Origin of the sequence: Micromonospora sp. NPDC023644 (genome assembly GCF_040640115.1) — a bacterium.
Lineage (GTDB): Bacteria > Actinomycetota > Actinomycetes > Mycobacteriales > Micromonosporaceae > Micromonospora.
Genome location: NZ_JBFABA010000004.1, coordinates 113932 through 169160 on the forward strand (window position 1 = coordinate 113932; position 55229 = coordinate 169160).

General features: G+C 74.5%; 58 protein-coding genes and 1 riboswitch (2 of these 59 only partly in view). Of the genes, 26 read left to right on the forward strand and 32 right to left on the reverse strand.

All coding sequences use genetic code 11. From position 1 onward, the window contains the following. Positions 1-263: the 5' portion of an O-acetyl-ADP-ribose deacetylase gene (locus tag AB0G08_RS04875; RefSeq protein ID WP_358083174.1), read on the reverse strand. Its footprint begins 253 nt before the window's first position; 263 of the gene's 516 nt are visible here — the first part of the coding sequence; the start codon lies at positions 261-263; the stop codon falls past the left edge of the window. A gap of 1 nt (position 264) precedes the next feature. Beyond that, positions 265-1056: an EI24 domain-containing protein gene (locus AB0G08_RS04880; RefSeq protein ID WP_358083177.1), complete on the reverse strand. Its 792-nt coding sequence runs from the start codon at positions 1054-1056 to the stop codon at positions 265-267. A 65-nt stretch (positions 1057-1121) separates the two neighbouring features. On the opposite strand from AB0G08_RS04880, the gene AB0G08_RS04885 reads away from it, so the two are divergent. Continuing rightward, positions 1122-2159 carry a YafY family protein gene (locus AB0G08_RS04885; RefSeq protein WP_358083179.1) on the forward strand — a complete coding sequence of 346 codons (1038 nt, stop codon included), beginning with the start codon at positions 1122-1124 and terminating at the stop codon, positions 2157-2159. Here AB0G08_RS04885 and AB0G08_RS04890 read toward each other — a convergent pair. Further along, positions 2150-3064: an SDR family oxidoreductase gene (locus tag AB0G08_RS04890; RefSeq protein WP_357874933.1), complete on the reverse strand. Its 915-nt coding sequence runs from the start codon at positions 3062-3064 to the stop codon at positions 2150-2152. The genes AB0G08_RS04885 and AB0G08_RS04890 overlap by 10 nt on opposite strands. A 76-nt stretch (positions 3065-3140) precedes the next feature. Between AB0G08_RS04890 and AB0G08_RS04895 the strand changes: the two genes are divergently transcribed. Beyond that, positions 3141-3836 carry a nucleotidyltransferase domain-containing protein gene (locus AB0G08_RS04895; RefSeq protein WP_358083572.1) on the forward strand — a complete coding sequence of 232 codons (696 nt, stop codon included), beginning with the start codon at positions 3141-3143 and terminating at the stop codon, positions 3834-3836. 175 nt (positions 3837-4011) lie between these two features. Continuing rightward, positions 4012-6285, forward strand: coding sequence for a trypsin-like serine protease (locus AB0G08_RS04900; protein ID WP_358083182.1), 2274 nt, complete (start codon positions 4012-4014; stop codon positions 6283-6285). A 261-nt stretch (positions 6286-6546) separates the two neighbouring features. Here AB0G08_RS04900 and AB0G08_RS04905 read toward each other — a convergent pair whose 3' ends face one another. The 4 genes from AB0G08_RS04905 to AB0G08_RS04920 form a co-directional block, all read right to left on the reverse strand. Then, the gene (locus tag AB0G08_RS04905) at positions 6547-7434 is read right to left on the reverse strand and encodes an alpha/beta hydrolase (RefSeq protein ID WP_358083185.1); all 888 of its coding nucleotides are present in this window, start codon (positions 7432-7434) and stop codon (positions 6547-6549) included. Continuing rightward, on the reverse strand, positions 7431-7745 hold the full coding sequence (locus tag AB0G08_RS04910; protein WP_357874939.1) for a DUF2516 family protein: 315 nt from the start codon (positions 7743-7745) through the stop codon (positions 7431-7433). Before AB0G08_RS04910 ends, AB0G08_RS04905 begins: the two co-directional genes overlap by 4 nt. 70 nt (positions 7746-7815) lie before the next feature. Continuing rightward, positions 7816-8553 (reverse strand): hypothetical protein, encoded by a 738-nt coding sequence (locus AB0G08_RS04915; RefSeq protein ID WP_358083188.1) that lies wholly within the window; start codon positions 8551-8553, stop codon positions 7816-7818. Further along, on the reverse strand, positions 8550-9170 hold the full coding sequence (locus AB0G08_RS04920) for a helix-turn-helix transcriptional regulator (protein WP_358083191.1): 621 nt from the start codon (positions 9168-9170) through the stop codon (positions 8550-8552). Before AB0G08_RS04920 ends, AB0G08_RS04915 begins: the two co-directional genes overlap by 4 nt. Positions 9171-9282: 112 nt before the next feature. Here AB0G08_RS04920 and AB0G08_RS04925 point away from each other — a divergent pair, with 112 nt between their 5' ends. Continuing rightward, complete coding sequence (locus tag AB0G08_RS04925; RefSeq protein WP_358083194.1) at positions 9283-10080, forward strand: alpha/beta hydrolase; 798 nt, start codon at positions 9283-9285, stop codon at positions 10078-10080. Positions 10081-10281: 201 nt separating this feature from the next. On the opposite strand, the gene AB0G08_RS04930 is transcribed toward AB0G08_RS04925, so the two are convergent. From AB0G08_RS04930 to AB0G08_RS04950, 5 genes are all read right to left on the reverse strand, one after another. Further along, the gene (locus AB0G08_RS04930; protein ID WP_358083197.1) at positions 10282-10977 is read right to left on the reverse strand and encodes a class I SAM-dependent methyltransferase; all 696 of its coding nucleotides are present in this window, start codon (positions 10975-10977) and stop codon (positions 10282-10284) included. Between the two features lie 179 nt (positions 10978-11156). Then, complete coding sequence (locus AB0G08_RS04935; RefSeq protein ID WP_358083199.1) at positions 11157-12116, reverse strand: asparaginase; 960 nt, start codon at positions 12114-12116, stop codon at positions 11157-11159. Positions 12117-12211: 95 nt separating this feature from the next. Continuing rightward, complete coding sequence (locus AB0G08_RS04940; protein WP_358083202.1) at positions 12212-13054, reverse strand: 3-keto-5-aminohexanoate cleavage protein; 843 nt, start codon at positions 13052-13054, stop codon at positions 12212-12214. A 92-nt stretch (positions 13055-13146) separates the two neighbouring features. Continuing rightward, a complete protein-coding gene (locus AB0G08_RS04945; RefSeq protein WP_358083206.1) occupies positions 13147-14259 on the reverse strand; it encodes a folate-binding protein in 1113 nt (370 codons plus the stop codon). Continuing rightward, positions 14256-14684, reverse strand: coding sequence for a Fur family transcriptional regulator (locus AB0G08_RS04950; protein ID WP_358083209.1), 429 nt, complete (start codon positions 14682-14684; stop codon positions 14256-14258). Before AB0G08_RS04950 ends, AB0G08_RS04945 begins: the two co-directional genes overlap by 4 nt. A 70-nt stretch (positions 14685-14754) precedes the next feature. Here AB0G08_RS04950 and AB0G08_RS04955 point away from each other — a divergent pair, with 70 nt between their 5' ends. Continuing rightward, positions 14755-15603 (forward strand): aminotransferase class IV, encoded by an 849-nt coding sequence (locus AB0G08_RS04955; RefSeq protein ID WP_358083211.1) that lies wholly within the window; start codon positions 14755-14757, stop codon positions 15601-15603. A 15-nt stretch (positions 15604-15618) separates the two neighbouring features. On the opposite strand, the gene AB0G08_RS04960 is transcribed toward AB0G08_RS04955, so the two are convergent. Both AB0G08_RS04960 and mtfM read right to left on the reverse strand, forming a co-directional pair. Then, positions 15619-16212, reverse strand: coding sequence for an FABP family protein (locus AB0G08_RS04960; protein ID WP_357874963.1), 594 nt, complete (start codon positions 16210-16212; stop codon positions 15619-15621). Continuing rightward, complete coding sequence (gene mtfM / locus AB0G08_RS04965) at positions 16209-16313, reverse strand: small membrane protein MtfM (protein WP_267897534.1); 105 nt, start codon at positions 16311-16313, stop codon at positions 16209-16211. Before mtfM ends, AB0G08_RS04960 begins: the two co-directional genes overlap by 4 nt. Positions 16314-16325: 12 nt before the next feature. On the opposite strand from mtfM, the gene AB0G08_RS04970 reads away from it, so the two are divergent. The 3 genes from AB0G08_RS04970 to AB0G08_RS04980 are packed head-to-tail and all read left to right on the forward strand — an operon-like array spanning position 16326 to position 19189. After that, a complete protein-coding gene (locus tag AB0G08_RS04970; RefSeq protein WP_358083214.1) occupies positions 16326-16700 on the forward strand; it encodes a DsrE family protein in 375 nt (124 codons plus the stop codon). A gap of 54 nt (positions 16701-16754) precedes the next feature. After that, positions 16755-17135: an SCP2 sterol-binding domain-containing protein gene (locus AB0G08_RS04975; protein WP_358083217.1), complete on the forward strand. Its 381-nt coding sequence runs from the start codon at positions 16755-16757 to the stop codon at positions 17133-17135. Next, positions 17132-19189, forward strand: coding sequence for a glycogen debranching N-terminal domain-containing protein (locus AB0G08_RS04980; RefSeq protein ID WP_358083220.1), 2058 nt, complete (start codon positions 17132-17134; stop codon positions 19187-19189). Before AB0G08_RS04975 ends, AB0G08_RS04980 begins: the two co-directional genes overlap by 4 nt. A gap of 8 nt (positions 19190-19197) precedes the next feature. Here the strand turns inward: AB0G08_RS04980 and AB0G08_RS04985 are convergent, their stop codons facing one another. The 6 genes from AB0G08_RS04985 to AB0G08_RS05010 all read right to left on the reverse strand — a co-directional run bounded on the left by AB0G08_RS04985 (position 19198) and on the right by AB0G08_RS05010 (position 23622). After that, positions 19198-20064: a hypothetical protein gene (locus AB0G08_RS04985; RefSeq protein ID WP_358083223.1), complete on the reverse strand. Its 867-nt coding sequence runs from the start codon at positions 20062-20064 to the stop codon at positions 19198-19200. Between the two features lie 89 nt (positions 20065-20153). Then, positions 20154-20477, reverse strand: a complete 324-nt coding sequence (locus AB0G08_RS04990) for a DUF1416 domain-containing protein (protein WP_358083226.1) — start codon at positions 20475-20477, stop codon at positions 20154-20156. Between the two features lie 3 nt (positions 20478-20480). Continuing rightward, positions 20481-21329, reverse strand: a complete 849-nt coding sequence (locus AB0G08_RS04995; protein WP_358083229.1) for a sulfurtransferase — start codon at positions 21327-21329, stop codon at positions 20481-20483. Between the two features lie 204 nt (positions 21330-21533). Beyond that, the gene (locus AB0G08_RS05000; RefSeq protein WP_311202345.1) at positions 21534-21611 is read right to left on the reverse strand and encodes an Ms5788A family Cys-rich leader peptide; all 78 of its coding nucleotides are present in this window, start codon (positions 21609-21611) and stop codon (positions 21534-21536) included. Positions 21612-21689: 78 nt separating this feature from the next. After that, on the reverse strand, positions 21690-22478 hold the full coding sequence (locus tag AB0G08_RS05005; protein ID WP_358083232.1) for a DUF2993 domain-containing protein: 789 nt from the start codon (positions 22476-22478) through the stop codon (positions 21690-21692). A gap of 82 nt (positions 22479-22560) precedes the next feature. Continuing rightward, entirely contained in the window at positions 22561-23622 is a 1062-nt protein-coding gene (locus AB0G08_RS05010) for a hypothetical protein (protein WP_358083235.1), read from the reverse strand. 245 nt (positions 23623-23867) lie between these two features. Between AB0G08_RS05010 and AB0G08_RS05015 the strand changes: the two genes are divergently transcribed. The 8 genes from AB0G08_RS05015 to AB0G08_RS05050 all read left to right on the forward strand — a co-directional run bounded on the left by AB0G08_RS05015 (position 23868) and on the right by AB0G08_RS05050 (position 31768). After that, entirely contained in the window at positions 23868-24587 is a 720-nt protein-coding gene (locus AB0G08_RS05015; RefSeq protein WP_358083575.1) for a response regulator transcription factor, read from the forward strand. Positions 24588-24731: 144 nt separating this feature from the next. Further along, a complete protein-coding gene (locus AB0G08_RS05020) occupies positions 24732-25640 on the forward strand; it encodes a polysaccharide deacetylase family protein (protein ID WP_358083578.1) in 909 nt (302 codons plus the stop codon). Between the two features lie 114 nt (positions 25641-25754). Beyond that, the gene (mshD, locus tag AB0G08_RS05025) at positions 25755-26681 is read left to right on the forward strand and encodes a mycothiol synthase (protein ID WP_358083237.1); all 927 of its coding nucleotides are present in this window, start codon (positions 25755-25757) and stop codon (positions 26679-26681) included. Between the two features lie 323 nt (positions 26682-27004). Beyond that, positions 27005-28111 carry a phosphate ABC transporter substrate-binding protein PstS gene (gene pstS / locus AB0G08_RS05030; RefSeq protein WP_358083240.1) on the forward strand — a complete coding sequence of 369 codons (1107 nt, stop codon included), beginning with the start codon at positions 27005-27007 and terminating at the stop codon, positions 28109-28111. Positions 28112-28163: 52 nt separating this feature from the next. Next, the gene (gene pstC, locus AB0G08_RS05035; protein WP_357877683.1) at positions 28164-29255 is read left to right on the forward strand and encodes a phosphate ABC transporter permease subunit PstC; all 1092 of its coding nucleotides are present in this window, start codon (positions 28164-28166) and stop codon (positions 29253-29255) included. A 76-nt stretch (positions 29256-29331) separates the two neighbouring features. Then, entirely contained in the window at positions 29332-30420 is a 1089-nt protein-coding gene (pstA, locus tag AB0G08_RS05040; RefSeq protein ID WP_358083244.1) for a phosphate ABC transporter permease PstA, read from the forward strand. 20 nt (positions 30421-30440) lie between these two features. Then, positions 30441-31217, forward strand: coding sequence for a phosphate ABC transporter ATP-binding protein PstB (pstB, locus tag AB0G08_RS05045; RefSeq protein ID WP_358083247.1), 777 nt, complete (start codon positions 30441-30443; stop codon positions 31215-31217). A gap of 137 nt (positions 31218-31354) precedes the next feature. Beyond that, entirely contained in the window at positions 31355-31768 is a 414-nt protein-coding gene (locus AB0G08_RS05050; protein WP_358083250.1) for a VOC family protein, read from the forward strand. 33 nt (positions 31769-31801) lie between these two features. On the opposite strand, the gene AB0G08_RS05055 is transcribed toward AB0G08_RS05050, so the two are convergent. Then, a complete protein-coding gene (locus tag AB0G08_RS05055) occupies positions 31802-32635 on the reverse strand; it encodes an NUDIX domain-containing protein (protein WP_358083253.1) in 834 nt (277 codons plus the stop codon). Between the two features lie 71 nt (positions 32636-32706). On the opposite strand from AB0G08_RS05055, the gene AB0G08_RS05060 reads away from it, so the two are divergent. Then, a complete protein-coding gene (locus tag AB0G08_RS05060; RefSeq protein ID WP_358083256.1) occupies positions 32707-33675 on the forward strand; it encodes a Gfo/Idh/MocA family oxidoreductase in 969 nt (322 codons plus the stop codon). A gap of 65 nt (positions 33676-33740) precedes the next feature. On the opposite strand, the gene AB0G08_RS05065 is transcribed toward AB0G08_RS05060, so the two are convergent. The 3 genes from AB0G08_RS05065 to AB0G08_RS05075 all read right to left on the reverse strand — a co-directional run bounded on the left by AB0G08_RS05065 (position 33741) and on the right by AB0G08_RS05075 (position 36536). After that, positions 33741-34745, reverse strand: coding sequence for an inorganic phosphate transporter (locus AB0G08_RS05065; protein ID WP_088998169.1), 1005 nt, complete (start codon positions 34743-34745; stop codon positions 33741-33743). 4 nt (positions 34746-34749) lie between these two features. Continuing rightward, on the reverse strand, positions 34750-35376 hold the full coding sequence (locus tag AB0G08_RS05070; protein ID WP_088998168.1) for a DUF47 family protein: 627 nt from the start codon (positions 35374-35376) through the stop codon (positions 34750-34752). Positions 35377-35519: 143 nt separating this feature from the next. Continuing rightward, positions 35520-36536, reverse strand: coding sequence for a PPK2 family polyphosphate kinase (locus AB0G08_RS05075; RefSeq protein WP_358083581.1), 1017 nt, complete (start codon positions 36534-36536; stop codon positions 35520-35522). Positions 36537-36846: 310 nt separating this feature from the next. Between AB0G08_RS05075 and sigJ the strand changes: the two genes are divergently transcribed. Then, positions 36847-37812: an RNA polymerase sigma factor SigJ gene (gene sigJ / locus AB0G08_RS05080; protein WP_358083259.1), complete on the forward strand. Its 966-nt coding sequence runs from the start codon at positions 36847-36849 to the stop codon at positions 37810-37812. Between the two features lie 24 nt (positions 37813-37836). Here sigJ and AB0G08_RS05085 read toward each other — a convergent pair whose 3' ends face one another. Continuing rightward, on the reverse strand, positions 37837-38343 hold the full coding sequence (locus tag AB0G08_RS05085) for a DUF402 domain-containing protein (protein ID WP_357877664.1): 507 nt from the start codon (positions 38341-38343) through the stop codon (positions 37837-37839). 284 nt (positions 38344-38627) lie between these two features. Between AB0G08_RS05085 and AB0G08_RS05090 the strand changes: the two genes are divergently transcribed. Beyond that, positions 38628-40649 carry an ATP-dependent DNA helicase gene (locus AB0G08_RS05090; protein ID WP_358083584.1) on the forward strand — a complete coding sequence of 674 codons (2022 nt, stop codon included), beginning with the start codon at positions 38628-38630 and terminating at the stop codon, positions 40647-40649. A gap of 199 nt (positions 40650-40848) precedes the next feature. Here AB0G08_RS05090 and AB0G08_RS05095 read toward each other — a convergent pair whose 3' ends face one another. Next, positions 40849-42153: an AI-2E family transporter gene (locus tag AB0G08_RS05095; protein WP_358083262.1), complete on the reverse strand. Its 1305-nt coding sequence runs from the start codon at positions 42151-42153 to the stop codon at positions 40849-40851. 152 nt (positions 42154-42305) lie between these two features. Between AB0G08_RS05095 and AB0G08_RS05100 the strand changes: the two genes are divergently transcribed. Next, on the forward strand, positions 42306-42644 hold the full coding sequence (locus tag AB0G08_RS05100) for a co-chaperone GroES (protein WP_088998164.1): 339 nt from the start codon (positions 42306-42308) through the stop codon (positions 42642-42644). Positions 42645-42742: 98 nt separating this feature from the next. After that, the gene (locus AB0G08_RS05105) at positions 42743-42910 is read left to right on the forward strand and encodes a hypothetical protein (protein ID WP_358083264.1); all 168 of its coding nucleotides are present in this window, start codon (positions 42743-42745) and stop codon (positions 42908-42910) included. A 65-nt stretch (positions 42911-42975) separates the two neighbouring features. Here AB0G08_RS05105 and AB0G08_RS05110 read toward each other — a convergent pair whose 3' ends face one another. Then, positions 42976-44469, reverse strand: coding sequence for a PrsW family intramembrane metalloprotease (locus AB0G08_RS05110; protein ID WP_358083267.1), 1494 nt, complete (start codon positions 44467-44469; stop codon positions 42976-42978). A 22-nt stretch (positions 44470-44491) separates the two neighbouring features. Continuing rightward, positions 44492-44612: riboswitch (SAM riboswitch) on the forward strand. A 45-nt stretch (positions 44613-44657) separates the two neighbouring features. Here AB0G08_RS05110 and AB0G08_RS05115 point away from each other — a divergent pair. Continuing rightward, positions 44658-45953 carry an aminotransferase class V-fold PLP-dependent enzyme gene (locus AB0G08_RS05115; RefSeq protein WP_358083269.1) on the forward strand — a complete coding sequence of 432 codons (1296 nt, stop codon included), beginning with the start codon at positions 44658-44660 and terminating at the stop codon, positions 45951-45953. Between the two features lie 106 nt (positions 45954-46059). Here AB0G08_RS05115 and AB0G08_RS05120 read toward each other — a convergent pair whose 3' ends face one another. Beyond that, positions 46060-46998: a DMT family transporter gene (locus AB0G08_RS05120; protein ID WP_358083272.1), complete on the reverse strand. Its 939-nt coding sequence runs from the start codon at positions 46996-46998 to the stop codon at positions 46060-46062. Here AB0G08_RS05120 and AB0G08_RS05125 point away from each other — a divergent pair. Then, on the forward strand, positions 46997-48388 hold the full coding sequence (locus AB0G08_RS05125) for a PLP-dependent aminotransferase family protein (RefSeq protein ID WP_358083275.1): 1392 nt from the start codon (positions 46997-46999) through the stop codon (positions 48386-48388). The two genes, AB0G08_RS05120 and AB0G08_RS05125, sit on opposite strands and share 2 nt — an antisense overlap. A gap of 20 nt (positions 48389-48408) precedes the next feature. Here the strand turns inward: AB0G08_RS05125 and AB0G08_RS05130 are convergent, their stop codons facing one another. Continuing rightward, entirely contained in the window at positions 48409-49665 is a 1257-nt protein-coding gene (locus AB0G08_RS05130; RefSeq protein WP_358083587.1) for an FUSC family protein, read from the reverse strand. Between the two features lie 74 nt (positions 49666-49739). Between AB0G08_RS05130 and AB0G08_RS05135 the strand changes: the two genes are divergently transcribed. Then, positions 49740-50375, forward strand: a complete 636-nt coding sequence (locus AB0G08_RS05135) for a metal-dependent phosphohydrolase (RefSeq protein WP_358083278.1) — start codon at positions 49740-49742, stop codon at positions 50373-50375. A 4-nt stretch (positions 50376-50379) separates the two neighbouring features. On the opposite strand, the gene AB0G08_RS05140 is transcribed toward AB0G08_RS05135, so the two are convergent. Further along, a complete protein-coding gene (locus AB0G08_RS05140; RefSeq protein ID WP_358083281.1) occupies positions 50380-50808 on the reverse strand; it encodes a DUF4031 domain-containing protein in 429 nt (142 codons plus the stop codon). A gap of 67 nt (positions 50809-50875) precedes the next feature. Between AB0G08_RS05140 and AB0G08_RS05145 the strand changes: the two genes are divergently transcribed. Next, complete coding sequence (locus tag AB0G08_RS05145; protein ID WP_358083284.1) at positions 50876-52276, forward strand: FAD-linked oxidase C-terminal domain-containing protein; 1401 nt, start codon at positions 50876-50878, stop codon at positions 52274-52276. Positions 52277-52310: 34 nt separating this feature from the next. On the opposite strand, the gene AB0G08_RS05150 is transcribed toward AB0G08_RS05145, so the two are convergent. Both AB0G08_RS05150 and AB0G08_RS05155 read right to left on the reverse strand, forming a co-directional pair. Continuing rightward, positions 52311-52841 carry a hypothetical protein gene (locus tag AB0G08_RS05150; protein WP_358083287.1) on the reverse strand — a complete coding sequence of 177 codons (531 nt, stop codon included), beginning with the start codon at positions 52839-52841 and terminating at the stop codon, positions 52311-52313. 90 nt (positions 52842-52931) lie between these two features. Beyond that, positions 52932-54749: a glycerol-3-phosphate dehydrogenase/oxidase gene (locus tag AB0G08_RS05155; RefSeq protein WP_358083589.1), complete on the reverse strand. Its 1818-nt coding sequence runs from the start codon at positions 54747-54749 to the stop codon at positions 52932-52934. A gap of 78 nt (positions 54750-54827) precedes the next feature. Here AB0G08_RS05155 and AB0G08_RS05160 point away from each other — a divergent pair, with 78 nt between their 5' ends. Further along, positions 54828-55229, forward strand: the 5' portion of a protein-coding gene (locus AB0G08_RS05160) for a S8 family serine peptidase (RefSeq protein WP_358083290.1). It continues 2079 nt past the right edge of the window; the window shows 402 of its 2481 coding nt (coding positions 1-402); its start codon is at positions 54828-54830; its stop codon lies off the right edge, out of view.

Genomic DNA, 55229 nt, shown 5'->3' on the forward strand with positions numbered 1-55229 from the left:
GCCGACCAGACCGGCCCGACCGTGTGCACCACCCAGCGCGCCGGCAGGTTCCCCGCGGTGGTCGCCACCGCCTGGCCGGTCGGCAGGCCGCGGCCGTACCGGGAGGCGCGCAACGCCCGGCACTCGTCGAGGATGGCCGGACCGCCCCGCCGGTGGATGGCGCCGTCCACTCCCCCGCCGCCGAGCAGCGACGAGTTGGCGGCGTTGACGACGACGTCCACCCGTTGGGTCGTGATGTCCCCCTCGACCAGGGTGATCTCCACGTCAGCCCTCCACCGTGGACTGGCCGAGCGACCGGCGGGCCAGCAGGGTCGCCCCGGCGACGGCGGCCGGCATGACGAGCACCGCGCCGAGCGGGATCAGGAAGCAGACGAAGACCGCCACCCCGAAGCCGAGCGTGGTCGGTCGGTCCGCCTTGAGGTGTGCCCGCCGGTCCGGCAGCCGCATGCCGCGCCGGTAGAAGGGGGCCCCGACCAGCTCAACGGCGAGCAGCCAGCCGCCGACCGCCGCCCCGATCACCGGCACCACGGTCTGACCGACCACGGGGATGAAGCCGGCGGCGAAGAGCGGGATGCCGAAGAGGATCGACAGTCCCACCAGCCGCAGCGAGTCGGCGACGCTGCGCCGCAGCGACGACCAGAACGGCACGTCGACCGCGCCGGGCGTGCCGCCGAGGCGCTCCTCGACCCGTTCGGAGATCTTCTCGTAGAACGGGTCGCCGATGACCAGGGTGACGGCGGTGAAGCTGACCACCGCGAGCAGGCCCCCGAGGCCGAGGAAGGCCAGCCCGGCGATCACCCGGACGAGGCTGCGCGAGGTGGTCGACCAGTCGTCGGCGAACGGGGTGACCAGCGCGGCCAGGTCCTCGACGAAGTACGCCAGGGTGGCGAACGCGGTCACGAAGATCGCGCCCGAGATCAACGCCGGGATGACGCCGAGCAGCATCAGCCCGGGGCTGCGGACGTAGAGACCGAGGCCGCGCAGGAGCAGGCCCACGCCGGTGAAGAACCGGCCGGCGGCGCCGGTCACGGGCGCGGCGATGCGGGGTGCGTTCACGACCGCAGAGCCTAGTGGGCCCGGCCGGCCAGCGCGGGCGAGCGGGCACCGGGCAGGATGGACGGGTGCGGGCGGCCCGGTTGATCTCGTTGGTCCTGCTGCTCCAGGCGCGGGAGACGATGACCGCGGCGGAGCTGGCGCGGGAGCTGGAGGTCTCCGAGCGAACCGTCTACCGGGACGTGCTGGCGCTCTCCGCCGCCGGGGTGCCGGTCTACGCCGACCGGGGTCGCGCCGGCGGCTACCGGCTGCTCGGCGGCTACCGGACCCGGCTGACCGGGCTGACCCGGGACGAGGCGGAGGCACTCTTCCTGGCCGGGCTGCCCGGACCGGCGGGCGACATGGGGCTCGCCGACGCGGTGGCCTCGGCCGAGTTGAAGGTGCTGGCCGCGCTGCCGCCCACGCTCCGGGACGCCCCGGCCCGCACCGGGCAGCGGTTCCACCTTGACGTGCCGGGCTGGTTCCGGGAGGTGGGGCCGCCGCCGTGGCTGACCGAACTGGCGGGCGCGGTCTGGCGCGACCGGGTGGTCGAGCTGCGCTACCGGCGCGGCGACCGCGAGGTGACGCGCACCGTGCGGCCGTACGGGCTGGTGCTCAAGAACGGCGTCTGGTACCTGGTGGGCCGCGTCGGCGACGACGTGCGCACCTACCGGGTGGACCGGGTCACCGGCGTCCAGGTGGGCCCGGAGACCTTCGACCGGGACGAGGACTTCGACCTGGCCGGGCACTGGCGGGAGCAGGCCGAGGCGTTCCACCGGGGCGTGCTGCGGGAGCGGGCCACCGTCCGGCTCAGCCCCGCCGGCCTGCGCCAGCTCCGGCACCTGGCGGACGCCCCCTTCGCGTACGACGAGGCGGTCGCCGCCGCCGACGGCCCCGACGGGCAGGGCTGGGTGGTGACCCGGCTGCCCGTCGAGTCCGTCGACGTCGCGTACCACCAGCTCCTCGGGCTGGGCCCGGAGGTGGAGGTGCTCGACCCGCCGGAGCTGCGGGCGCGGCTGGCCGAAGCGGCCGGGCGGATGGCCCGCCGCTACGCCGGACCGCAGCCCCAGCCCGGGCGCGGACCGCAGCCAGAACCCGCGCCGGACCCCGGGTCGGGTCAACGGTAGCCGGTGTCGTCGGCCGGCAGGCCGGGCTCCACCACCTCCGTGTTGTAGCGCGCCCAGTGCGGCCGGGTGCCGTCCAGGTCCGTGAAGCCGTACACCTGGGCCAGCCCGCCGCTGTCGAGCGACTCGCCGTTCCAGCGGGCCCGGTCCGGGTCGGCCGCCAGGGCGGCAACCGCGCGCCCCACGAAGGCCGGGGTCTCCGACATGACGAAGTGCGGTTCCTTGGCCGCACCGTCGCGCCAGTTCTCCTCGGTGACGCCGTAGTGCTCCAGCATCGCCTCGGACCGCAGCCAGCCCGGGGTGAGCGCGACGGCGGTGCAGCCGTGCGGCTTCAGCTCGTGCGCCCAGCAGAAGGCGAGCCGGTTCACGGAGACCTTGGCCAGGTCGTAGAAGACCGAGAGGCGGTAGTTGGCGTCGTTGTGCTCCCGCGTGCCGTCGCCGATCTCCACCACCAGGCCGCCGGGTCGGCGGATCAGCAGCGGCAGCGCGAAGTGGCTGGTGACGATGTGCGTGTCGATCGCCAGGCGCAGGCTGCGGAAGCCTGCCTCCAGCGGCTGCTCCCAGACCGGCTTCTCCCAGGTGGTGAGGGGGTCGCCGCCCCAGATGTCGTTGACCAGCACGTCGAGGCGGCCCTGCTCGGCGTCGATCCGGGCGACCAGGTCGCGGACCTGCTCGGGAACGAGGTGGTCGACCCGGGCCGCGATGCCGGTGCCGCCGGCGGCGGTGACCAGCTCGGCGGTCTCCTCGATGGTCTCCGGGCGGTCCATCTCCGAGCGGCCGGCCCGGCTGCTGCGGCCGGTGGCGTAGACCGTGGCGCCGGCGGCGCCGAGCTGGACCGCGATCTGCCGGCCGGCGCCCCGTGTCGCCCCGGCGACGAGCGCGATCTTCCCTGTCAGCGGTTTCGTCATGCGGCGAGCCTGTCAGCGAAACCTGACAGCCGAAGTCCGGTTTCGCGAAGCCGTGTCGTCCGTCATGCTCGCCGGCATGCACCTGCTGCTCTCCGGGATCGTCGGCTCGGTCGCGTACGGGCTGGCCGGGCCGGGCTCCGACGTCGACCGGATCGGCGTCTTCGCCGCGCCCACCGTCGCGTTCCACGGCCTGCGTCCGCCCCGCGAGTCGGTGGTGACCACCGACCCCGACATCACCCTGCACGAGGCGGCGAAGTGGTGCCGCCTGGCGCTGAGCGGCAACCCGACCGCCACCGAGCTGGCCTGGTTGCCGGAGGACTGCTACGAGACCCGGACGGAGTTCGGCGACCGCCTGGTCGCCATCCGCTCGGCGTTCCTCAGCGCGCCCCGCGTCCGCGACGCCTACCTGGGCTACGCCGGCCAGCAGTTCCGCAAGCTGGAGTCCCGGGGCGACGGCACGTTCTCCGCCGACACCCGGCGACGTACGGCCAAGCACGCCCGGCACCTGGCCCGGCTGGTGCACCAGGGCCGGCTGCTCTACGCCTCCGGCGTGCTGGAGATCCGGCTCGCCGACCCGGAGTGGTTCCGCGGTTTCGGCGAGCGGGTGGCCGACGGCGCGTTGGCCGAGGCACGGGCGCTGATCGCCGAGGCGGAACGGGACTTCGACCGCGTCCGCACCCCGCTGCCGCAGCGCCCCGACGAACCGACAGTGGAACGCTGGCTGCTCGACGTGCGCGCCGCCCACCTGCCGCCGCAGCCGGCCACCCGCTGAGCCGCGCCCGTCGGGACGGCGGACGGCGGCCGTGGTCCGCCCGACGGTTCGCGGGGCCCCCGTGTCGCATCGAGATCGATAAACTGCGCCGCGCCGGCTCGGCAGGGCCGGCACGAACCTACGTACGGGGGAACCGTTGCATAACAGACGTATGGGCACCTGGGGTGGTGGCCTCATGGCCGCCTGCCTCCTCGTGACGGCGATCGGAGGTGGCGCGGCCTCGGCGATGGCCGGCGCCGAGCCGGTACCCGACGGCGGCCATGCCTTCACGGCGAAGATCACTTTCGGTGACGTCCGGAGCTGCACCGGGGCGCTGGTCGACGCCCGCTGGGTGGTCACGGCGAAGAGCTGCTTCGTCGACGGCGCCACCGCGCCGACGGACGGCCCGCCGGCCCGGCCCACGACCGTCCTGGTCGGCCGGACCAACCTGGCCGGCACCGCCGGGCACCGCCTCGCGGTCACCTCGGTCGTCCCGCACCCCGACCGCAACGTGCTGCTGGCCGAGCTGTCCGCGCCGGTCGGCGACATCGCCCCCGCCCTGTGGACCGGCACCGCGCCGGGCAGCGGCGAGACGCTGCGGGTGACCGGCTACGGGCGGACGAGCACCGAGTGGGTGCCCGACCGGCTGCACACCGGGACGTTCACCGTGGGCACCGTCGGCTCCACCACAGTCACGGTCACGGGCACCACCCCCGCTGCCACCATCTGCAAGGGAGACGCCGGAGGGCCGGCGTTCCGCGAGACCACGGGCGGCGCGGAGCTGGTCGCGCTCAACAACACCAGCTGGCAGAAGGGCTGCCTCGGCGAGACCGAGACCCGCGACGGCGCGACCCAGACCCGCCTCGACGACCTGGGCCCCTGGTTCCGCCAGACCGTCCAGACCCAGCCGTACGCGCTCGCGCACGCCGTCGCCGGCGAGTTCACGCGGGACGGGCGCGAGGACCTGGTCGCCGTCGAGCCGAGCACCGGCAAGCTCTGGTTGTACCCGGGCACGGCAGTCGACCGCCAGTGGGGCGACCGGGTCCAGCTCGGACAGGGCATCGACTGGAGCGGCTACCGTGACCTGGTCGTCGGCCAGTTCGAGGGCGACACCTACGACGACCTGCTCGCCGTCGAGACCGCCACGAACACGCTCTGGATGTTTCCCGGAACGGCCCAGGGGCACGGTTTCGGCAACCGCGTGCAGGCCGGATCCGGGTGGCAGGACCTGAACGACCTGGTCGTGGGCCGGTTCAACCGCGACGCCTACGACGACGTGGCCGCCATCCACGCGCCGACCGGCCAACTGCTGCTGTACCCCGGCACGGCGGCCGGCGGTTTCGTCTTCGGCGAACACGCCATCCTCGGCCACAGCGGCTGGACGCTGAAGCGGGAACTGGTCGCCGGTCGGTTCAACCGGGGCGACACCTACGACGATCTCGTCGTCGTCGACAAGAGCAGCGGTGACGTCCAGATGTACCCGGGCACGGCCGCCGGCGGCTCGGCCTGGGGCCAGATCCTGACGATCGCTGTCGACGGCCGGGGCCTGACCTCCGTGGCGGCGGGCCGCTTCAACCCCGACGGGTACGACGACCTGCTCGCCGTCGAGGTCGACCAGGTCTGGCTCTACCCGGGCACGACCGCGGGCGGCGTGCTGGCCGCCCGGGTGCAACCGCTCGGTCGCGTCCCTCACCTCCAGCCCCACGGGCTGCTGGAGGCGGTCACCGGCAAGTTCAACCAGGACGGCTACGCCGACCTCATCGGCCTGGAGAAGGGCACCGGGCGGCTCTGGCTGTATCCGGGCAACGCCCTCGGCCTCTTCGGCAGGCGCGTGCCGGCCGGGAACGGGTGGAACGGCTACCGTGACCTCGTGGCGGGCCGGTTCGACCGGGACGCCTACGACGACCTGCTGGCGATCGAGCTGAGCAGCGGGACGCTCTGGCTCTACCCCGGCAACGGGCAGGGCGGCTGGGGCGCCCGGAAGCAGGTCGGCGCGAACTGGCTCGGGCTGGAGCGGTTGACCGGCGGGCGGTTCGACCGCGACGAGTACGACGATGTCGTGGCCGTGGAGACGAGCACGGGCAAGCTGCGGCTCTACCCGGGCACCGCCGCCGGAAGCGGCTGGGGTCCCAGCACGATCGTCGGCCAGAGCGGCTGGAACGACCTGGGCGCGTTGGGTCGCGGCCAGGTCGACCGGAACACCCACGACGATCTGCTGGCGGTGGAGAAGGCGACGGGGAAGCTGTGGCTCTACCCGGGCACCACCGCGGGCGGTCCGTTCGGGGCCCGGGTCGAACTCGCCCCGGGCAACTGGGCCGGACGCAAGGAGCTGGTGGCGCTCCGCGCCGACGCCGACGGCCACGACGACATCCTGGTCGCTGACGCCGGCACCGGCCGTGCCCTGCTGCACCTGGGCCTGCCCGGGGGCGGCATCGCCGGTGACGCGACGGAGTTCGGGCCGCTGGGCTGACCTGCTGCCGATCGCAGGGCCCGCGCGGTCGGGCCGGACGGCGTGGTCCGTCCGGCCCGGCCACCACGTCTCGCACGTTGCTGGTCCACCCGGGCACGAGCGCCGGTGGGGCCTTCGGTGAGCCGACCGAGTCCGGTCCCCGCGACGAGCCGCTCCAGCCCGTCCCCAGTCAGCTGAGGCCACCCGGCCGGACGGACACCGCCCGTCCGGCCGGGCAGCCCCCGCCCGTCGGGGCTCCCGGCGGGGCCGACGCCCGACGCGTCACCCGTTGAGGAAGGCGGAGATCCGGCTTCGCAGGTCGGCACGTTCCGTCCAGAGGACGCCGGGCCGGTCGTAGACGTGCAGGGTGGCCCGGGGCAGCGCGGCCGCGAGCTGCTCGGCGACCTCGGCCGGGTGCAGGTCGTCGCCGGCGCAGCCGATCACCAGGGCCGGCGCGGTGACCGCGGCCAGCGAAGCGGCGTCGTGCAGCGGCGCCTGCTCGGGCAGGCTCGCCAGCCCGGAGGCGAGCCCGTCGCGCAGGAGCTGGTCGAGGCGCTGGCGCAGGTAGGCCCAGCCGGCCGGGGTGTTGCGTACGGCGGGCGGCAGCTCGGCCTGGACCACATCGGCCACGGCGGAGGCGTCGCCGCTCTCCACGGCCTCGAACAGCGCGGTCAGCCAGGCCCGGGCGGCCTCGCCGCGCGGCCGGTCGAGCGCTGCGGGCAGGAAGATGACCAGCCGCTCGAAGCGGTCCGGGCTCTCGGCGAGCAGCCGGCAGAGCGCGCCGGCGCCGAGGCTGGCGCCGAAGGCCCGGGTGGCGCCGCCGAGGTCGGCGACCGCGCGCAGGTCGCGGGCGAGGTCGAGATAGCTCCAGGGGCCGGGCGGCGCGTCGGAGCGGCCGTGCCCGCGGAACTGGAAGAACAGCTTGCGGCCCGTCACCCCGCTGCCGAACGGGCGCGTGGTGGCGATGCCGTTGCCCAGCCCGTGGGCGAAGACCGTGACCGGGTCACCCGTGCCGGTGACGAGCTGCTCCAGGCGTACGCCGTGCGGCGTGGCGACCAGCTCGGTGTCCGGCTCCGGCAGGGCCGGTCGGCCGGTACGCGGGGCGCCCGGGCCGGGACCCCAGGTGCGGGGCCCGCCGTCCGGCGGCGGCGGCCAGCGGAAACTTCTCACCAGAACCCTTTGCCGTCGCTCAGGTCGCGCAGCCCCACCCGCACGTCGAGCAGGTAGATCAGGCCGGCGGCGATGCCGACGAGCCCGAAGAGACTGATCGGGCCGAAGCCGAGCAGGGTCAGCGCCAGGCAGACGGCGAGGATGGCGATCCAGCCGCCCTTGGGCAGGGTGCCGATGGCGGAGAAGGCGTCGGAACGCTGGGTGATGGCGTGCACCAGGGCGATGCCCTGCACGATCAACGCGAAGACGAGCAGGATCAGCTCGATCACGTAGCGAACATCGAAGGCGAAGAGCGGCGCGGCGTAGGCCATGTCGGCAAGCTTATGCCGGTGGCCCCGGATACGTCCGACAGGACGCATCCGGGGCCACGGCGGAATCGAACTACTCGGCGGCCGGGCGGATCCGCTTGGTGGCCCGGGGCAGCTTCGCCGACGGCGTGGCGGCCGGCTTGGCGACCCGGGTGGCCCGCGTCGCCTTCTTGGCGGCGGCCGGCTTGGCCTCCAGCACCTCGGCCACGTCGGCCGGGGTCGGCACCTCGGCGGTCACGGCCGGGGCCGGCACGCTGGCCGGCTTCGCGACGGCCTCGGCCGGCTCGGTCTCGGCCTCGGTCGCCTCGATGTCGGCGTTCACGGTCTCGGCGGCCTCCAGCACGCCGGCCCCGACGACCCGCTCGCCCCGGGCGACCAGGGCGACGTACGCGGCCTGCGCCCGCTCCTGCGCGGCCTGGGCGCCGGCGACCACCACGGCGGCGTTGCGGGTCGCCATCGCACGGAGCTTGTCCAGGTCCGCCACCTCGCGCAGCTTGTCCAGGTCGGCGGCCTCGCGCAGCTTGTTCAGGTCGGCGGCCTCGCGGAGGCGCTTCAGGTCCAGCTCGGTCGGGACGGCCTTCTCGCGCAGGCTGCCGGCGGTCAGGTTCGCCGTGCGCAGCGTGTCGTTGGCCTTCTGGCGCAGCTCGACGCCGGTGACGACGGCCTTGCCACCCAGGTCGGCGACGACCTTGGTGCCGAGGTCGGTCACCACGGCGGGGAGCTTGCGCAGCTGCTGAAGGGCGAGCTCGCCAGCGCCAGCGGCGGCGTAGATCGGGGCCGGGATGCGGCTGGTCTTCGACTGGGACATCATTTCTCCTCTTCGGCCGCGTCGGCGGCCTTCCGGACCGCGTCGCGGGCGGCCTTCTTCTCGGGGGTGTCGATCGGAGCGGGGGCGGGGCCGGCCTCGGTGACGGCGACCGACTCCAGAACGGCCTCGGTCGGGGTGCCCTCCGGCGTGGTGGGGCCCGTGGCGGCGAGGTTGGCCAGGTCGGGCGCCGCCTCGACGGGATCCGGCGTACCCACGCCGGTGGCGTCGGGGTCGGCGGCGGGGGTCGCGCCGGTGGCCGCCGCGGTCGCCTCGGCGAGCCGTGCGTTCTCCCGGCGGAACGTCTCGTAGATCTGGGTGAGCGACTGCTTCTGCGCCATCGTCAGGTCGGGGTCGACGGAGATGGCCGCGAGCACGCCCTGGCCCTCCTTGTCGTCGAGCAGTCCGGCCCGCAGGTACATCGCCGGGGTCGACACCCGCAGCGCGCTGGCGAGCTGCTGGAGCACCTCCGCGCTCGGCTTGCGCAGGCCGCGCTCGATCTGACTCAGGTACGGGTTGCTGACCCCCGCCTGCTCGGCGAGCTGCCGGAGCGAGATCTTCGCGTTGCGGCGCAGATCGCGGATGAACCCGCCGACATCGGGAAGGTCCTTACCAGTGGCCATGACCCGTACGCTAACGCGCCCTGCTAGCTCCTGCAAGCAAAGTGCTAACCAGAGTTAGCGACGTCTCATCTCGCGGTTGCGTCCCGGGTCGCCCCGTGCGTACCTTTCCGCAGTGACCAAGATCGAGGTGAACGGCGCCCTGCTCGCGTACGACGACACCGGTAGCGGCACACCCGTCGTCCTGCTGCACGCGGGCATCGCGGACCGCCGGATGTGGCGGGAGCAGGTCGGCCCGCTGGCGGCGCGGCACCGGGTGATCGCCCTCGACCTGCGCGGCTACGGGGACTCCGAGCTGCCGCCGGCCCCGTTCGCGCACCACGACGACGTGGCCGGGCTGCTCGACGCGCTCGACATCCCCCGGGCGGCCCTGGTCGGCTGCTCGTTCGGCGGCGCCGTCGCCATCGACACCGCGCTGGCCCACCCGGAGCGGGTAACCGCGCTCGCCCTCCTCGGCACCGCCTCCTCCGGCCACGAATGGTCGGAGGAGGCGAACGACCTCTGGGACAGCCTGGTCGGCGAGGTCGACCCGGAGGACTTCGCCGCCAGCGCCGCCGGCGAGGTGCGGTTCTGGGTGGTCGGCCCGGGCCGCGAGCCCGCCGACGTCGACCCGGAACTGCTCGCCTTCGCCCGCGAGATGGACCAGCGGGCGCTCGCCGCCGAGTTGGCGCTCAGCGCGGTCGACGTCGCCGAACTCGATCCCCCCGCGATCGGCCGCCTCCACGAGCTGCGGATGCCCGTCCTGGTCGGTGCCGGCGGCGCGGACGTGCCCGACATCAGCCGGCTCGCCGACCGGATCGCCGCCGAGGCGCCCGACGCGACGCGCCTGCCCGACGTGCCCGACGCCGGCCACCTGCTGCCGTTGGAGCGCCCCGCCCCGGTCAACGCCGCCCTGCTCGACTTCCTCCCCTGACACCCGCCGCCCCTGGTGCGACGGCGGCGCCGGGCTTCCGGCACGTCCGACCCGTGCGGACACCGGACCAGAACCGTCCCATGATCGGCAGGACAGGTCCTCGGCCTGTCCTGCCGATCGTGTGAGCCAGGCCGGTTCGCCTCCGCGAGCCAGGTCCGGACGGCCGCGGGGCGCATCCCCCGGTCTGCCCGGGGTTTCCTGCTAGGCGGACTCGAGGACGAAGAAGAGGAAGCCTATGAAGGACCCGGAACCCAGGCCGGGTGGAAGCAGCTTCGCGGGAGCGTCCGGAGAAGGGGGCGGCTCGCTGATCGTCGCGATGCGGAAACCAGCGGCGGCAAAAGCCTCCGCCATGGCGTGCAGCGGCCGGTGCCAGAAGGTCAGCCACACGGTCTGGCCGTCCATGACGTAGTCCTCGGAGTACTTCGTCAGCGCGAAGTAGTCGGCCTTGGGATACTCGATCGCATAGGCGGCGGGGTGGTTGACCGAGAGGATCAGGCGACCGCCCGGCTTCAGCACGCGACGCAACTCGGCGAGGGGGCCGGACCAGTCCTCCAGGTAGTGCAGCACCAGAGACGCGACGACGTCGTCGAACTCGGCGTCTGCGAACGGCAGTGGCGTGCTCAGGTCCGCCACGTGCAGGTCGGCGTCCTCACCCAGCCTCCGGCGGGCCAGGTCGACCATGGCCGCACTCACGTCGAAGCCGGTGACCACGGCTCCCCTGGCGCGCAGCGCAGCTGACAACGGGCCGGAACCGCACCCCGCGTCGAGGATCCGGCGGCCCGAGACGTCGCCGGCGAGGCGGAGCATCGCGGGTCGCTCGTAGTAGGCGTTGAAGAGGCCGGACTCGTTCTCCGCCGAGTAGGCGTCCGCAAAGTTGTCGTAGTCGGTGGTTGTCACCGTTACCCCATTCCCACGGCCCGTCCGCCGTCCACTTTCCACGGCCCACGGCGTTCGGGGCAAGTCCCGTCACGGCGCCCCGGTCGCCCCGCAGGATCTCCGCCGTTGACATGCTCACCGCCGAGCGGTTCACCGGCTGGCCGCACGGCCGGCGAACACCGCGATGACGGGCGGGACGGCTACCAGAGCGGCCGGACGGCGCCGACCGGCAGGCCGCCGCCGAACAACGGCAGCTCGGCGTACTCGGTCAGCACCGGCGCGTCCAGCCCGAGGCGGCGCAGGGCGGAGACCAGCACCGGCATCCGGGCGCGGCCCGCGCCGTCGTCGATCTTGAGGGCGACCGCCCCGACGCCAGGTACCGCCACGGCGAGGACCCCCTCGGCGCCCACCTTGGCGAGCAGCCCGGGGACGCCGCGCATCAGGCGGGTGTCCTCGGCCCGGGTACCACCGACGATCTCCGGGTGCGCGCGCATCGCGTCGGCCACCGTCCGCGGCACGGAGCCCGGCTCCGCCGAGACCAGCCGGAGGTACGCCCCGGCCAGCCCGGTCAGCGACACCGCGAGCACCGGGGCGCCGCAGCCGTCCACCCCGACCGCCGCGGCCGGCTCGCCGGTGAACTCCTCGACCGCGTCCCGCAGCCGCTGCTGCAACGGGTGCTCCGGTCGCCAGTAGCCGTCGAGCGGCCAGCCGGCGGCCAGGCAGGTCAGCAGCATCCCGCTGTGCTTGCCGGAGCAGTTCATCTGCGTCCGGGTGGGCCCGCCGCCGGCCCGCAGCACGGCCGCCCGCGCCTCGTCGCCCACGGGCAGGTCCGGCGGGCAGTGCAGGGCCGACTCGTCCAGCCCGGCGCGCGCCAGCAGCGCGCCGACCCGGGCCAGGTGGAAGTCCTCCCCGGCGTGGCTGGCCGAGACCAGCGCGACGTCGGCGGGGTCGGCCAGCGCCAGCCCGGCGCGGAGCATGCCGACCGCCTGCATCGGCTTGTTGGACGAGCGCGGGAAGACCGGGGAGGTCACGTCCCCGGCGCCGGCCACCGTCGCGCCGGCGGCGTCGAGCACCACCACCGAACCCCGGTGCGCGCCCTCGACGAACCCCGACCGGACCACCTCGGCGAGCGGCGCGCCGCCCTCGTACGTCTTTCCCACAGGGTGGACGGTACCGGCACCGTCGACCGCGCCCGGCGGGCGGGTGAGCAGGCCGTCGGCGATCCGGTGTACAGCAGCGCCGCCCCGGCCGCCGCTTACCGTCCGGGGGCCGGCACGCCGAGCAGCCCGCGCGCCTCGGCGGTGGTCAGCGGCGGCCGCTGGGCGAGCTGGGCGAAGCCGACCGCGCGGGCGACGAGCTGCATGTTGGACTCGACCGGACGGCCCTTGGCGTAGGTGACCGTGTCCTCCATGCCGACCCGCAGGTGCCCGCCGGCCGAGAGCGAGGCCAGCATGACCGGGATGGTGCTGCGGCCGATGCCGGTGGCCGAGAAGGTGGTGCCCTCGGGCAGGTCACGCAGCGCCTGGAGGGCGGCGACCAGCGCCGGGGTGGTGCCCGGCATGCCGCCCGGCACGCCCATCACGAAGTCGACGTGCACGTGGCCGCCGGCCGGCAGGCCGTACTTGCCGAGCAGCCGTTGCAGGGCGGTCAGGTGGCCGAGGTCGAAGATCTCGTACTCGGGCACGATGCCGCGCTCCTGCATCCGGGTGTGCAGGTCGACGATGAACTCCCAGCGGTTGAGGAAGACGTCGTCGCCGAAGTTGAGCGTGCCCATCGTGCAGGAGGCCATGTCCGGCCCGGCGTCGAGCACCGCGAGCCGGTCGGCCTCCGGGTCGGTCACCGCACCACCCGAGGAGAGCTGCACGATCAGGTCGGTGCTCTCCCGCAGCGCCGCCACGGTCTCCCGCAGCCGCCCCTGGTCCAGGGTGGGCTTCGCCTCGTCGTCGCGGATGTGGACGTGGATCACGGCGGCGCCGAGCGCCTCGCACTCCTTGGCGGTGAGCAGCAGCTCGTCGAGCGTCACCGGCAGGGCCGGCACCTCGGCCTTGGCCGACTCCGCGCCGGTGGGGGCAACCGTGATCAACGTCCCTGTCGTCATGCCCGGATCCTAGACCGAGGCCAGCGGGCCAGTCGACCGGAACTTTTCCGGCCTCGGCGCCGTGAAGCAGAGATTCTTTCGCTGGCGGGCCGTCAGGCCGGATCGATCGCGGCGGCGGTCTCCCCCACCATGAGGCGGGCGTCGTCGGCGACGTTGCGCTTGACCACGGCCAGGGCGACCTGACCCAGCTCGTGGTGGTGCACGGCCGTGCCGACGAAGCCGACCGCCCGGCCGTCGAGGGTCACCGGCGTGCCGGCGACCGGCGGCTGGTCGGTGGTCACCCCGTCCAGGTGCAGGAGTACGAGCCGACGCGGCGGCCGGCCCATGTTGTGCACCCGGGCGACGGTCTCCTGACCCCGGTAGCAGCCCTTGTCCAGGTGGACGGCCGGGGCGACCAGGTCCACCTCGGCCGGGATGGTCCGGTGGTCGGTGTCCACCCCGACCCGGGCCCGCCGGGCGGCCACCCGCACCGCCTCGTACGCCCACAGCCCGGCGACCGGCACCCCGTTGCCCCGCAGCTGGGTGACCACCTGCTCCATCGCGGCCCGGGGCACCAGCAGGTCCACGCCCAGCGGGCCCCGGCGGGCCCAGCCGCCCACGGGCAGCGGGCGCACGTCGTACAGCGCGGTCGGCCGGGGCGGCTGCTCGCCGGAGCGGAACTTCGGACCCGGCACCGCGACCACGTCGGGCGCGGCCAGCCCCGTCACGCCGAGCGTCTCCACCGCGGCGGGGGCCTCCGGCCCGACCAGGGAGAGCAGCGCGCGCTCGGCGGTCACGTCGCGTGGCTCGACCTTGCTGAAGAACCGCATCCGCTCCAGGTACGCCAGCAGCCCCGCGGTGGCGCCCGGCTCGGTGTCGAGCCAGGTGGTGATGCCGTCCTCGGCGACCATGGCGTGCTGCTCGACGTGCCCGTGCGGGGAGAGCACCAGCAGCTCGGTGCCCTGGCCCGCGCCGAGCTGCGCCAGGTGCTGGCTGGTGAGGGTGTGCAGCCAGGCGATCCGTTCCTCGCCCGGCACCGCGACGACGCCCCGGTGCGACCGGTCGACCAGGCCGACCGCCGTGTCGAGGGTGCGCTGCTCGCGCATCGGGTCGCCGTAGTGCGCCGCCACACCCCGCACGCCGGCCGCCGCGTGCGCCGGCTCGGGCTGGTCCCGGCTGGCCTCGTCGATGCTCTCGACGCTCACCGCGCCCGCGATGTCGATCATTTCCGGTCCCCGTTCTCACAGCGGACGCAGACGCCGAAGAACGAGACGTGGCCGATGTCCACCCGGAACCCGCGCTGGCTCGCCAACTCGTCGGTCAACGGGCGAAGCAGCTCCGGATCGATCTCGTCGATCGCGCCGCAGTCCCGGCAGACAAGGTGGACGTGCTGGTCCTCGCCGGCCGCGTGGTAGGTCGGCGAGCCGTGCGAGAGGTGGGTGTGGGTGACCAGGCCGAGCCGTTCCAGCAGCTCCAGCGTGCGGTAGATGGTGGTGATGTTGACCCCTGCGGCGACCTCCCGGACGGCTGTGTGCACCTGCTCCGGGGTGGCGTGCCCCAGGTCCAGCACAGCCTGGAGGATCAACTGCCGTTGCGCCGTCAGCCGTAGCCCACGGGCGCGGAGCATTTCCGCGAGGGAGGATTCGGACACCGTCCGATCATAGTTCGCTCCGCCGCGCCCGCCGTCGGTGTCGACTCGTCCGCCGCTAGGCTCGGCGGTCATGGTGGCGTCGAGGATCGCCGTACCGGGGCGCGGACTGGTGCCGCCCGGGGAGCCGGTGCTGCGCGGCGACGACCGGGGCGTGCTGCACGGCGACGGGCTCTTCGAGACGATGCACCTGCGCGACGGGCGGCCGTGGCTGCGCGACGCGCACCTGGCCCGGCTGGCCCGGGCGGCGGCGGCCGTCGACCTGGCGTTGCCCGCCGCCGAGGTGCTGGTCGAGCTGCTGGACGCCGTCCGCGCCGGCTGGCCCGCCGGGGTGGAGGGGGCGCTGCGGCTGGTCTGCACCCGGGGCCCGGAGGGCGGCGGCCCGCCCACCGTCTACGCCACGCTGGCCGAGGTGCCGGCGGCGGCCCGGGCGGCCCGCCGGGACGGGGTCACCGTGGCCACCCTGCCGCTCGGCGTCGCGGCGCGGGCCCGCGCCGAGCTCGACTGGCTGCCGGCCGGGATCAAGTCCACCTCGTACGCGGTGAGCACCGCCGCCCGACGCTGGGCCGCCCGTGCCGGCGTGGACGACGCGCTCTGGGTCTCCTCCGACGGGTACGCGCTGGAGGGGCCCACGGCCAACCTGGTGTGGCTGACCGGTGACACCCTCTGCACGGTGCCCGCCGCGGAGACCGGCATCCTGCCCGGGGTGACCGCCGCCTGGCTCCTCGCGCACGCCCACGAGCTGGGCCTGCGCGCCGAGGAGCGCCTGGTCACCCCGGCCGGGCTGCGTACCGCCGACGGCGTCTGGCTCAGCTCGTCCGTCCGCGGGCTCGTGGAGATCCGCGCCTTTGACGGCGTCCCGCTGCGCCGCTGCGCGCGCACGCCCGCCCTCCAGGCGCTCCTGGCCTTCCCCCTCCCCTGACCCCGGGAGGGAGCCTCAGCCGGCCACCCGGGTCAGGCGTGCGGAGAGGTGCGGGGAGAGCGGGTGGCCGAGGGCCGCCATCTCCTGGGCGTAGAGCAGGGCGCCCTCGACGATGCCGAAGAGGCGGTGACCGGCGGTGACCTCCTTGGCGGTCGACGTGCGGACCACCGCGTCGGTGACGAACTCGATCTGGGTGCCCTTGCGCTTGCCGATGTGCAGCTCCATCACCCCGGTGGGCACGGTCATCAGCGCTTCCAGCTCGTCGGTGGCCCGGTCGCCGTCCATCACCGGCCGCCACCAGCCGACCTCGCGACCCGCCGGGCGGACCGGGCGGCTCTGCTCGTCGAGGAGCCAGGCGCGCGACTCGTAGAACAGGAACGGCCGGCCGTCGTGGCTGATCCGGATCTCCTGCGCGAAGTCGAAGTCCTCGATGGTGGGGAAGCCGCCCCGCCCCCGGCCGCGCCACACCCCGACGTACGGCAGCAGGCCGTCCAGCGTGGGATGCAGCTTCGGGCCGACGCGCAGGTCGTGGCTCTCCTCGTACGGGTACGGGTCGACCGGCGGCGCGTTCAGCCACGGCGGCGGCTGCAGGGGGTTCTCGTCGCTCACCAGCGTCCTCTCGATATGCGTACGGCCAGGTAGACCAGGCCACCGGCGAGCGCGCCCAGACCGGCGACCAACAGGCTGACGAACCCGATCTCGGTAACCATCGCGACCATCCTATGCTGGGCCCCATGGACCGCTCTCTCGTCGTCAAGGCCACCGCCGGCGCGGACGCCCCGGAGCGGTGCGCCCAGGCCTTCACCGTCGCCGCCACCGCGGCCGCCGCCGGGGTGCACGTGTCGCTCTGGCTGACCGGGGAGTCCACCTGGTTCGCGCTGCCCGGCCGGGCGCAGGAGTTCGAGCTGCCGCACTCGGCCCCGCTGGCCGAACTGCTGCACGTGATCCTCACCACCGGCACGGTGACCGCCTGCACCCAGTGCGCCGCCCGGCGGGAGATCGGGCCGGGCGACGTGCTCCCGGGCGTCCGCATCGCCGGCGCCGCGGTCTTCGTCGAGGAGGCGATGGCCGAGGGGGCCCAGGCCCTGGTCTACTGACGGCTGCCCGCCGATACCGACCCGGCAGGTCGGGCAGATGCCTACGATTCGGGTGTGACCGAGGCGACGGAGCGGTTCTTCGAATCACTGCCGGCGCGCGCCCCGGACGTGCTGGTCAGTCCGGTCAGCGGGACGATGCAGATCGACCTCTCGCGCGGCACCCGGACGGTGCACTGGCTAATCCACCTCCGGCCGGGCGCGATCGAGGTGAGCCGCAACCGGGGGCCCGCCGACGCGATCTGGTACACCAGCCAGGACCTGTTCGACAGGCTCGTCACCGGCCGGGCCCAGGCGATCTCGTCGGTGTTCCGCAACGAGAGCAGCTTCAGCGGCGACGTCGTGCTCTTCCTGCTGTTCCGCCGGTTCTTCCCCGACCCGCCCGGCACCCGGGATCCCCGTGAGGTCGCGCGCGCACAGGCCGGGCGGCTGCGGTGAAGCAACTGGTCAGCATCCTGGACGGCAACACCTTCCTGGTCAGCGACAACTCCGGCGACATCGAGCCGTCCCTCGACTTCCCGACCGGGCTCTTCTCGTTCGACACCCGCCACCTCTCCACCTGGCTGCTGACCCTCGACGGCGAGCGACTGCACGCCCTCTCCGTCGACACCGCGGAGTCCTTCCGCACCCGGTTCTTCCTCGTCCCCGGCGAGCCGACGCACTACCTGGACGCGAAGGTCTCGGTGATCCGCAGCCGGGCGATCGGCGGCAGCTTCGTGGAGGAGCTGACCCTGCTCAACCACTCCGGAGAGGAGATGGAGTTCGTCGTCCACCTCGACATGGCCGCCGACTTCGCGGACCTGTTCGAGATCAAGCACGTCCGGCACAAGCAGGGCCAGGCCAGCGCCACCGTCGGCGACGACGAGCTGCGTCTGGCCTACCGCCGGGAGGGGTTCCACCGCGAGACGGTCATCAGCACCAGCGCGCCCGCGCACATCGAGGTCTCCGGCATGACCTACCGGATCCGGGTCGGCCCGCGCGGCGAGTGGACGACCCGGCTGCACGTGTCGACCGTCGTCTACGGTGCGCGCGGCGAGGACATCCGGGCCAACCTCCCGCGGTACGGGGGCAGTCGCGACCCGGACGCGATCCGGGCCGAGCACGCCGAACTGGTCGCCCGGGCGCCGAAGCTCGGCTGCGACTGCCAGCCGCTGGCCGGGGCGTACCGGCAGAGCCTGCACGACCTGGCGGCGCTGCGCTACGAGTCGATCACCCTCGGCGTACGTCTGGTGGCCGCCGGCCTGCCGTGGTTCATGACCCTGTTCGGCCGGGACAGCATCATCACCTCGCTCCAGGTGGTGCCCTTCCTGCCGGAGCTGATCCCGCCGACCCTGATGATGCTGGCCGGCCTCCAGGGGCACCGGATCGACGACTTCCGGGACGAGGAGCCGGGCAAGATCCTGCACGAGCTGCGCTACGGCGAGACGGCGGGCTTCGAGGAGCAGCCCCACTCGCCGTACTACGGCTCGGCCGACTCGACGCCGCTGTTCGTCATCCTGCTCGACGAGTACGAGCGGTGGACCGGCAACGACAGGCTGGTGCGGGGACTGGAGGCCCAGGCCCGGGCCGCCCTGGCCTGGATCGACACGTACGGGGACCTGCTCGGCACCGGCTACCTCTGGTACCAGACCCGCAACCCGGACACCGGGTTGGCGAACCAGTGCTGGAAGGACTCCTGGGACGCGATCTCGTACCGCGACGGCCGGTTCCCCGGCTTCCCCCGCGCCACCTGCGAACTCCAGGGCTACGCGTACGACGCGAAGATCCGCGGCGCCCGGCTGGCCCGGGAGTTCTGGGGCGACCCCGCGTACGCCGACCGGCTGGAGCGGGAGGCGGCCGAGCTGAAGATGCGGTTCAACCGGGACTTCTGGATCCCGGAGCGGGAGTACTACGCGCTCGCCCTGGACGCCGACGGCCGGCAGGTGGACGCCCTCACCTCCAACATCGGGCACCTGCTGTGGAGCGGCATCGTGGACGAGTCGCGGGCCGGTCGGATCGCCGAACACCTGCTGGGGCCGCGACTCTTCAGCGGTTGGGGCGTCCGGACCCTCGCCGACGACCAGGGGCGCTACAACCCCGTCGGATACCACGTCGGCACGGTGTGGCCGTTCGACAACTCGATCATCGCCTGGGGGCTGTGGCGGTACGGCTTCCGCCGGGAGGCCGGGCAGATCTGCGACGGGATGCTGGCCGCGTCCCGCTTCTTCGGCGGACGGCTGCCGGAGGCCTTCGCCGGCTACGAGCGGACCCTCACCGACTACCCGGTGGAGTACCCCACCGCGTGCAGCCCGCAGGCCTGGTCGGCGGGCACGCCGCTGCTGCTGCTTCGGGTGATCCTGGGACTGGAGCCGCAGGGCGACCACCTGATCATCGACCCCGCCGTGCCCGAGGGCATGGGGCGGGTCGAGCTGCTGGACATCCCCGGCCGCTGGGGCCACGTCGACGCCCTCGGCCGCAGCCGCAACCCGCACGAGCACCCGCGCGGGCGCTGACCGTCCGGTCAGGCCGGGCAGCCGGTGTTGACGGTGACGACGACCTGGTCGCCCGAGAGATCGGCGACGACCATGGCGGCGCCGTGCCGGTAGGCGTACGCCTGTGCGGTCCGCAGCATCGCAGGACGGGCGACGGGGGCGAGCGCGTCGGCCGGGGACGGCGGGGCCGGGACGCCTGCGGAGCGGGCGGTGCGGGCGGTGCCGCGGGTGGGGCAGGGGGCGACGACCAGCTCGGGGGTCGCCCCGGGCGGGCCGCCGAGCGCCCGCAGCGCCGCGGCCAGGGCCTCGGTCTCCCCGTGGTCGGCGCCGACCGCCGGTGCGGCGTAGCCGTCGCCGACCGGCCGGCACCCCGTGTCGACGGTCAGCCGGACGAGGCCGTCCGCCTCGACCTCGCCGGAGACGGTGACGAACTCGCCCGCGTCGGCGCGCAGCCGGGGGCCGTCCTCCGACGTCGCCCGGACGCCGGCCCGCCAGCTCTCGGGGAGCCGGTCGGCGACCCGCTGCAGCAGCGACCGCTCCAGGCCCACGGCGACGAACACGTCCACCCCGCGGGTCAGGGTGGCACCGTCGGCGAACGGGGTGACCCGGCAGCCCCGCTCGACCTCGGGCGGGGTCAGCACGGCCGTGTCGCCGGCCGCCGCGACCAGTGCGCCGGCCGCGCGGTCGACGACGGGGCCGGCCTCGGTCAGGCTGCGCTGCTCGCGGACGGTCGGCGGGTCGTCCCGCACCGAGACCCAGGTCAGCGCCGCCAGCAGCACCGCCCACGCCACCGTGGCGGCGAGCAGCCAACGCCACCACCGCCGGGAGGGCGTCGGCTGGCCGGGACCGGTGGGCGGGGCCTGCCCCGCCGCTTGTACGCCGTTCACGGGGGCCATGGTGTCACGCCGGTCGGCCGCGCCCGGAGACGGTCGTGGCCCGCCACCTGCGAAGGGGACGGGCCACGGGCCGATCAGAGCGTGGGGGGTCAGGAGGCGACCGTGACGGCGACCTCGTTGATGCCCCGGGCGGCGGTCACGGCGGTGTCGCCGTTGCCGTGCCGGGAGAGCGCCCGCAGGGTCCAGGAACCCGGCGCGGCGAAGAACCGGAACTGGCCGGCCGGCGAGGTCACCACCTCGGCGGTGAACTCACCGGTCGAGTCGAGCAGCCGAACGTACGCGCCCGGGACGGCCTCGCCCGCGTCGGACCGGACGACGCCGGTGATCACGGTCTCCTTCTCCAGGTCCAGGCTCGCGGGCAGCGGGGCGGCCTGGTCGGGAGCGGCGCAGCTGGCAGCGGTGGTTGCGGTCATGACTCAGGCCTCCCCGGGCTCGTCGCCGAGCGCGACCGGCACGCCGACCAGCGAGCCGTACTCGGTCCAGGATCCGTCGTAGTTCTTCACGTTGCGGTGGCCGAGCAGTTCCTGGAGCACGAACCAGGAGTGCGAGGAGCGCTCGCCGATCCGGCAGTACGCGATGGTCTCGCGGCTGTCGTCCAGCCCGGCGTCGGCGTAGATCCTGCGCAGCTCGTCGTCGGACTTGAAGGTGCCGTCCTCGTTGGCCGCCTTGGACCACGGCACGCTGATCGCCGTGGGGATGTGCCCGGCCCGCTGCGCCTGCTCCTGCGGCAGGTGGGCGGGGGCGAGCAGCCGGCCGGCGAACTCGTCGGGGCTGCGTACGTCCACCAGGTTCTTGGTGCCGATGGCGGCCACGACCTCGTCGCGGAAGGCCCGGATCGAGGTGTCCGGCTCCTGCGCCACGTACCGGGTCGCGGGGCGGGTCACCGCGTCGGTGACCAGCGGACGGGCGTCGAGCTCCCACTTCTTGCGACCGCCGTCGAGCAGCTTCACGTCGCGGTGGCCGTAGAGCTTGAAGTACCAGTACGCGTACGCGGCGAACCAGTTGTTGTTGCCGCCGTAGAGGATCACGGTGTCGTCGTTGCTGATGCCCCGCTCGGAGAGCAGCGCCTCGAACTGGCTCTTGTTGACGAAGTCCCGGCGCACCTGGTCCTGGAGGTCGGTCTTCCAGTCCAGCTTGATCGCGCCGGCGATGTGGCCGGTGTCGTAGGCCGAGGTGTCCTCGTCGACCTCGACGAAGACGACGCCCGGGGCGTCGAGGTTCTTCTCGGCCCATTCGGCCGAGACGAGTGCGGTGTCGCGACTCATCAGATCACTCCCTGGTGAGGATGAATGGTGAACCAGCACGAGGGCATCGAAAGTCGTGACGATCGCACCACGCGCGGAATCCACCGTATGGACGGATCACGGGTTCGTGCGACGGCGCCGCTGCCGGGCGTTGAAAGAGAGCACGGGAGAAGAAAGAGCCCCTGCGTGCCGATGGCCGCTAGGCGACCGAGGACAGCCCCGCCGTCAGATGACGGGGCGACACAGGCAGGTGGCCACGCGGCACAGGTCGACCGCGCGCCGTTTGGTGAGGAGCGTCCCCATGAGCAGGGAGCCTACCAGCCGGGCGCGGGGACACCACCGGGCCGACCAGCATCCGGGACGCCCCCGGCCGGCGGCGGATCAGCCGGCGGCGGAGTTGATCGGCACGTTCCTCGCGTCGGCGGTGACGGCCAGCCCCTCGGGCAGCGGCCGGACCTCCCGGACGGCGAGCTGGAACGGCAGCTCGGGCAGGGGCACGTCGATGGAGATGCTGCGGGCGTAGTTGCTCAACAGCGTCCGGGCCAGCGGCAGGTTCGGCAGGCCGTCGGCGTTCAGGTCGTTGAAGCGCAGCGACACCTGCCCCTCCTTGCCGACCGCGATGTCGGCGGTGCCGGTCACGGTGAGCCGCTGGCCGAGGATGTCGACCGGGGCGGTGACGGCCAGCCGGCCGTTCTGCTCGCCGAGGGTCAGCCCCGGCCGGTCGAGCAGCTTGGCGAGGCTGTCGTAGCTGATGGTGCCCGTGCCGTCGACCGTCTCGGCGACCACGTCACCCTGCCCCGAACGGATGGTGTCGAGCGAGGCGCGCACGTTCCGGGCGTCCACGTCGAGCTTCGGCAGCGCGACCGCGTCGCCCCGGACCGAGCCCTGCACGTCGCGCAGCGCGATGGAGATGCGCTCGTAGCGGCCGTCGAGCACCTGGGTGAGGAACGGGACCCCGCCGACCTCCACCTCCGGCGGCGATGACTGCGCCCCCTGCTTGGCGATCTCCTGCCGGACCTGGTCGGCGATGGCCCGCTCGGCCACCCCGACGGCGACCCGGTCGGCCACCACGATCAGGCCGCCCAGGACCAGCAGCAGCACGACGAGGGTGATGAGCACCTTGCGCCCGCGTCGCCGGGGCCGCTCCTCGTACGTGTCGTCGTGGTCCACGCCGCCTCCTGTCGTCAGTGCCGAGGGTGCCGCGAAGCGGCCCACCGGTGGTACCCGAACTCCGAAAACCTCAATCGCCGCGTCAGAGAACGAGCTTGCACATCGCGTACGCGGCCGGCGCGGCCAGGGCGAAGCCGCCGAGCGGCCCCTGCATGTGCCGGGCCACCCACATGGTCGGCGGCTCCCCCGCCATCAGCCGGCCCGCCTCGGCGTAGCCGACGGCGAGGTCGGCCAGCACGGCGGCGACCGCCGCGACCAGCCCGATGATCGCGGCCCGGGTCGGGGTGAAGGGCGTCACCAGGTAGCTGCCGAGGACGGCGCTGACCAGCGTGCCGGCCATCGCGCCGACGACCACGCCGGCCGCGCCCCGGGGCACCTGGGGGGCCAGTCGCGGCCACGGCGCCACCGCGTCGGTCAGCCGGGCGACGGTGAGCGCGACCGCGCTCGCGGTCAGGCACACCGTGATGGCCTGGGTGCCCGCCGGGATCCGGCTGAGCACGATCAGGGTGGCGAAGGCGACGACGCCGACCACGATCAGCAGGGTGCTGCCGAGCGAGTCGGTCACCCGCACCCGGTCGACCCGCCGGACGAGCTGGCCGAGCACCCCGAGTGCGAAACCGCCCGCCGCGACGTAGCCCAGCGGCGCCAGGCCGGCGACGTCCGTCTGCACGGCCGCGGTGTCGGCCGCCGCCGCGGCGCCCACGCTGACCAGGGCGACCAGCAGCAGCGCGGGCGGCCGCATGGCCATCGTCCAGGCCAGCACGAAGAGCAGCTGTACGCCGAAGATGATGAACGCGAAGGGCAGCCGGTGGCCCGGGCCGGAGGTCTGCGCCCCGAGCACCAGGCCCACCCCGAGCAGGACGGCGAACCCGGCGACGGTCAGCGCGAGCGGGCGGCGCACCTCGACCGGCTCGATCGGCTCCTCGTCCGGCTCGTCGTCCGGCTCGTCGTCGGGCCGGCGGGCCGGCTCGCCGGGCCGGCGGGCGCGGCGCGGCCCGCTGCGCTCCCGGCGATCGCCGTCGTCGTCGGGGGCCGGCCCGGTGCGCGGCGCCGGCGGCTGGCCACGGGAGGGGCCGGAGGGCCCGGGGCGGGGCCCGTCGGGCCACTGGTCGCGGCCGGTCTCGGGCGAGCTGGAGGGAAACACGCCCCGATCGTGCCAGACCGGCCGGCCGGCGCGCGGGTCACGGTTTCGGCAACGTTAAAACCTGGGGCACGATCACGGGCAAGCCGGGCAAACGGGAAAGGACGCGGAGGTGCGACCGGGGCGATCGGTTACGCTCGACCCGTTACCCGCCCCGTCAGCGACGCCGGGACCCACGCAAGTTCATCAGCGTCACACCCCGCCGCGGAGTGCGCTGGTCGCGCGCGGCCGACGCCGCCGGGACGGAGGTGATCGTGGAGATCCTGCTGCTGGTGACCGCGCGCGCAGGCGAACCATCCGCAGTGCTGCCGGCGCTCGACCTGCTGCCGCACTCGGTCCGCACCGCGCCCCGCGACGTCCGCACGCTGGTCGCCGGCCCCAGTCCGGACGCGGTGCTGGTCGACGCCCGCTCCGAGCTGAGCGAGGCCCGGGCGACCTGCCGGATGCTGCACGCCACCGGGCTCGGGGTGCCGCTGGTCGCGGTGGTCACCGAGGCCGGCCTCATCGCGCTGAACGCCGACTGGGGCGTCGACGACGTCATCCTCGCCACCGCCGGCCCGGCCGAGGTGGAGGCCCGGCTGCGCCTCGCCGTCGGGCGGCTGAGCAACGCCACCGCCGGGGCGGGCGGCTCGATCCGCGCCGGCGAGCTGACGATCGACCCGGACACCTACGCCGCGAAACTCAAGGGCCGGCCGCTCGACCTCACCTACAAGGAGTTCGAGCTGCTGAAGTTCCTGGCCCAGCACCCGGGCCGGGTGTTCACCCGGGACCAGCTCCTGCGCGAGGTGTGGGGCTACGACTACTTCGGCGGCACCCGCACCGTCGACGTGCACGTCCGGCGGCTGCGCGCCAAGCTCGGCTCCGAGTACGAGTCGATGATCGGCACGGTGCGGCAGGTGGGCTACAAGTTCGTCGTGCCTCCGTCGCGGTCCCTGCCGGAGAGCGAGCACGCGCCCCTGCCGGTCTGACTTTCCGGCTCCCTCGGGGACTATCCGCATATGCCCTTTTTGCGCATCTCGTCGGTTCTATTCTGACTGCCGGGTTTGCAAGCAAAAGGGGGCGGCGGAGTGCGTATCGACCACGGGGGCGGCGGATCGGCACGGACGGGCCCACTGGTCCGGGACCCCTCGGCGGCGCGCACCGTCGGTCTCGTCGCGCTGGTGGTGGCAGGGTTGCTCGGCTCCGCGTACGCCCTCGGCCGCAGCCTGGTCCCCGACCCGCCGACCCGGTCCAGCGTGACCACCAGCGCCACCGGCCCGCACTACGCCGACCAGCCGCCGGCGGACGACACTCCCCACCGCACGCCGGAGGGTGAACCGGGCAGCAGCCCGGCGGAGGCCGGGCAGGACGGCGGCCCCAGCCCCGACGGCACGCCGCCGCCGGGCCCGACCGACGGGCCGTCACCGGGGACGGCGGACGGGCCGTTCGGCACGCAGACCACGAGCGGCACCTCGCTGGTCGCGCTGACCTTCGACGACGGGCCGGACCCGCAGTACACGCCGCAGGTGCTCGCCCTGCTCCGCGAGCACCGGGTGCGGGCCACCTTCTGCGTGGTCGGCGAGAACGCGCAGCGCCACCCGGACCTGATCCGGGCCATCGCGGCCGACGGGCACACCCTGTGCAACCACAGCTGGAACCACGACGTCAACCTCGGCCGGCGGTCGCCGGCCGCCATCCGGGCGGACCTGCTGCGCACCAGCGAGGCGATCCGGGCGGCGGTGCCCGACGCGCCGATCGCGTACTACCGGCAGCCCGGCGGCGCCTGGACGGCACAGGTGGTGTCGGTGGCCCAGGAACTCGGCATGACGCCACTGCACTGGACGGTCGACCCGACGGACTGGGACACGCCGGGCGCCGGCCGGATCGCGGCGACGGTCGTCGAGGGCGTCGTACCCGGCTCGGTCGTGCTGCTGCACGACGCCGGCGGTGACCGACAGGGCACGGTGGACGCGTTGCACCGCATCCTGCCGGACCTGACCAGCCGGTTCAAGGTGGAGGCACTGCCCGACGGGACGACGTGAGGCGGCGGGCGGACGTTCGTCCTCAGGCGACCCGGCGGTGTGACGACCGCCGCACCGCAAGGCGACCCGCCCGAGGCCGGCGGCGCCGAGTGAGGACCGGACTACGGTGACGTCATGAGCAACCCCGATGCGAGCAGCGGCCGGGTCACCCGGGCCGACCGCCTCAGCCCCACGGAGATCGCCGACGTGACGGCCCTCGCCCGGGTCGCCGGCGACGCGGACGGGGCGGACCCGTTCGACGAGCACGTCCTGCTCCGGCTCCGCGACGCCGACGCGCCCGCGGTGCACCTGACAGCCCGGGCGGACGACGGCACCCTGACCGGGTACGCGCACCTGGACACCACCGACGCGGCCACGGGGGTCGGGGTGGAGCTGGTGGTGCACCCGGCGTACCGGCGACGTGGGACGGGGCGGGCGCTGGCCCGGGGCGTCCTGGCGGCGGCCGACGGCCCGCTGCGGGTCTGGGCGCACGGCGACCACCCCTCGGCCGCCGCGCTCGCCGTCGACCTGGGCCTGCGCCGGGCCCGGGTGCTCTGGCAGCTGCGCCGGCCGCTGACCGGCCCGATCGCCGACCACCCGTTGCCGGACGGGGTGACGCTGCGCGCGTTCCGACCCGGCGTCGACGACGAGGAGTGGCTGGCGGTCAACGCGCGGGCCTTCGCCGAGCACCCGGAACAGGGCCGCTGGACCGCCGCCGACCTGCGGATACGCCTCGCCGAGCCGTGGTTCGACCCGGAGGGCTTCCTGCTCGCCGTCGACGGGTCCACCGGCCGGCTGCTCGGCTTCCACTGGACGAAGGTCCACGAGCAGGCCGGCTCGGCCCGGATCGGCGAGGTCTACGTCCTCGGCGTGGACCCGTCGGCCCACCACGGCGGGCTGGGCCGGGCGCTGACCGCGGCCGGGCTGGCGTACCTGCGGGACCGGCGGGACCTGGACCGGGTCATGCTCTACGTCGACGAGTCGAACACCGCCGCGGTGGCGCTCTACGAGCGGCTCGGCTTCGCCCTCTGGTCGGCGCACGTCAACTACCAGTCGGCCTGACGCCGGCGCGGGCCCGGGTCGCGACGGCCCGGGCCCGCGCGTGCCGCCCCGGCACGGTCACCGCCGGATGACGGCAACGCATCCGGGAGATGGCGGCCTACCGGGAAAATCCCCATACTTCCGACAGGGGCATCCGAGTTCACTTAACGGACAACTCACCCTCAGCGAGCGGTCATCTGCGCTGCCGCACCTGTTCACTCCCCGTTCACTTCCGACCGGCGAACCGGCTACCTGGCGCTCCTAGCTTTTGGATCAGCCGGTCAGCGCCGGCACCCCGGGCCCCAATCCGGGTGCGAAGTCAGACGTGAAGGGAAACCCCTCAGGTGAAGCTCCAGCGGCACGGCACTCTCGCCTGCCTCGCTCTTACCGCGACGCTCGCTCTCAGCGCATGCGGCTCGGACAACAACGAGCCCGCGAGCAGCGCCTCCGCCTCCGGGTCGGCCGCCGCCGCCGACTGCGCCACCGGCACGCTGAACGCCCAGGGCTCGTCGGCGCAGAAGAACGCGATGGACGAGTGGATCAAGGCGTACCAGCAGAAGTGCTCCGGTGCCAAGATCAACTACGAGCCCTCCGGCTCGGGCGCCGGCATCCAGGCCTTCATCGCCGGCACCGCCGACTTCGCCGGCTCGGACTCCGCCCTCAAGGAGGAGGAGCAGCCGCAGGCCAACGCCAAGTGCGTCGGCGGCGCCGCGATCAACCTGCCGATGGTGATCGGCCCGGTCGCCATCGCCTACAACGTCAGCGGCGTGGACAACCTCCAGCTCAAGCCGGCCACCCTGGCGAAGATCTTCGCCGGCAAGGTGACCAAGTGGGACGACCCGGCGATCAAGGCCGACAACCCGGACGCCAAGCTGCCGTCGACCGCCATCAACGCGGTGCACCGCTCGGACTCCTCCGGCACCACCGACAACTTCACCGACTTCCTCACCAAGACCGCCGCGTCCGACTGGACCTTCGGCAAGGCCAAGGAGTGGAAGGCCCCGGGCGGCACCGGCGCGGCGAAGTCCGACGGCGTGGCCAGCGCGATCAAGGGCCAGGACGGCACCATCGGCTACGTCGAGTGGTCGTACGCCGAGAACGGCGGCCTGAAGACCGCGAAGGTCGGCAACGGCGCGGGCGAGTTCGCCGAGCTGACCGCCGAGTCGGCCGGCAAGACCATCGCCGGCGCCGAGGTGGTCGGCCAGGGCGACGACCTGAAGATGAAGATCGACTACAACACCAAGGAGGCCGGGGCCTACCCGATCGTCCTGGTGACCTACGAGATCGTCTGCACCAAGGGCCTCGCCGCCGACAAGCTCCCGCTGGTCAAGGGCTTCCTCGCCCACGCCGCCAGCACCGAGGGCCAGGCCGACCTGACCGAGCTGGGCTACGCCCCGCTGCCCGATTCGGTCCGCACCAAGGTCGAGGCCGCGGTCAAGAACCTCGCCTGAGCCGTCCGCATCGACACCGTCACCACCACCTCAACGCGAAGCGAGCGAGCAGATGGGTGAAACCCCTCACCGCTCGGCCCACGCCGGCACCGGCGGGACGCGCGTGACCGAAGGTCACGACCGGCCCGCCGGTGCCTCGGCGCGTCTGGCCGAGGCACCAGTCAGCACCCGTACCCCGGGCGGAGCCGGCTTGGGCGGCGGCGGCGCGCTGCCCCGGGCCCGGGCGTTCGGCGCCGAACGGGCCTTCCGCGCCCTCACCCTCGCCGCCGGCACCGCCGTCCTGGTCGTCATCGCGGCGATCGCGGTCTTCCTGGTCGCCAAGGCGGTGCCGGCGCTACGGGCCAACACCGAGAGCTTCTGGACCTTCGAGGGCTGGTTCCCGAACGACGCGGAGCCGAAGTTCGGCATCGGGGCGCTCGCCTTCGGCACCGTGCTCAGCTCCGCGCTGGCCCTGCTCATCGCGGTGCCGGTGGCCCTGGGCATCGCCCTCTACCTGTCCCACTACGCGCCGCGCCGGCTCGGCACCACGCTGGGCTTCCTGATCGACCTGCTGGCCGCGGTGCCGAGCGTCGTCTTCGGCCTCTGGGGCCGCGACGTCTTCATCAACCCGGTGCGGGACTTCTCCGCCTGGCTGAACACGTACTTCGGCTGGATCCCGATCTTCGGCGGCGACGGCCCGTTCGGGAAGTCCATCATGCTGGGCGCGCTGGTCCTGGCGATCATGGTGCTGCCGATCATCACCTCGCTCTCCCGCGAGGTGTTCCTGCAGACCCCGACCGCCAACGAGGAGGCCGCCCTCGCCCTCGGCGCCACCCGCTGGGAGATGATCCGCACCGCGGTGCTGCCGTACGGCCGCCCCGGCATCGTCGCCGCCGTGATGCTCGGCCTGGGCCGGGCGCTCGGCGAGACCATCGCCCTGGCGATGACCCTCGGCATCACCTTCGGCATCTCGTTCAACCTCATCGAGAGCGGCGGCAACACCATCGCCGCCAACATCGCCAACACGTTCGGCGAGGCGAACGACACGGGTCGGGGCGCGCTGATCGCCTCGGGCCTCGTGCTCTTCGCCATCACGCTGATCGTCAACATCACGGCGCGGGCGATCATCCACCGCCGCCGGGAGTTCACGGAGTCGGCCGCATGAGCGAGCACCAGCGAGCGAACCATCGTCACAGTGCCCCGGTGCCTCATGGCGCCACGCAGCGAAGCGGAGTGGCGGCATGAGCACCATCGTCACCTCGCACCGCACCCGCCCGCCGGCCCAGCCGCCCACGCTGCGGGCCCGGCGCCTGCCGAAGTACGCCGCGCCGGCCATCGCGGCAGCCGCCCTGCTGGTCGCCGCCGCGTTCGTGTACGGCACCGACACCGGCGGCCCCGTGCTGGTGGTGGTCCTCGGCGCGCTGCTCTACCTGGCCGGCCTGTTCGCCGCCGCGAACCGCGTCGAGGGGCGGCGGTCCGCCCGCAACCGCACCTGGAGCGCGCTGATCCACTCCGCGTTCGTGCTGGCCGTCCTGCCGCTGGCGTCGGTGGTCTGGACCCTGGTCAGCAAGGGCGCGCAACGCCTGGACGCCGACTTCTTCCTCACCTCGATGAACAACATCGGCGCGCGGGATGCGAACGGCGGCGCGTACCACGCCATCGTCGGCACGCTCCAGCAGGTCGGCATCGCCGCCCTGATCACCGTCCCGCTCGGCATCCTCTGCGCGATCTACATCGTCGAGTACGGCCGGGGGCGGTTCGCCCTCACGATCCGGTTCTTCGTGGACGTGATGACGGGCATCCCGTCGATCGTCGCCGGCCTGTTCGTGCTGGCGTTCTGGGTGCTGATCGTCTCGCCGTGGTTCAACGACGGGCGGCCCAGCTTCTCCGGCTTCGCCGCCGCGCTCGCGCTTAGCGTGCTGATGCTGCCCACCGTGGTCCGCTCCACCGAGGAGATGCTGCGTCTCGTCCCGGCGCCGCTGCGCGAGGGGGCGTACGCCCTCGGCGTGCCGAAGTGGAAGACCATCCTGCGGGTCGTGCTGCCGACCGCCCTGCCGGGCATCGTCACCGGCGTCATGCTCGCCATCGCCCGCGCGGCCGGCGAGACCGCCCCGGTGCTGCTCGTCGCCGGCGGCGGGGCGGCGATCAACTTCAACCCGTTCGAGAACAACCAGTCGTCGCTGGCCCTCTTCGTCTACCAGCAGGCCGGTGACGCGTCGAGGTACGCGCCGGCGCGGGCGTGGACCGCGGCACTCACCCTGGTCGCCCTCGTGCTGATCCTGACCGTCGCGGCGAAGCTGCTGGCCCGTCGCAACCGGCTCGGCCGATGAACCCCGGAGGTACCACCACCATGGCCAAGCGCATCGAAGCCTCGAACGTGACCGCCTACTACGGCGCCTTCAAGGCGATCGAGAACATCAACCTGACGGTCGAGCCGAAGACGGTGACCGCCCTGATCGGCCCGTCCGGCTGCGGCAAGTCCACCTTCCTGCGGTCGATCAACCGGATGCACGAGGTGCTCCCCGGCGCCCGCGTCGAGGGCAGCCTCACCATCGACGACCAGGACATCTACGACCGGGACGTGGACGTCACCGCCGTCCGGCGCATGATCGGCATGGTCTTCCAGCGGCCGAACCCGTTCCCCACCATGAGCATCTTCGAGAACGTGGTGGCCGGGCTGCGGCTCAACGGCGTCCGGAAGAAGTCGATCCTGGACGAGGCGGCCGAGCGGGCGCTGCGCTCGGCCAACCTCTGGGACGAGGTGAAGGACCGGCTCGGCAAGCCCGGCGCCGGCCTCTCCGGCGGTCAGCAGCAGCGGCTCTGCATCGCCCGGACCATCGCCGTCGAGCCGCAGGTGGTGCTGATGGACGAGCCCTGCTCGGCGCTCGACCCGATCTCCACGCTGGCCATCGAGGACCTGATGTTCCAGCTCAAGGACAAGTTCACCATCATCATCGTCACGCACAACATGCAGCAGGCCGCCCGCGTCTCGGACCGGACCGCCTTCTTCTCGATCGAGAAGACCGGCGACCCGGGCCGCCTCATCGAGTACGACAACACGCAGAAGATCTTCAGCAACCCCGGCGTGAAGAAGACCGAGGACTACATCACCGGCCGCTTCGGCTGAGCGGCGAGGCAGTGGCCCCTTCCCGCTCTTTCGGGAAGGGGCCCTCCCCTTCCCAGGCCACGCCGCGGCAAGCCCGGCAGCGCCCCGGGATCTGCTCTAGGGTCGGGGAACGCCTACGGTCGATGCGGAGGACGGGCATGTCGGAATATCCGCAGTTGCTGCACACCGTGCTCGACAGCACGAACCCACGGGAGCTTGCCGAGTTCTACCGGCAGCTGCTCGGGCTGCGGTACCGCCCCGGTGACGAGCCACCGGCGGACGGGACGGCCGACGACCCGGACTGGCTCGTGCTCACCGACCCGGACGGAGCGGCCCGGCTCGCCTTCCAACTTGTCGACCGCCTGCCTCGGACCACCTGGCCCCGGCACGACGTCCCGATGCAGTTGCACCTCGACTTCACCGTCCCGGACGCGTCCGAGTTGGAGAGGCAGCGTGCGCGGGCGGAGGCCCTGGGCGCGGAACTCCTGCTCGACCGGTCCGACGACCCCGACGAGCCGTTGTACGTGTTCGCGGACCGGTCCGGTCACCCGTTCTGCATCTTCGTGGCCTAGCCTCGCCGACCTCCGCGCCCGAAGCGACCACGGTCAGTCCAGCACGAACCGGGCCTCGCCGTCGGCGGGCGCGTCGAGGCGGGGCGTGACCGGGGTGGCCGCGTCCCGGGTCGCCGCCGCGCGGGCGACGCCGGCCAGGTCGCCGCCGGCCGCCACCTGGGCCAGGCTCACCAGGGTGGGCGGGAGCATGGTCAGCTCGCCCGCCTCCGCCCGGGCCAGGGCGTCCGCCGGGCGGACCCACAGGGTGTGGTCGGCCTCGCCGGAGACGTCCCGGGTCCGCTGCCCCTCCGGCAGCAGGGCCACGAAGAAGTACGTGTCGAAGCGGCGCGGCTCGAACTCCGGCGTGATCCACCGGCTCCACGGCAGCAGCAGGTCCGACCGGAGGGTGAGCCCGCGCCGGGCGAGCAGGTCGGCGAAGCCGCCCCGGCGCTGCTCCAGCGCCACCCGGTCGGCCTCCCAGTCGTCACCGCTCACGTCGCCCACCACGGTCTGCGCGTCGGGGCCGGCGAGCAGGACGCCGGCCTCCTCGAACACCTCCCGGGCGGCGGCGCAGACGACCGCCTGGGCGGCCTCGGGGGTCAGCCCCAGCCGCTCGCCCCACCCGGCCGGCGTCGGGCCGGCCCAGTCCAGGTGCGCCTGCGAGTCCGAGGGGTCGACCCCGCCGCCGGGGAAGGCGTACATCCCGCCGAAGGCCATCGCGGCGACCCGTCGGATCAGGTACACCTCGAAGTCGTCGCCGGCGGGGCGGAGCAGCAGCACGGTGGCCGCGACCCGGGGCACCGCCGGGGTGCCGCCCTCGGACCGGAACCGGCGGGCGTGCGCCACGAGCGCCGGGGGTGCGGGGAAGCCGTCGGCGTCGATCGTCATGCGCCGAGCCTAGTTCCCGACGGGTGGATCGCCCGCGCCGCCGTCGGGTGATCTTCGCTAGCGTGGCCGGCATGACTCGATGGGGCATCCTGGCCACCGGCAACATCGCCGCCCGTTTCGCCGAGGACCTGCGCCTGGTCCCGGGTGCCGAACTCGCGGCGGTCGGCTCGCGTACCGCCGAGAGCGCGGAGCGGTTCGCGGCCCGGCACGGCGTGCCGCGGGCGTACGCCTCCTGGGCGGAACTCGCCGCGGACGACGAGTTGGACGTCGTCTACGTCGCCACCCCGCACGCCGCGCACCACGAGGCGGCCCTGGCCTGCCTCGCGGCCGGCCGGGCGGTGCTGCTGGAGAAGCCGTTCACCCTCGACCTGGCGACCAGCGTCGAGCTGGTGGAGACCGCCCGCGCGGCCGGGGTCTTCCTCATGGAGGCCATGTGGATGCGGACGAACCCGCTCGTCCGCCGGCTCTGCGAGCTGGTCGCCGACGGCGCGATCGGCACGGTGACCGGCGTCCGGGCCGACTTCGGGGTGGCCGGGCCGTTCCCGCCGGAGCACCGGATGCGGGCCCGCACCCTCGGTGGCGGCGCCCTGCTCGACCTCGGCGTCTACCCGGTCAGCCTGGCCCACCTGCTGCTCGGCGTGCCCGACCACGTCCGCGCCTGGGCCAGGCTGAGCCCGGAGGGGGTGGACGAGAACACCGGCATCGTCCTCGGCTACGACTCGGGCGCGGTCGCCACGCTGAGCTGCGGCATGGTCGGGGCGCCCCCGCTGGTCGCCTCGGTCACGGGCACCACCGGCCGGATCGACCTGCCCGAGCCGTTCTTCCGCCCCGGCTCGCTGACCCTGCGCCGGGCCGGCGCCGAGCCGGAGACGATCACCGACGAGCTGGTCGGCGGCGGCTACCAGTACGAGGCCGTCGAGGTCCAGCGCTGCCTCGCCGAGGGCCTCATGGAGAGCCCCCTGGTCCCCCACGCCGCCACGCTGGAGGTGATGGCGCTCCTCGACTCCGTCCGCGCCCAGATCGGCGTCGACTACTCCTGACGGGGTTGCGCGCGAAGGGCCCCCCGCGACGCGTCGCGCGTCGGCAGGGGGCCCTTCGTCGCGGCTCAGCTGAACAGCGGGCGGACCAGGAAGTACATCAGGGCGCCGATCGAGCCGGCGGCCGGGAAGGTGAGGATCCACGCGCCGACGATGTTGCCGGCCACGCCCCACCGGACGGCGGAGAGCCGCTTGGTGGCGCCGACGCCCATGATCGCCGAGGTGATCGTGTGGGTCGTCGAGATCGGCGCGCCGAGGACCAGCGCGTTGAAGTAGAGCACCCCGCTGGCCACGGTCTCGGCGGCGAAGCCCTCCGGCGGCCGCAGGTCGATGATCTTCCGGCCCAGCGTCCGGATGATCCGCCAACCACCGGCGTACGTGCCGGCGGCCAGCACGGCGGCCGAGGTCCAGAACGCCCACTCCGGGATGAAGCTGGGGTCGTCCTGGTAGCCGCCGACGTAGAGGGCGAGCACCACGATGCCGATGGTCTTGGCGGCGTCCTGCATGCCGTGGCCGACCGACATGGCGGCGGCCGACGCGGTCTGCGCCCAGCGGAAGCCCCGGTTGAGCCGGCCCGGGTGCCCCTTCCGGAAGATCCACTGCACGGCGATCATGACGATGTAGCCGAGCAGGAAGCCGACCATCGGCGAGAGCACCATCGGGATGATCACGCTCTCCCCGATGCCGGTCCAGAGCACCGTGCCGGACGCGGCGACGGTCGAGCCGACGAGGCCGCCGATCAGCGCGTGCGACGAGGACGACGGGAGGCCGAAGTACCAGGTGACGAGGTTCCAGACGATCGCGCCGATCACGCCGGCGAAGACGATGCCGAGGCTCGCCGTGCCGGTGGGTAGTTTCACCAGGCCGCTGCCGACGGTCTTGGCCACCTCGGCGCCGAAGTGCGCGCCGATGAAGTTGCCGACCGCCGCCATGGCCAGGGCCACCCGGGGTGTGAGCGCCCGGGTGGAGATGCTGGTCGCGATCGCGTTGGCGGCGTCGTGGAAGCCGTTGGTGTAGTCGAACGCCAACGCCACCGCGATCACCGCCAGCACGGCGATGAGTTCGGGACTCACAGGATCAGGACTCCTTGACCGCGATGGTCTCGACGGTGTTGGCCACGTGCTCGAAGGCGTCGCAGGCGGCCTCCAGTTCGTCGGCGACCTCCTTCATCTTCAGCACGGTCAGCGCGTCGTACTCGCCGGAGAAGAGGCGGACCAGCAGCATCCGGTACACCTGGTCGCCGTCGTTCTCCAGCCGGTTGCACTCGATCCAGTAGTCCTCGAGGTCCTTCATCGACTTCAGGCGCGGCATCGCGTCGGCGGTCAGCTTCGCCTGCGCGTCGAGGACGTTGACCATCTCGTGCATCTCGCGGGGCAGCGAGGGGAGCTTGGTCAGGCCGTAGAGGTAGAGCAGGTTGCCGACCGCCTCGAGGTGGTCCATCACGTCGTCGAGCAGCGACCCGAGCCGGTAGATGTCCTCCCGGTCGAACGGGGTGATGAAGGTCGAGTTGATCTTCTTGTACAGCTCGTGGGTGATCTGGTCGCTGTCGTGCTCCACCTCGGTGAGCCGCTCGCTGACCGACTGCACCTCCACCCCGGGGAGGGCCAGCTCGTTGAGCAGCTCGGTGCCCTTCACCAGGTTCTGCGCGGCCCTGGTGAAGAGCTCGTAGAAGGCGCCCTCGTTCGGGCGAAAGGAAAACTTCACAGCACGGACCTCGTCGTGTCGGTGGAAGGGTGTCGGTCGCCCGGAGGGTGCCCGCCTGGGAATGCTAGAAAACGACGGAACCGGGAATTGCGCGGCCTCCCCCTGGTCAGGCCACATTCACCGGTCGTTCACCTGCCGTTCACCTACGCCCTTCTCCCGGGTCCCAGCAGCCGCTCCCGTTCACGCCGGACGTCGAAACCGGCAGGCGGATACCCGAGATCGAGGGTGTCGAACGTCTCGCGGAGCAGGTGCGCGACGGCCCAGTCGCGGTACCACTTGCGGTCCGCCGGCACCACGTACCAGGGCGCGGCGTCCGTGCCGCACCTGCTCAGGGCCTCGGCGTACGCGGCCTGGTAGTCGTTCCAGCGGGCGCGGGCGTCGACGTCCGAGGGGTCGTACTTCCAGTGCTTGCGCGGATCGTCCAGCCGTGCCAGCAGCCGCCGGCCCTGCTCGGCGTACGAGATGTGCAGCAGCACCTTCACCAGGGTCACCCCGGCGTCGACCTGCTCCCGCTCGAAGGCGTTGATCTCGTCGTACCTGGCCTGCCAGATCGGCTCGGGCACCAGCGACTCGACGCGGGCCACGAGCACGTCCTCGTAGTGCGAGCGGTTGAAGACCCCGACGTGGCCGGGCGGCGGGAGCGCCCGCCGGATCCGCCACAGGAAGTCGTGCCGCAGCTCCTCGGGGGTGGGCGGGCCGAACGAGCGGACGTGCAGCCCCAGCGGGTTCATCGCGCCGGCCACCCGCCTGATCGTGCCGTCCTTGCCGCCGCAGTCCATCGCCTGCAGGACCAGCAGCACCCGGCGCCCGCCAGCCGCGCCCGGCCCGCCCGCGCCGCCACCCGCGTCACCGGGTCGGCCCGCCTCCCGGCCACCCGCGCCACCGGGTCGGCCCGCCTCCCCGCCACCCGCGTCACCGGGTCGACCCGCCTCCCGGCCACCGGCGCCACCGGGTCGGCCCGCCTCCCGGGCCTTCGCGTCGGCGAAGAGCATCTCCTGCTGCCGGCCCAGCTCCGCGCCGACCAGCCCGACCTGGCCGCGGGCCCACTCCTTGCGCCGCGGGCCGGTCGCCTCCGGCCCGGGCAGCCCGGGCGTCGACCGGGGATCGACCGAGCGGAGGTCGACCGCCCCGCCCGGCGGCACCCGGAGCAGCTCCCGCATGGTCCCCCCGACCGGCCCCACGACACCGTCGGTCCGGTCCCCGCCGTCGCGGCCCACGCCGCCCTCCTCAGTCGCTCGCATCCCCGGATCATCACCCACATCCACCCCACCCGCCCGCCAACTCCCGCCCCCGCCTCCCGCTCCCCCGCGTCCCCCAGCCCCGCGATCATGGACTTGTGGTGGGCGGAATCCACGCTTCCGCCCCCTACGCGGGGCACCACGACCGCATGATCGACCCGCTCCTGGGGGCGCGGGTGCGGGGGCGGGAGGATGGGGGCGGCGGCGCGGCGGGAGCGGGAGGGGTGTGGCGGTGGGGGATCTGGTGGCGGAGTTCGAGGCCGAGCGGGGGCGGCTGCTGGCGGTGGCCCACCGGATGCTCGGCAGCCGCAGCGAGGCGGAGGACGCCGTGCAGGAGACCTGGCTGCGGTACGCCGCCGCGCTGGCCGACCCCGCGGCCCGGGCCGAGATCCGGCACCTCGGCGCCTGGCTCACCACCACCTGCGCCCGGATCTGCCTGGACGTGCTCCGCTCGGCGCGGGTGCGGCGGGAGGCGTACCCCGGCCAGTGGCTGCCGGAGCCGGTGGTGACGCCGCTCGACCAGGGCCCGCGCCTCGACGGCTTCGCGCCCGACCCCGCCGAGCGGGCGGTCCGCGCCGACGAGGTCGGCACCGCCCTGATGGTGGTGCTGGAGCGGCTCGCACCGGAGCAGCGGGTCGCCTTCGTGCTGCACGACGTCTTCGCCGTGCCGTTCTCCCGGATCGCCGAGGTGCTCGGCACGACCGACGCCGCCGCCCGCCAGCTCGCCTCCCGGGCCCGCCGGACGGTGCACGCGCCCGACGCGCCGCGGCACACCGCCGACGCGGCCGAGCAGCGGCGGGTGCTCGCCGCCTTCGTGGCCGCCGTCGAGTCGGGCGAGCTGGACGCGCTGGTGCGGGTGCTCGCCCCGGGCGTGGTCGCCATCGGCGACAGCGGCGGGCACTTCCCGGCGGCCCGGCGCCCGGTCGTCGGGGCCGACGCGGTGGCCCGCTTCATCCTGGGGCTGTTCGGCCGGGCCGGCCGGTACGGCGGCGCGCTGCGCGCCCGCCGGGTCCTGGTCGACGGCGTGGAGGGCCTGCACCTGGAGACCCCGCACTCCGACGGCCGGCCGCTGCGGGTGGTCGCCGCCCTCGCGGTGGACGGCGGCCGGGTGACCGGGGTCTTCCACCAGCTCAACCCCGAGAAGCTGGGCGACCTGCCGCCGCTGGCGGCCGAGGACGGCTGGCCGCCGCGCTGGTGACGCCCCGGGCCGGTGCCGGCGGGGTCAGACCACCAGGGCGAGCCACTTGCGGTAGGACGTGGCGAACGGCTCGGTGCCGTCGTCCAGCGCCCCGAGGAGCCACCGGGCCGCCGCCTCGGCCTGCGTCACGACCTCGTCCGGGTAGCCGAAGCGGGCGCGGTGCTCGGCGAACTCGTCCTCGTCGCGCAGCTCCACCAGGCCGGTCGTCCGGCGGCGCACCACGTCCAGGTCGAGGTCGATGAGGTGGACGGTGTCGTCGTTCTCCCAGCGGGCCGGGCTGGCGATGTCGCAGTAGACCTCGCTGGTGCGCGGCGGCGGGTTGAACATGCCGGTCCACCAGGCGTGGTGCGGCACCAGGAGGACGAACGGGATCTGCTCCACCGACGGCCGGCCGTGGTAGACGGACTTCGTGCCCTCGGTCACGCCGAGCCAGACGCCGAGGTCGTCCTCGGCCAGGCGGCGGGCCGGGTAGTCACGGTGCGCGCTGCCGTCGTACTTGCGGTAGATCACGCGGACCACGTCGCTCGGCATGAGTCGCACCCTAACCGATACCGCCCATCCGTCGCCGCACGGAAGTAACCGGACGCGGTCGGCGGGAGACCGTACCGTGACGACGCCACGCCAGGATCGGCGCGGCCGGTGTCGGGGACGGCGGGTACCGTCGCACGGTGACTCCGCGCCTCGCCACCGGTTCCGCCGCCCCCTCGCCCCGCACCGGAGGCCGGCGACGGGGGGCCCGGCCGAGCGGGGTGGAGCTGCTCGCCGCCGCGGTCGGCGCGGTGCCGGGCGGGGCGGCGCGTCCCGGTCAGCAGCAGATGGCGACCGCCATCGAGGAGTGCGTGCAGGCGCGGGAGCACCTGCTGGTGCAGGCCGGCACGGGCACCGGCAAGTCGCTGGCCTACCTGACGCCCGCGCTGACCGTGGACGGTCCGGTGGTGGTCTCCACGGCCACCCTGGCGTTGCAGTCCCAACTGGTCGACCACGACCTGCCCAGGCTCGCCGACGCCGTGGAGCCGGTGCTCGGCCGGCGGCCCACCTTCGCGGTCCTGAAGGGGCGGCACCACTACCTCTGCCTGGCCCGGCTGGACAACTCCACCGAGGACGAGCCGGAGGACACCCTCTTCGACGCCCCGGCCGCGCGCCCCGGCGGCGGCACCAGGTGGCTCGGCGAGGCGGGGCGGCTCGGCAAGCAGGTCCAGCGGCTGCGCGACTGGGCGGAGAAGACCGACACCGGCGACCGGGACGAGCTGGACCCCGGCGTCGACGACCAGGCCTGGCGGCTGGTCTCCATGCCGGCCCGGGAGTGCGTGGGCGCGTCCCGCTGCCCGTTCGGCGCGGAGTGCTTCGCCGAGGCGTCCCGGGCCCGCGCCCGGGAGGCCGACATCGTGGTCACCAACCACAGCCTGCTCGCGGTGGACATGCTCGCCGGCCGGCACATCGTGCCGCCGCACAAGCTGCTCATCGTCGACGAGGCGCACGAGCTGGCCGACCGGGTCTCCTCGGCGGCCCAGGCCGAGCTGGTGCCGGAACTGATCGACCGCTCCGCGAAGCGGGCCCGCCCGCTGCTGCGGCCGGACGTCGCCGAGTCGCTCACCGCGGCCGGCGACGCCCTGGCGGTCGGGCTGGCCGAGGCGCCGGCCGGGCGGATCACCTCGGGGCTGCCGGCCCCGCTGCGCGAGGCGTGCACCCTGCTCGACGCGGCCACCCGGGCGGCGCTCGACGCGATCGGCGAGGTCAAGTCCGACGACCCGGACCCGGTGCGCAAGCAGCAGGCCAAGGCGGTGCTCGACGAGCTCTCCGCGACCGCGCAGCGGCTGCTGGAGGAGGCCGACCACGACGTCGCCTGGGTGGAGAAGAACGACAACACCGGCCGCCGGGCGCTGGTGGTCGCGCCGCTCTCGGTCGCCGGCACGCTCGCCACCCACCTGTACGAGGAGCGCACGGTGGTCGCCACCTCGGCGACGCTGACGCTGGGCGGCCGGTTCGACACGGTGGCCCGGGCGCTGGGCCTGGAGGCGCCCCCGGCCGACCCGCCGTCACCGGCCGCCGCCGCCCTGGCCGCCCGGTCCGCCGGGCGCACCGCCGGCACGGGGCCGGCGGACGGCGCCGGAGCGGCCGGGGCCACCCCGGCGACCGGCACGGCGGGAGCCCCGGCGACCTCGGGGCCGGGGTGGCGCTCCCTCGACGTCGGCTCGCCGTTCGACTACGGGCGGCAGGGCATCCTGTACGTCGCCGCGCACCTGCCCCGGCCCAGCGTCTCCGGGCTGCCCGACGCGGCCGGCGAGGAGCTGCTCACGCTGGTCACCGCGCTCGGCGGGCGTACGCTCGGCCTCTTCTCCTCCCGACGGGCCGCGCAGCAGGCGGCGGAGCTGTTGCGCGCGCGGACCGACCTGCCGGTCCTGCTTCAGGGTGAGGAGGCGCTTCCGCTGCTGGTACGCCGGTTCCGGGAGGAGAAGTCCAGCTGCCTGTTCGGGGTGATGTCGCTCTGGCAGGGGGTCGACGTGCCGGGCGACTCCTGCCAGCTGGTGGTCATCGACCGGCTGCCCTTCCCCCGGCCGGACGAGCCGCTGGCGGCGGCGCGGGCCGCGGCGGTGGACGCCGGCGGCGGGTCGGGTTTCGCGTCGGTCAGCGTGCCGATCGCGGCGATCCGGCTGGCCCAGGGGGTGGGGCGGCTGATCCGGTCGACGGGCGACAAGGGCGTGGTGGCGGTGCTCGACTCGCGCCTGGAGACCGCCCGGGGCTACGGGCCGTTCCTGCGCCGGTCGCTTCCGCCGTTCTGGTACACCACCCGGCCGGAGGTCGCCCGCGGCGCCCTCGAACGCCTCGCCAAGACCTGACCGCGCCCCCGCCAGCCAGGCCCGCCGCTCACCCGCCCGTCCGGGGCACGCCGGCCTGGCCGCCGCCGCGTCGGCCCCGGCCCCGGCCGGTGGCCCGGAACGCGGCGGGCCCGGGATCCGCACGCCGAGAGGGTGGCCTCCCCGGCTCGGGAGGCCACCCTCTCGGTGCGGCTGCGCGGATCGTGGCCGCGCGGTCGGGTCAGGGCGCCTGGGAGGCGACGACGACGGCGTCGGGCGGGGTGTCCGGAACGGTGCGGGCGGCCAGCCGGCGGACGGCCGTGTTGAGCACCGCGATCAGCGGCACCGAGACCAGCGCGCCGGTGATCCCGGCGAGGACCACGCCGGCCGCGATGCCGATGATGACCGCGAGCGGGTGGATGGCCACCGCCCGGCCCATGATCAGCGGCTGGAGGAGGTGCCCCTCCACCTGCTGCACCCCGATCACCGCGCCGAGGATGATCAGCGCCGTCACCGGGCCGCTGTCGACCAGTGCGACGAGGACCGCGACGACGCCCGACAGGGTCGCCCCGACGATCGGGATGAACGCCCCGAGGAAGACCAGCGCGGCGAGCGGGAAGGCGAACGGGATGTCGAAGATGACCAGGAAGACGCCGATGCCGACCGCGTCGATGAAGGCGACCAGCACGGTCGCCCGCACGTAGGCGACCAGGGTGGCCCACGACGCCCGCCCGGCGTCGTCGACCTTCCAGCGGGCCGCCACCGGCAGCAACCGGACCAGGAAGCGCCAGATCTTGTTGCCGTCCCGCAGGAAGAAGAAGGTGGCGAAGAGCACCAGCAGCGTGCCGGTCAACACCTCAGCCAGCGTGGCGGCCGTGGAGAGGGCGCCGCTGGTGAACTTCTCGGTGTTGTTGTTGACCCACTTCTGGCCCTCGTCGATGTAGTTGTCGAGCTGGCCGTCGGAGAGGTGCAGCGGGCCGGTCTTCAGCCAGTCCTGGATCTGCCGGACGCCCTCCGAGGACTTCTTGCTCAGCTCCGGCACGCCCTGGATGAACTCGTTCACCACCAGGGTCAGCGTGCCGATGACCCCGGCCAGGCCGCCGACCAGCACCACCGCCGTCGCCAGGGAGCGGGGGAAGCGGGCCCGCAGCAGCCAGCCGACCGCCGGCGCGAGCAGCGCCGAGAGCAGCAGCGCCACGGCCAGCGGGATGACCACGATCCGGACGGTGCCGACGATCTTCAGCAGCGCCCAGGCGACGACGCCGATCACGATCAGCCGCCAGGACCACGCGGCGGCGATCCGCAGCGCGTGCGGCACGTCCGCGTCGTCGCGGCTGGCGGTGGAGTTGTGCATCGCCCCGGGCGTCGGGGCGCCGACCACGGTCGCGGACGGGGCCGCCGCCGGGCCCGGGGACGTCGGCGAGGCCACGCCGGCCGGTTCGGGGTCGTCGGCCGGGTCCACGCGGCGGGCGCGCACCGACTCCCGGCCCGACTCGTACGCGCGACGGAGCCGTCCGCGTATCTGCTCGAAGCGGCTCAAGCGCACCTCCTGGCAAGAGAACCGGCCCGCCCACGCTGGTGGGCGGACAGGACATGTCCGACGACGCCACCGTAGGGCAGGTCCGCCACCCATTGCCCTCGACCCCCGGCGCGTAACCGCCCACGGCCCGCCGACCGGGACACGGTAGCGTTTCCGGCGTGACCGCCGACCAGAATCTCGACTCCGGCCTGCCGATCCGCCTGCTGCACGACCGCGTGCTGGTGCGGATGGAGGGGAGCGAGGGTGAGCGCCGCTCGACCGCCGGCATCGTGATCCCGGCGACCGCCGCCGTGGGCAAGCGCCTCGCCTGGGCCACCGCAGTGGGGGTGGGGCCGAACGTGCGCGCGATCGTCTCGGGCGACCGGGTCCTCTTCGACCCCGACGACCGCTCCGAGGTCGAGCTGCACGGCCGCGGGTACGTGCTGCTGCGCGAGCGCGACGTGCACGCCGTGGCCGCCGAGCGGGTGGAGAACGACTCCACCGGCCTCTACCTCTGACCCCACCCCGACCCGCCCCGCCCGGATGAGGGCGTCGGTGCCGTTTGCGTCGCCCCCGGCCGGGAAGCCAGCCGCACCACCGGCCCTGGGGAGGGACGATGCCGGTACTCGTGAAGAAGCTCTTGATCTGGGGGAGCGTCGCGTTCCTGATCTACTTCATGGCCTTCCGGCCGGACGGCGCGGCGGAGATGTTCAAGGCGATCGGGGCGGGACTGATGGCGATGGCGCAGGGCCTCGGTGACTTCCTCACCAGCCTGATGACCTGACGGACCGGGGCCGGCCCGAGCGGGGCGGCCCCGGTCGCGGATCCGGGATCCCCCCGGCGTCCGCGTCAGTGGTGGCCGGGGGGCCAGGGTGCCGGTGGCTGCTGGCCGTACCAGCCGGGCGGGCCGAAGCCGGCCGGGTGCACCGGGGGCGGCGGCGGGACGAGCACCACCGGGATCGGCACGACGGGCTCGTCCGGCGCCTCGACCGACCGCTGCGTGCCGTCCGGGAAGCGCAGGTGGTAGCGGTGCCCGTCCCAGATCCCGGCCGGCGCCTGCGGGTCCCGGCCCACGAAGAACGACCGGTACGCGCCGATCGCCTCCAGCAGTTCCCGTTCCTCCCGCGCGGTCCGTTCCCGGTCCGCCGGGCGTCGGTCCAGGCCGCGCAGCGCGCCGTCGCGCAGCAGCGCCAGCCGGGTCGCCGCGAACTGGTAGCCGCGCATCGCCTTCAGCCCGCCGTCGCCGGCCACCCGCTTGGCCCACACCCGGGCGGCGTGCCGTCGTCCCAGGCTGCTCAGCGCCGCCACCTCCGGTGGGGTGAGCCAGCCCGCCCGGACGTAGTCGGGCAGGGTCCGCTCGGTGAGCCGCCCCTCCCAGGCCCGGAGCCAGACGGCGAGCCCGACCATGCCGAAGAAGACCGGCACCATCACGCCGATGAAGCCGTACAGCATGATCAACGTCTGGCCGGTGGCCTGGGTGAGCGTCGGCAGCAGGTTCCAGAGGCCGTGCAGCATCATCGCCAGGAGCAGGCCGGCGAGCGGCGCGAGCACCCGGACGCCCCGGCTGGCGGCGCGCGCGGCGATGCCCAGCCCGACCCCGGTCATGGAGGTGAAGAGCGGGTGGGCGAAGCCGAAGAGCAGGATCCGGACGATGAAGATGGCGATGACCTGCTGCGTGCCGGTCGCCGGCCCGTATCGCTCCACGCCCGTGGCGTAGCCGTAGCCGCCCAGGTAGAGGATGTTCTCCACCATGGCGAACCCGATCGCGGAGAGCCCGCAGTAGACCAGGGCGTCGGTGATCCCGGAGATCTCCCGCCGCCGGAAGATCAGCAGCAGGAGCGGCCCGAGGGCCTTGGTCAGCTCCTCGATGAACGGCGCGACCAGCACCGCGGTCAGCGCGGTCGGCAGCCCCCATTCCTCGAACAGCCCGGCGGAGAACTCGTTGACGGTCAGCGAGGCCGCGGTGGAGACGAACGCGCCCCAGGCGAAGCAGAAGATCAGGTACTTCAGGGGCTCCGGTTCGTAGCGGTCCAGCCAGAGGAAACAGCCCACCAGCACCGGAACCGGGAGGATCGCGGCGACCACGCCGATCAGCAGTGCCTCGACGCCGAGGTTCTCGCCCAGGGTGAAGACCATGAACACCGCGCACGCCGCGATGAACAGGACGGTCCCGGCCAGCACCAGGAACCGGCGCCAACCCAGCCGGCGCAACGGCATCCGGGGCCCGGCCCCACCCGGCGGCGGGACGGCGGGCGCGGTCGGCGACGGCGGCAGGGGTGCGCCGGGCGGGGTGTCGGCCATGCGGTCAGCGTAGCCATCCCCGGCCGGCTGGTCCGGCCGCATTCACCCCGCTATGCTGCCGGCAGGTCACGAGCGCCAGCGTCAAGCCCCGGCTTGCTGGCCGGCAACCCTCGTCGAGTTCGCGGTGGGGTGCCCCGGGTGATGACCGGGCCCGGCCCGATCCGCGTGCCGGGCAAGCGCGGACCCCGCCCGTGTGCCCACCCGGGGTCCCCAGGACCCGGAGGTCGGCCATGACCGTCACCCTCGTACCCCCGCCCGCGCCGCAGCCGCCCGCCGTCGCCGCGCCGCTCGACGTGCTCGGCGTGCCCGGCCAGGTCAACCTGGACTACGCGGCCACCGCGCCCTGCGCGCGGGTCGCCGCCGACGCGGTGGCCGAACTGCTTCCCTGGTACGCCAGCGTGCACCGCGGCGCGGGCGCGCTGTCGCGGCGCTGCACCCTCGCCTACGAACGCGCCCGGCAGACGGTCGGCGACTTCCTCGGCGCCCGCGCCGACGACCACGTGGTCTTCACCCGCAACACGACCGACGCGCTGAACCTGCTGGCCCGGGCGCTGCCCGCCGGCACCACGGTGGTCACCTTCGGCGGGGAGCACCACGCCAACCTGTTGCCCTGGCCGCGCGGCTCGGTCCGGCTGCCGGTGCCCGGGGACCCCGCCGGGGCGGTCCGCGCGCTGGACGCGGCGCTCGGCGAGCTGCGCCGGCCGGACGCGGGGGGCGGGTCGGGGCCCGCGCGCCCCGGCGCCGGGCACGGCCCGCCCGTGCTGGTCGCGGTGACCGCCGCGAGCAACGTGACGGGCGAGCGCTGGCCGGTGGCCGAGCTGGCCCGGGTGGCCCGGCGGCACGGGGCCCGGATCGCGGTGGACGCCGCGCAGCTCGCCCCGCACGCCCCGGTGGACGTCGCCGCCCTCGACGTCGACTACCTCGCCGTCTCCGGCCACAAGCTGTACGCGCCGTTCGGCGCGGGGGTGCTCGTCGGGCGGGCGGACTGGCTGGACGCCGCGCCGCCGTACCTGGCCGGCGGGGGCGCCACCAGCCATGTCGGTGCGGCCACCCACGACGTACGGTGGGCGGCCGGCCCGGCCCGGCACGAGGCGGGCACGCCGAACCTGCTCGGCGCGGTCGCCCTGGCGGCGGTCTGCGCCGCCCTGGCCGACGCCGACCGGGCCGCCCTGCACGACGCCGAGCAGGCCCTGCTGACCCGGCTGCGCGAGGGCATCGCAGCCCTGCCGCACGTGCTGGAGCTGCGCGCGTTCGGGCCGGCGGCGCCCCGGGTGGGCATCGTGTCGTTCGTGGTGGCCGGCCGCGACTCGGCGGAGGTGGCGGCGGAGCTGGCCGCGAGGTACGGCATCGGGGTGCGCGACGGCCTCTTCTGCGCCCACCCGCTGGCCCGGCGGCTGCTCGGCGAGGCGGCCGCCCGCAGCGGCCGGCGGGACCTGCCGCCGACCGCCCTGCGCGCCAGCATCGGCCTGGGCAGCACGACCGGGCACGTGGACCGGCTGCTCGCCGCCCTCGCCGCGCTGGCCTGACCGACCGGGAGCGCCCGCCGGCCGGGGGCCGGCGGGCGCAGCCGACGCCGGGGGCACGACCGCCGGGTCGCCGCGCGGGCCGCACCGGCGCCGCGACGCGTACCCGTCAGGTCCCTTCCGCCGCGGGCACCGGCGCGCTCGCGCGGGTGCGCTGGATCAGCACGACGCACGCCAGCACCGCCAGCGCCGCCGCGATCGAGGCGGGGGTGACGCTCTCGCCGAGCAGCAGCGCCGACCAGACCAGGGTGAGCACCGGCTGCGCGAGCTGGATCTGGCCGACCTGCGCGATGCCGCCCCGGGCCAGGCCCGCGTACCAGGCGAAGAAGCCGAGGAACATGGAGACCAGGGTGAGGTAGCCGAACGCCGACCAGGCGACGGTGTCGGCGTGCGGAGGAGCGGCCACGGCGGCGACGACCATGACGGGGACGGTGACCGGCAGCGAGAGCAGCAACGCCCAGCAGATCGTCCGGGCGCCGCCCAGCTCGCGGGCGAGCGCGCCGCCCTCGGCGTACCCCAGGCCGCAGAGCACGACCGCCGCGAGCAGGAACAGGTCGGGCGGGGAGAGCGCACCGCGCACCGCGCCGCTGGCGCCGAGGAAGGCGAGCACCGCCAGCAGCCCGCCGGCGCTCGCGACCCAGAACAGCGGCGGCGGTCGCTCGCCGGCCCGCAGCACCGCGAACACGGCGGTCATGGCGGGCAGCACGGTGATGACGACCGCGCCGTGCGCGGAGGTCTGGGTGATGAGCGCCAGCGAGGTGAACAGCGGGAATCCGACGACGACGCCCAGGGCGACGATCGTCAGCCGCCGCCACTGGCCGCGGGTGGGCCGCGGTGCGCCGGTGAAGCGCAGGTACGCCCAGGCCAGCAGCCCCGCGCCGGCGGCCCGACCGAAGGCGACGAACCACGGGTCGAGCTGCTGCACGGCGACGCGGGTGGCGGGCAGCGACATGCTGAAGGCGAGCACGCCCAGCGCGCCGAGGGCGAGACCGATCGTCCGGTCCGCCGTTACCGTGGTCCTGACAGTAGCGCTACTGTTCCCGTTCATGAATGACGGTAACGCAGCCGACCGCGTCATCCAAGATCTGCGTGGGCTCGTGGCCGGCGCGGATCCCGGCACGCGGCTGCCCTCGGTGCGCGAGCTGACCGCCCGGCACCAGGCCTCGCCGGTCACCGTCGCCGAGGCCGTCCGGCAGCTGGTGGCCCAGGGGCTCGTCGAGACGCGGTCCGGCAGGGGCACCTTCGTGGCCGCCCCGCCGCGTGAGTGGCGGGCGCCCGACCTGTCGTGGCAGACCGTGGCGCTCGGCCCGCGCCGGCCGGGCGAGGACGAGATGCAGGCGCTACTCGCGTTACCGCCCGCCGGCGCGATCCCGCTCTCCGGCGGCTACCTGGACGCGGATCTGCAACCCGCCGCCGCGCTCGGCGCCGCGCTCACCCGCGCCGCCCGGCAGCCCGCGTCCTGGCAGCGTGGGCCGGCCGAGGGACGCGAGGACCTGCGCGCCTGGTTCGCCCGCGAGGCCGGGGCCGGGCTGCGCGCCGAGGACATGGTGATCTGCCCGGGCGGGCAGGCCGCGCTGTCGTCCGCGCTGCGGGCGCTCGCCACGCCCGGCGACACCCTGCTCGTCGAGTCGCCGACCTACCTGGGCGCCCTGGCCGCCGCCCGGGCGGCCGGCCTCCGGGTGGTGCCCGTGCCCGCCGACGCCGACGGCGTACGGCCCGACCAGCTCGCCGCCGCGTTCGCCCGCACCGGCGCCCGGCTGTTCTACTGCCAGCCGCTGTACGCCAACCCGCACGGCGCGACGCTGGCGGACCACCGCCGGGCCCAGGTCGCAGAGGCCGTACGCGACGCCGGGGCGTTCCTGATCGAGGACGACTACGCCCGCGACCTCACCATCGACGGCCAGGCCCCGCCGCCGCTGGCCGCCGACGACCCCGACGGGCACGTCGTCTACCTGCGTTCGCTGACCAAGTCGACCGCTCCCGGGCTGCGCGTCGCCGCGATCGGCGCCCGTGGCCCGGCCGGCGCCCGGCTGCGGGCGGCCCGGCTGCTCGACGACTTCTTCGTCGCCGGCCCACTGCAACAGGCCACGCTCGAGTTCGTCACCGCCCCGGCCTGGACGCGGCACCGCCGCGCCCTGCGCACCGCGCTGCGTACCCGCCGCGAGGCGCTGCTGACCGCGCTCCGCCGGCACCTCCCGGAGCTCGCCCGGCAACCGGTCCCGCGCGGCGGCCTGCACCTCTGGGCCCGCCTGCCGGAGGGCACCGACGACGTCGCGCTCACCGCCGCCGCGGCCGCCGAGGGCGTCGTCGTCTTCCCCGGCCGCCCCTGGTACGCCGCCGAACCCCCGGCCCCCCACCTACGCCTCACCTACGCCGCCGCCCCACCCGAGCTCATGGACGAGGCCGTCCACCGCCTCGCCCGCGCCCTGCGGGCCTGAGCGGGTCGACGGAGGTGCGGTCAGCCGACCGGCGGGGCGGTGGGCGGCTTCGGGACCCCCTCCCGCTCACCCTCACCGCGCGGCCGGTCCTGGTCGCCGAAGGACTGCCGGACCCCGCGGTTCGCCTCCTCCTGGGTGACGCCCGAGGCCACCATCAGGTCGCTGGCGGTGGTGCGCACCTGCGCGACCACCACGCTGCCGGAGAAGCCGACCCCCTCGGCGTACGCCCGGCCGGCCTCGCTGACCGCCCGCAGCGCCCGCTCCCGGGACTGCTCCGGCTCGTCGCCGACGGCGAACTCGTGCTTGAGCAGGCGCACCGACTCGGCGAGGTGGGCCACCGCGTCGGGCATCGTCTCCGGGATGGGCTCCTCGTCCTCGATCAGGGTCACCGCGCGCCGGGTCAGGGTGCCGGCGTTGCGCATCGCCCGGTCGATCGGGCCGGCGGCCTCGGCGTAGTGGGTGAGCTCGTCCCGCCGGTGCCACCGCACCGGCGAGAGCATGGCGGTCTCCTTCGCCCCCTCGATGGCCTCGGTGAAGGCGGTCAGCTCCTCCTGGTTGTTGCGCAGCCGGTCCAGTGCCCGTTGGGCCTTGTCCCGGTCCCGTTCCCGCAGGGCGTTCGCCGTGACGTCGAGCTGGGCGGCGAGCAGGTCCAGGGCGGGCCGGGCGGCGCGGTTGATGACCCGCAGCGGGTTGAGTGGCAGCAGGATCGCGGTGACCAGCAGCGCGATGCCGCCGCCGATGAACGCGTCGATGAACCGGGGGATCTCCAGGTTCTCGGTCGACGGGCTGAGCGTGACGATCAGCACCGCCGTGGCCGCCGCCTGGATGACGATGGCCACGCTGGCGCCCGCGAAGATGGTCAGCACGATGGCCAGGGTGACCACCAGGCCGAGCTGCCAGGGGCCGGTGCCGAGCAGGTAGATGAGGAAGTCGCCGACGGCGACCCCGATCGCCACCCCGACGATCAGCTCCACCGTGCGGCGGAACCGCTGGCCGACCGAGGCGGCGAGGGTGCCGACCGCGGAGATCGGCGCGAAGACCGGCTGCGGGTTGCCGAGCAGCTCGTGCGCCGCCAGCCAGGACAGTCCGGCGGCGAGGCCGGCCTGCACGGCGAGGCCCATCGCCATCCGCAGCCGGTGCAGGCGGTCGTGCAGGGTGGCCTTGCTGCGGTGGCGCAGCTGTTCCACCGCACCGGCGATCCGGGCCCCGTCGACGTCCGCCGCCCGGTCACGCAGGATGGCGCGTCGCACCAGTGAGGGTCGACGGTCCCGGGCCACGGCCATGGCGGGGACTACCCGAGCCGCGCCGGGTGAATCCTCGGCGCGGCCGGCGGTACGGCAGACTCGACCGGGTGGTCGACCTTCTCGACCGGTGGCGGGCCGCGGCCCGGGGCGCCGGAATGACCGACGTGGCGGAGCTGAACCGGGTGGGTGAGGACCTGCTGACCCGCTGGCGGGAGCCGCACCGGCACTACCACGACGCCGACCACCTGGCGGCCGTCCTCGACGTGGTCGACGCCCACGCGCCGGCGGCCGGGCGGCCGGACCTGGTGCGCCTCGCGGCCTGGTGCCACGACGCGGTCTACGACCCGCGCGCCGGGGGCGACGCCAACGAGCGCGACAGCGCGGCGCTCGCCGGCACGCTGCTCACCAGGGCGGGCCTGCCGGCCGACGCCGTGGCCGAGGTCCGCCGGCTGGTGCTGCTCACCGCCGGGCACGCCGTGGCGCCGGGCGACGCCGACGGCGCGCTGCTCTGCGACGCCGACCTCGCCGTCCTGGCGACGCCGCCCGAGGCGTACGACCGCTACGCCGCGGCGATCCGCCGGGAGTACGCGCACGTGCCCGAGCCGGCCTTCCGGGCCGGCCGCGCCCGGGTGCTCGCCGGTCTGCTCGCCCTGCCGGCGCTGTTCCGGCTGCCGGAGCCGGCCCGGCGCTGGGAGGCCCGCGCCCGTGCCAACCTGACCCGCGAACTATCCACCCTCCCCTAACCCCTCACCCCGCCCCCGCCCTCCCGCCCTCCCGCCCTCCCGCGTCGATCATGGAGTTGTGGTGGGCAAGAAGCGCCCCTTCGTGGCTTTTGCTAGGCACCACAACTGCATGATCGACGCAGTGTGCGAGGGGCGGGAGGTCGACGGGGGTGCGGGGCGGTTCGGGGCGCGGGCGGGCCAGGTGCTTGGGGCGGCGCAGCCCGGCCTGCCGGAGCAGCCGCACCAGCTCCCGGCTCGGCACCACCCGGGCGCCCAGCCAGACCGCCATGGCGAACCGCTCGGCGGGAATGTCGTAGTGGTCCCGGTCGAACCCCCGGCGGGGCACCCCCAGCGCCTCGGCGAAGGCGTGCAGCTCGGCCGGGGAGACGTCGCTGATCAGGTGGGACCAGAGCCGCCCCCGCCACGGCCAGGCGGGCCGGTCCAGGTAGAGCATGTCGGCCAAACTACCCCGCCCGAGGGCCGGTTGGTGATCGCGCGGGACCGACCGTAGCCTCGGCGACATGGCCGGATCCCCCCTCCTCGACGACCTGCGGGCGGCGCTCGGCGACGACGCCGTGCTGACCGACCCGGACCTGCTGCGGATGCACGAGCGGGACGAGGCCGACCTCTGTGCCGCCGGCACGCCCCTGGTCGTGGTCCGTCCCCGCACCACCGGACAGGTGGCCGCCGCGCTGCGGGCCGCCGCGCGGCACGGCGTGCCGGTGGTGCCGCAGGGGGCGCGCACGGGGCTGGCCGGCGCGGCCAACGCCGTCGACGGCGCGATGGTACTGAGCACCGTCGCGATGGACGCCGTCCTGGAGATCGACCCGGTGAGCCGGATCGCCGTGGTGCAGCCCGGCGTGGTCAACGCGACGCTCGCCGCCGCCGTGGCCGAGCAGGGGCTCTGGTACCCGCCCGACCCGGGCTCGTGGGAGTCGTCCACGATCGGCGGGAACGTCGCCACCAACGCCGGCGGCATGTGCTGCGTCAAGTACGGGGTCACCACCGAGTACGTGCTGGGCCTGGAGGTGGTGCTCGCCTCCGGCGAGGTGCTGCGCACCGGCCGGCGCACCGCCAAGGGCGTGGCCGGGTACGACCTCACCCGGCTCTTCGTCGGCTCCGAGGGCACACTCGGCGTGATCACCGAGGTGACCGTGGCGCTGCGGCCCGCCCCGGCGCAGTCGCTGACCATGGTGGCGGTCTTCCCGTCCACCGCCGCCGCCGGCGCGGCCGTCGCCGACATCGCCGCCCGGGGGCTCTCCCCCAGCCTGCTGGAGCTGCTCGACCGGACGCACCTGCGGGCGATCGAGGCGTACCGGCCGATGGGGCTGCGGACGGACGCGCAGGCGCTGCTGCTGGCCTCCGCCGACACCGGCTCCCGCGCGGCCGACGACCTGGCCGGCCTGGCCGCGGTCTGCGAGTCGGCCGGCGCCGACGAGGTCTACGCGGCCACCGACGCCGTGGAGGCGGCGGCCCTGTTGCAGGCCCGCCGGCTCGCGCACCCGGCAATGGAGAAGTTCGCGGCGGAGACCTACCCGGGCGGCAACGGCGGCCTGGTCATCGACGACGTGGCGGTGCCCCGCGGCGCGTTGGCGGCGCTGCTCGACGGGGTGGCCCGGATCGCGCTGGAGTGCGACGTGCCGATCGGCGTGGTCGGCCACGCCGGGGACGGCAACATGCACCCGAACATCGTGGTGGACCGGGCCGACCCGGCGAGCCTCGAACGCGGCCGGCGCGCGTTCGACGAGATCATGCGGCTCGGCCTCGACCTGGGCGGCACCTGCACCGGCGAGCACGGCGTGGGCCTGCTCAAGCGGGACTGGCTGGCCCGCGAGATCGGCCCGGTGGGCGTACGCGTGCACCAGGCGATCAAGGCGGCGCTGGACCCGGCCGGCCTGCTCAACCCGGGCAAGGTTCTCTGACCGCCGCGGTCCGGGCGCGGGCGGCGCAGGTCCGTCAGGCGGTCATCTCGGCCGGGGTGGCCTGGGTGAGCAGCAGCAGGATCTCGTGCGCGATCGGCGGGTGCTCCTCGCCCGGGCAGTCCTGGGACGTGACCAGGCCGGCCGAGGTGATCAGGCTGGACGTCAGCGCGTCGATGCAGACGACCTGGTAGCGCCGGACCTGGTCGGACTCCTTCGCCAGCCCCGGGTCGGCGAGCAGCCCCTGGAGCCGGGTGACGTGTTCCGGGTTGAGCACGCCGGTCGACGTCACGCCGTCGCCGGCGCAGTCGACGCACTCCCACCTGCCGTCCGGTTCCACGTTGAGCGTGCGCAGCGGGCCGTCCGTACCGACCCGCTGCAGGAGGCTGACCTCGCCCTTCCCGGCCGTCGCCGCGTCGCCGGGCCCCCGCTGCGACAGCCCGCTGCCGGCCGGTCCCGGCGCGGGGCCGTCGGCGGCGCTTCCGGGCAGCGAGCAGCCGACGAGCGCGGCGGCCAGCAGGGCGGCGGCGGACACCCGGGCCGGACGCGACCAGGAAACGGGGGGCACGCGCCGGAACCTAACCCACCGTGGGTGAGGGCCGGAACCGCTGACCGGGGTCGGGCGGCGAACGTAGGGGGTGGCTCGGGGCCGGGCCGGTCAGCGGGACGAGGACGGCACTTCGGCCTGGTCGTCGTCCGCGCCGCGGTCCGCCGCGAAGCCCCGCACGTCGGGCGCGCCGAGCCGGGCGGCGTCGGCCGTGGCGTCGTCGGGCATCAGCTGGGACTGGCGTTCCGCCTCCACCCGGGCCCGGTAGTGCTCCACCTCGCGGGCCCGGGTGGCCTCGTCCCAGCCGAGCACCGCGCCCATCAGTTCGGCCGCGTGGCCCACCGACTCCAGGCCCCGGTGCGCCGTCTCGAAGGAGATCCGGGTCCGCCGGGTGAGCACGTCCTCCAGGTGCAGCGCCCCCTCGGCCCGGGCCGCGTACGTCACCTCGGCGGCCAGGTATTCCGGGGCGCCGGCCAGCGGGGAGGCGAGCAGCGGGTCCGCGTCGATCAGCGCGAGCAGGTCGCGGGTGAGGGTGCCGTAGCGCTCCAGCAGGTGCTCGACCACCCCGACCGGCAGCCCGTGCCGGCGGGCCAGGTCCGCCCGGTCCCGCCACATCGCCGGGTAGCCGTCGGCACCGAGCAGCGGCAGGTCGGCGGTGCGGGAGGGGCGTACGGCACCGAGCCGGTGGGCGGCCCGGTCGACCACGTCGGAGGCCATCACCCGGTACGTCGTGTACTTGCCGCCGGCCACCAGCAGCAGGCCGAGCATCGGCTCGAAGACGGCGTGCTCGCGGGACAGCTTGGAGGTGGAGTCGGCCTCGCCGGCCAGCAGCGGGCGCAGCCCGGCGTAGACCCCCTCGATGTCGGCCGTCGTGAGCGGCCGGTCGAGCACCGTGTTGACCTGGTCCAGCAGGTATTCGATGTCCCGCGCGGACGCGGCCGGGTGGGACCGGTCCAGCCGCCAGTCGGTGTCGGTGGTGCCGATGATCCAGTGCCCGCCCCAGGGGATGACGAAGAGCACGCTGGTGGCCGTACGCAGGATCAGCCCGGCCTCGCCGGTGATCGCCGAGCGGGGCACCACCAGGTGCACGCCCTTGGAGGCCCGGACCCGGATGCCGGGGCGCAGCCCGACGTCGTTCAGCATCCGCGACATGTCGTCGCTCCACACGCCGGTGGCGGCGATGACGGTGCGGGCACGCACCTCGAACTCGGCGTCCGGGGAGCCGGGGGGCGCCTCCAGGTCGCGGACCCGCACGCCGGTGACCTCGCGGGCCTGCCGGATCAGCCCGACCGCCCGGGTGCTGGTCACCACGGACGCGCCGAGGCTGGCCGCCGTGCGGGCCAGGGTCACCACCAGCCGCGCGTCGTCGACCTGACCGTCGTAGTAGCGGATCGCGCCGGCCACGGCGTCGGCCCGCAGGCTGGGGAAGACCCGGCGGGCCCCCTCGCGGGTCAGGTGCCGGTGCAGCGGCATGCCACGCCCGCCGCCGAAGACCCCGGCGAAGGCGTCGTAGGCCGCCACGCCGGCGCCGTAGTAGGAGCGGCGGAACAGCCGCGCGGGCAGGCCGCGCACGCCCTGCCCGTCGGGCAGCGGGACCAGGATGGGCACCGGCCGGACCAGGTGCGGAGCCAGCCGGGTGGCGAGCAGCCCACGCTCGGTCAGCGCCTCGTGCACCAGGTGGAACTCCAACTGCTCCAGGTAGCGCAGGCCCCCGTGGATGAGCTTGCTGGAGCGGCTGGAGGTGCCGGCGGCGTAGTCGCGCGCCTCCACCAGAGCCACCTTCAGCCCGCGCGAGGCGGCGTCCAGGGCGGCCCCCGCTCCGGTCACGCCACCGCCGATGACCAGCACGTCGAAGCGTTCGGCCCGCAGGCGGCGCAGGTCGGCGGCCCGGCGCTCGGGGGAGAGCTGGCCGGCCGTCGTTCGAGACACGTTGGGGTCGCGCACCCGTCCACGGTAACGGTCGCCGCCAGCGGGCGGGACAGCCCGTCCGCGCCGTACTGTCGCAGGATGGAGGTCGGCCCCCCGTTTCCCGCTGGTCAGCCCGCCCCACGCCCGCCGGCCGCGCCCGGCCGACAGAGCCCCTGGGCGGTGGTGGCGGCGGCGGTGACCGGCTGCTGGACGGTCGGGCTCGTCGTGGTCGGCCAGAGCGGCGGGTGGCTGGCCGACCAGATCGTGCTGGCCTCCGGGCTGGACCGCGTGGTCTGGCTCTGGCCGGCGACCGTGCTGTTCACCGTGCTGCTGGTCGGCGCCCCCGCGCTGACGCTCGCCCTGCTGCCCCGCTCGGCGGCGGTCCGTGCCGCCGGCCGGGCCTGGCTGGCGGCGGCGCTCGCGCTCGGCGCGCTGGGGCTGCTCCGGGCGATCCCGCCGGTGCACCACGAGGCGTACCTCGCCGCGCTGGCCGCCACGGCC

Excerpts from the sequence above, each read along its gene's own strand:
- AB0G08_RS04890 (WP_357874933.1), bottom strand. The coding sequence starts at position 3,064 with ATGACGAAACCGCTGACAGGGAAGATCGCGCTCGTCGCCGGGGCGACA.
- AB0G08_RS04895 (WP_358083572.1), top strand. The coding sequence starts at position 3,141 with ATGCACCTGCTGCTCTCCGGGATCGTCGGCTCGGTCGCGTACGGGCTG.
- AB0G08_RS04900 (WP_358083182.1), top strand. The coding sequence starts at position 4,012 with ATGGCCGCCTGCCTCCTCGTGACGGCGATCGGAGGTGGCGCGGCCTCG.
- AB0G08_RS04910 (WP_357874939.1), bottom strand. The coding sequence starts at position 7,745 with ATGGCCTACGCCGCGCCGCTCTTCGCCTTCGATGTTCGCTACGTGATC.
- AB0G08_RS04915 (WP_358083188.1), bottom strand. The coding sequence starts at position 8,553 with ATGATGTCCCAGTCGAAGACCAGCCGCATCCCGGCCCCGATCTACGCC.
- AB0G08_RS04920 (WP_358083191.1), bottom strand. The coding sequence starts at position 9,170 with ATGGCCACTGGTAAGGACCTTCCCGATGTCGGCGGGTTCATCCGCGAT.
- AB0G08_RS04940 (WP_358083202.1), bottom strand. The coding sequence starts at position 13,054 with ATGACGACAGGGACGTTGATCACGGTTGCCCCCACCGGCGCGGAGTCG.
- AB0G08_RS04945 (WP_358083206.1), bottom strand. The coding sequence starts at position 14,259 with ATGATCGACATCGCGGGCGCGGTGAGCGTCGAGAGCATCGACGAGGCC.
- AB0G08_RS04955 (WP_358083211.1), top strand. The coding sequence starts at position 14,755 with ATGGTGGCGTCGAGGATCGCCGTACCGGGGCGCGGACTGGTGCCGCCC.
- mtfM (WP_267897534.1), bottom strand. The coding sequence starts at position 16,313 with ATGGTTACCGAGATCGGGTTCGTCAGCCTGTTGGTCGCCGGTCTGGGC.
- AB0G08_RS04970 (WP_358083214.1), top strand. The coding sequence starts at position 16,326 with ATGCTGGGCCCCATGGACCGCTCTCTCGTCGTCAAGGCCACCGCCGGC.
- AB0G08_RS04985 (WP_358083223.1), bottom strand. The coding sequence starts at position 20,064 with ATGGCCCCCGTGAACGGCGTACAAGCGGCGGGGCAGGCCCCGCCCACC.
- AB0G08_RS04990 (WP_358083226.1), bottom strand. The coding sequence starts at position 20,477 with ATGACCGCAACCACCGCTGCCAGCTGCGCCGCTCCCGACCAGGCCGCC.
- AB0G08_RS04995 (WP_358083229.1), bottom strand. The coding sequence starts at position 21,329 with ATGAGTCGCGACACCGCACTCGTCTCGGCCGAATGGGCCGAGAAGAAC.
- AB0G08_RS05000 (WP_311202345.1), bottom strand. The coding sequence starts at position 21,611 with ATGGGGACGCTCCTCACCAAACGGCGCGCGGTCGACCTGTGCCGCGTG.
- mshD (WP_358083237.1), top strand. The coding sequence starts at position 25,755 with ATGAGCAACCCCGATGCGAGCAGCGGCCGGGTCACCCGGGCCGACCGC.
- pstC (WP_357877683.1), top strand. The coding sequence starts at position 28,164 with ATGGGTGAAACCCCTCACCGCTCGGCCCACGCCGGCACCGGCGGGACG.
- pstA (WP_358083244.1), top strand. The coding sequence starts at position 29,332 with ATGAGCACCATCGTCACCTCGCACCGCACCCGCCCGCCGGCCCAGCCG.
- pstB (WP_358083247.1), top strand. The coding sequence starts at position 30,441 with ATGGCCAAGCGCATCGAAGCCTCGAACGTGACCGCCTACTACGGCGCC.
- AB0G08_RS05050 (WP_358083250.1), top strand. The coding sequence starts at position 31,355 with ATGTCGGAATATCCGCAGTTGCTGCACACCGTGCTCGACAGCACGAAC.
- AB0G08_RS05055 (WP_358083253.1), bottom strand. The coding sequence starts at position 32,635 with ATGACGATCGACGCCGACGGCTTCCCCGCACCCCCGGCGCTCGTGGCG.
- AB0G08_RS05060 (WP_358083256.1), top strand. The coding sequence starts at position 32,707 with ATGACTCGATGGGGCATCCTGGCCACCGGCAACATCGCCGCCCGTTTC.
- AB0G08_RS05075 (WP_358083581.1), bottom strand. The coding sequence starts at position 36,536 with ATGCGGGAGCTGCTCCGGGTGCCGCCGGGCGGGGCGGTCGACCTCCGC.
- AB0G08_RS05085 (WP_357877664.1), bottom strand. The coding sequence starts at position 38,343 with ATGCCGAGCGACGTGGTCCGCGTGATCTACCGCAAGTACGACGGCAGC.
- AB0G08_RS05090 (WP_358083584.1), top strand. The coding sequence starts at position 38,628 with ATGGCGACCGCCATCGAGGAGTGCGTGCAGGCGCGGGAGCACCTGCTG.
- AB0G08_RS05105 (WP_358083264.1), top strand. The coding sequence starts at position 42,743 with ATGCCGGTACTCGTGAAGAAGCTCTTGATCTGGGGGAGCGTCGCGTTC.
- AB0G08_RS05110 (WP_358083267.1), bottom strand. The coding sequence starts at position 44,469 with ATGCGGCCGGACCAGCCGGCCGGGGATGGCTACGCTGACCGCATGGCC.
- AB0G08_RS05115 (WP_358083269.1), top strand. The coding sequence starts at position 44,658 with ATGACCGTCACCCTCGTACCCCCGCCCGCGCCGCAGCCGCCCGCCGTC.
- AB0G08_RS05125 (WP_358083275.1), top strand. The coding sequence starts at position 46,997 with ATGAATGACGGTAACGCAGCCGACCGCGTCATCCAAGATCTGCGTGGG.
- AB0G08_RS05120 (WP_358083272.1), bottom strand. The coding sequence starts at position 46,998 with ATGAACGGGAACAGTAGCGCTACTGTCAGGACCACGGTAACGGCGGAC.
- AB0G08_RS05140 (WP_358083281.1), bottom strand. The coding sequence starts at position 50,808 with ATGCTCTACCTGGACCGGCCCGCCTGGCCGTGGCGGGGGCGGCTCTGG.
- AB0G08_RS05145 (WP_358083284.1), top strand. The coding sequence starts at position 50,876 with ATGGCCGGATCCCCCCTCCTCGACGACCTGCGGGCGGCGCTCGGCGAC.